Source organism: Winogradskyella sp., assembly GCF_028282165.1.
Classification (GTDB): Bacteria; Bacteroidota; Bacteroidia; order Flavobacteriales; family Flavobacteriaceae; genus Winogradskyella.
The window spans coordinates 1-57671 of sequence record NZ_JANQIM010000009.1 but is presented as its reverse complement, the minus strand read 5'-3'; the positions used below and the strand labels follow the sequence as shown (position 1 = coordinate 57671).

Sequence of the window (57671 nt, the reverse complement as noted above, 5' to 3'; positions counted from 1 at the left end):
ATGAAGGGCAATCTTGTCGACATTGCAGTTGGTTTTGTAATGGGTGCTGCTTTTAAAGAGGTGGTTACTGCATTTACTGGAGGTATTGTCTCTCCACTAATTGGTCTAATTTTTGATTCAGACTTTAAAGCCTTAAGATATAAACTAAAAGATGGTGCACTAAATGATGCCGGTGAGATGGTAGGAGAAGTATGGTTAGAATACGGAACTTTTTTAACTAATGTCATTGACTTTATCATTGTGGCATTTGTAATGTTCCTAGTCGTGAAAGGTGTTAACAAAATGAAGAAGAAGGAAGAACCAGCACCAGAAGAATCAGCAGGACCATCTGATAATGAGCTTTTAGCAGAGATTAGAGATCTACTCAAAAAATAATAAAACATAGCGTCACCGCTACATTACATAAATATTAACCAAACCCAGACTTTACGTCTGGGTTCTTCTTTTCCTAATCTGTTATTGGTGAATTAATATTTTTTTGCGTCAATTTTTATCATTTTTTTATAACTATCTTTTGATATTAATTCACCAAATCCGCTAATTTTGCTTACTTAATTTTTTAGCATATGAGAGTAGCTGTAGTAGGAGCAACAGGTTTGGTAGGCAATGTAATGCTCAACGTATTAGAGGAACGCAATTTTCCTGTAGATGAATTATTAGTGGTCGCTTCAGAACGTTCAGTCGGCAAAAAAATAAGCTTTAAAGGTAAAGAACTTGAAGTGATAAGTATCCCGACCGCTATTGAAAAACGTCCTGATATAGCATTGTTTTCTGCAGGTGGCAGTACTTCATTAGAATGGGCACCAAAATTCGCAGAGATTGGTACTACAGTAATCGACAATTCTTCAGCATGGCGAATGGACTTGTCTAAAAAACTGGTTGTCCCGGAAATAAATGCCTCTCAACTCACTAAGGAAGATAAAATTATAGCTAACCCCAATTGTTCAACCATTCAAATGGTGATGGCACTAGCTCCGCTTCATAAAACATATAAAATTAAGCGTATTGTTGTATCGACTTACCAGTCTGTTTCTGGTACTGGTGTAAAAGCTGTGGAACAATTGGAAAACGAAATCGCTGGCAAAAAGGGCGATATGGCCTACCACTATCCAATACATAAAAATGCCATTCCGCATTGTGATGTGTTTGAAGAAAACGGCTATACAAAAGAAGAAATGAAACTGGTAAGGGAAACCCAAAAAATCCTCGACGACAAAACCATTGCGGTGACTGCTACAGCCGTTAGAATTCCGACAGCTGGTGGACATAGCGAAGCGGTAAATGTTGAGTTTGAAAATGACTTTGATATTAGCGAGGTTCGCAAAATTCTAAGTGAGACCGATGGTGTTACCGTACAAGATAATCTCGATGTTAATGTATATCCAATGCCAATGTACGCTAATGGTAAGGACGACGTTTTTGTAGGAAGGATTAGAAGGGATGGTTCTCAACCAAATACGCTTAATCTCTGGATTGTTAGTGATAATCTTAGAAAAGGTGCAGCTACAAACACCATTCAAATTGCTGAGTTTCTGGTAAATGAAGCTTTGGTGTAGTATTTAAGAGGTTTCTAAATAGCGGTAATTTTTTGTATTTCAACTAAATAATTAATTTTCCAGCAAAATTTCTATTTATATTGCTGTCCCAATTTGCCTTAAGTTTTAATACATTTTTAATGTCATCAGATTTGTTTAATACTTATCTTTGGATTTAACGTTGCTGTCTTTCAAAAAACCTAATTATGAAAAAACTACTCCTAATTATTGTCGCGCTAAGTATTTTTATTTCTTGTAAAAACGAAACCAAAAAAGTGAACCCAATTACTGTAGATTATCCTGAAACTAAAAAAGTTGATACTGTAGATACCTATTTTGATATAGCTGTAGCCGATCCCTACCGTTGGTTAGAAGATGACCGAAGTGCTGAAACCGAGGCATGGGTAAAATCTCAAAACGAAGTTACTTTTGGGTATTTAGACAATATACCTTACCGTGAAGAACTTAAGGACCGTTTGACCAAACTTTGGAATTACGAAAAAATTGGAGCACCATTTAAGGAAGGGGACTACACCTATTTCTACAAAAATGATGGACTACAAAACCAGTATGTGATCTATAGATATAAAAATGATGCCGATCCTTCAACGGCTGAGGTCTTCTTAGATCCAAATACGTTTAAAGAAGATGGTACCATATCATTGGGCGGTATAAGTTTTTCTAAAGATGGTAAAACATTAGCATATTCTATTTCTGAAGGTGGTAGCGATTGGAGAAAGATTCTTGTAATGAATACAGAGACCAAAGAAATTGTAGAGGATACTTTGGTTGATATTAAATTCAGTGGTATGTCCTGGTACAAAAATGAAGGGTTTTACTATTCTAGTTACGACAAACCAAAAGGCAGTGAACTATCTGCTAAAACAGATCAGCATAAAATATACTATCATAAACTAGGCACTAAGCAATCTGAGGATGCGTTAATCTACGGTGGCACTGCAAAAGAAAAACACCGATACATCTATGGAGGTGTTACCGAAGACGATCGTTATTTAATCATTACTCCGAGAGTTTCAACTTCTGGTAATAAACTATACATTAAAGATTTAACGGTTCCTAATGCGCCTTTAGTAGAGGTTTTAGGGCACACAGATTCTGATTCTAACATCATAGAAAATGTAGGCTCTAAGCTATATATTATGACCAATCTAGATGCACCAAACAGAAGAGTTGTCACTGTTGATGCTTCTAACCCAAGTCCGGAAAACTGGAAAGACTTCATCCCAGAAACAGAAAATGTACTATCACCATCTACTGGAGGAGGTTACTTTTTTGCCAAGTATATGGTCGATGCTGTTTCTAAGGTTTTACAATATGATTATGATGGAAAGCTGGTTAGAGAAATTAAATTGCCAGGCGTTGGTAGCGCTAATGGTTTTGGTGCCAAAAAAGAAGATAAGGAGTTATACTACTCATTTACTAACTATGTAACACCTGGAAGTATCTATAAATATAATATCTCTGAAGGCACCTCAGAGTTGTTCCGTAAACCTAAAATTGATTTTAATCCAGAAAATTATGAAAGCAAACAAATTTTCTACACCTCTAAAGATGGTACAAAAATTCCTATGATCATCACCTACAAAAAAGGAATAAAGCTCAATGGTAAAAACCCCACCATTCTTTATGGTTATGGTGGTTTCAATATTCCGTTAACTCCAGGTTTTAGTATACCAAATGCTGTATGGATGGAACAAGGCGGTATCTATGCTGTAGCTAATCTACGCGGAGGCGGTGAATATGGTAAAGCTTGGCACGATGCGGGTACCAAAATGAAAAAACAAAATGTCTTCGACGATTTTATCGCAGCTGGTGAATATTTAATAGAGAACAAATATACCTCACCAGATTATTTAGCAATAAGAGGAGGTTCTAATGGTGGCTTATTAGTTGGAGCTACCATGACCCAAAGGCCAGATTTAATGAAGGTAGCCTTACCGGCTGTTGGTGTATTGGATATGTTACGTTATCATACTTTTACAGCAGGTGCGGGTTGGGCTTACGACTATGGAACTGCTGAAGACAGCAAAGAAATGTTCGAATATCTTAAAGGTTACTCGCCTCTTCATAATGTAAAAGAAGGTGTAGAGTATCCTGCTACTATGGTAACTACAGGCGACCATGATGACAGAGTGGTTCCTGCGCATAGTTTTAAATTTGCGGCAGAACTACAAAGCAAGCAAGTAGGCAATAACCCTACACTGATAAGAATAGAAACGGACGCTGGCCATGGTGCAGGTACACCTGTAAGTAAAACCATTGAGCAGTATGCAGATATTTTTGGATTTACATTATATAATATGGGCTTTGATGTGTTGCCTAGTAAAACCAAAGAAAAAATAAAGGGATAGTACAACTTTAGCTATTAACCAAATCCAATGTTTTGTCACTTGACCAACTTCATAAACAGCTTAAAGAAAAGCAAATAAAATTTCTTTTCTCGGACTATTATGACACAATAGTACATAGACATGTCCATCCTAATTATGTTCAACGTATTTGGGCAAAATTTATGATTAGGGAACTGGGATTGTCCGTGTCTATCGACGAACTCTATTTTACGAGGCAAGAGTCTGTCAAATACCTCGTTAAGAAATTAGGGAAAGATATCGATGAAATTCCATATCAAAAACTAAAAGAAGAAGTTTGCAAAAGGTTGATTAATGATGAGGTAATTGCATTAGAAGCAAAAGAAGATTTTATTGCCCTTTTTGAAAACGCTGATGCCAAAGCCGAAGCAAGTGTGCAATATTTGGATCAGGATGTGGTAGATACCATAAAATACTTTAAATCCAATGGAGGTAAAGTATATCTGATATCGGATTTCTATGGTTCCGTAAGCTTATTCGAAAAGCTATTGGAGCATCACAATATCATAGATTTGTTTGATGGTATTTATACCTCGGCATCCTTAGAAAAAAGTAAATACACCAATACGATCTATGAACCAATCCTCTCAGAATTAAACATCGATCCTAAAGAGGGAATAATGATAGGAGACAACCTAAGGAGCGATTACGATAATGCTATTAAAAACGGTCTTAATGCCTTTCTTCTTCCCCATAAAAAATATACCAGAAAAAACAAGCGTAAAAATCTTGGTAACGACAAAAAACGATTAAAATCCATTATTAATACCTTATATCGAAAATGTAAAAAAGGATCTGCCATACCATTTACCGAATATGCTATTTTCTACCACATTTTTGTTGAGCGTTTATTTGAAACTGCCAAAAGGAAAAACATCAAGGACCTGTTTTTTTTATCTCGTGAAGGTCAGTATCTCAAAAAACTTTTTGATTCCTATCAAGAGTTTACTGCTCTTAGAGACGATGATAAAATAAAAACACACTACCTAAAAATATCACGACACGCCGCGCTTCAGATGTCCTTACAGGATATCAATGAAGAACCTTTTACATTTTTGAGTAAAAAGTACAGTAATATTTCGACCGAAGACTTTTTAATTGCCGTTAATTGTCCAGAAGAACTTAGAGCCCAAATTCTCAAAGAACTTAAAGTTGAAGGAAAAGCAAGTGTTACAGGGTTTTTTAGCTCTTCAATATTTGAAAATTTAAAACAAAACAGGGCTTTTGTTAGCTTTTATGACAAACATAGAGCCCAAAGTCGTAAGGCCTTTGAAACCTATATCCATTCCTTTAACGCCGCTATAGAAGAAAGAGGAATTCACCTTGTGGATATTGGATGGGGAGGTACCATGCAAGAAGCCATATATACTTTTTTTGAAGAAAAAATTTCAGTAACTGGTTATTATCTAGGTCTCAACGAAATCTATGATATTCAACCATTAACCAAACGCTATGGATTAAACTTCTCTTTAATGCCTTATCCAGATTATGATGATCATATTATAATGGCAAACATGCAGCTCTACGAACAATTCTCGGCTGCAGATCACGGAAGTGCTTTAGATTATAGTCTAGACGCAGAAGGTTACACTTTAGAATATCACAAACCCGAAGAAAAGTGGCTATACGATAATCATATTAAAGCACACCAAGAGCAAATGTATAATCGTCATAAAGCAATTTTAAAAGATTTAGAGCCTCTGTGCTATTCTGAAGAAATGATGCAAACAAGCATGTCTAGGTTGGCCCTTAAGGTCGGTTTATTTCAAAGTACAAAGAAACTAAAGTTCTTAGATACCTTGAGCCATGGATTCTACCAAAATGTTGGGACCAACCAAGTAGGTATTTCCTACCAACCGCCAAAAATAAAGAGCCCTGTAAAGAGTGCTATACGGTTTTTAATGACTCCTGAAAAATATTTTAGATATCTTGTTAAACTAAAACCTGTACTCTATAAGAAGAATAAGCTGATTGCAGTACTTACGCCTATGTGGCTTATTTATCTTTATTATAGGGTCAATAAATATTTTAGGTTTAAAATCATGAAGCGTTTCTTTCTTTTAAAGTATAACGTTTTCAAATAAGTCAGTCGCCCCCTTTTTATTGATTATTAACGATTTAATAAAAATTAATTAGATTTAATTTTATTTTTGTATTGGGTAGGGCTTTCCCCAACAAATTTGTTCTATTAATGTGTATCAGTGATTGTATGAAGAAAAAATACATTCTCAACTTGCTTTTTATATCTCATTTGCTCCTTCTTTGTTGCAGTGGCAGTGATGATGATACGGTAACACCAACCATTGACACCAATGCCGATATGGCTATAATAGCTCAGAACTCGGAAGTGGATATCTTCATTCTTGCAAACGATTCAAATATCCCTCAAACAGGAACTTTATCGACCAGTACGCCAAATTTAGGGTCCGTACAAATTGAGAATAACAACACACTAAATAATCCTAGTGATGATTATCTGGTTTACAGAGCTCATCCAAATGTGGTTGGAGAAGACTCTTTTCAATATATTATTTGTGATAGTTCAGACAATTGTTTTACAGAAAACATATCTGTTACCATTACATCATCGTCAATCGTAACTGTTTTTGATGATGATATACCTCATCAAACACTTTCTGCCTATAATTTTTTTCAAGGAGAATTAAAAGATATTAATCCTACTTTTGGAGTGATTCCATATGATTTAATTACACCTTTATTTACCGATTATGCAAAGAAAAAGCGTTTCATCTGGATGCCAAATGGCGTTAGCGCTAATTATATTGACGATTATTCCCCTTTAGATTTCCCCGAGGGTACCATACTCATAAAAAATTTCTTTTATAATGATGTGCAGCCCGATAATTCTACAAGAATCATTGAAACTAGAATTATGTACAAAAAAGCTACGGAATGGGATTTTGCCAATTACGTATGGAATGATGACCAAACTGAGGCATTTTTTACCAATCAAGGAAGCAGTGTAAATATAAGTTGGATAGAAGGGGGAAGCATTAATACAACCGACTACCGAATTCCGTCAAGGGCAGAATGTTTTACTTGCCATAATCAGCTCGATGACCCTACACCAATTGGTTTAAGACCCCAAAACTTAAATAAAGATTATAATTACGACGGTGAGCTGACCAATCAGTTGCATAAGTTAAGAGAGTTCGGTTATTTAAATTCAGAAATTCCAAATAATATTGATACAATGGTAGCTTGGGATGATGAGACCCAGCCACTCGAAGCACGAGTGCGCTCTTATTTAGATATCAACTGCGCACATTGTCATTCAGGCGATGGTCATTGTAATTACAGACCTATGAGATTTGCTTTTGAGCTTACTGAAAATCTCGAAAACATTGGTGTATGTGTTGAGCCAGACACTCAATTTATACCAAATTCTTATATTGTAAAGCCTAACGATACTGATTTATCTATACTTCATTACAGGATAAGTACAACCGATGAGTCTCTGAGAATGCCATTATTGGGTAGAACCATAAACCATGATGAAGGTATTAGACTTATAGAAGAATGGATAAATACTCTAGATAATTGCGATTAACACCTATGTAAAATATGAAAAAAATTACTCTACTTTTAATTGTTGCAATATGCATTTCATTTGCAGGTAACGCCCAGTATGTTTTTAACCCTATTGCAGGACCCATTAATGTAGTAGAAGGTTCGCCAGTAACCATCAATCTTAATGATGTAGCCAATTCAGCTGGTGTTTCAGCATCCTCAACCGGAACCTATAATGCTTTTTCTATAACTGTAGACTGGACTGCCGGCAGTGGTAGCCCTTGGTCATCGGAAGCGGATTTAAGATTTATCACATCTGCTGGTTCTGTTTTGATAAATCCCCCTACATCTGGCGGACTAGGCTCGGGTGCAGATACGACTTTAACTTTTTCTGGTAATATGGCTGGTGTTTATGATCCGACTTCTGACGGTTATATTGATTTGGTTCTCAATCAAAGTTTTAACGGATCTGATGCTAATTGGTCAAATATTGAAGTTACACTTTTTGAAACTTCTACATGCCCCAACCCTATAAACCTGTCAGTTGACAGCTTAGCAGATACCTCTGCGATTTTACAATGGGTAGAAAATGGTACAGCCATAGAGTGGAACTTAGAATGGGGAACAACAGGATTCTCTCTTGGCTCTGGAAATACAGTTGATGGCATTACCAGTACAAATCATAATTTATCTAGTCTTACACCGAATACCAGTTATGACTTTTATGTTCAGTCGGTCTGTACTGGAGAAACATCCAATTTCTCGGGACCTTTCACATTTACTACACAGGTGGTTTCAAGAATAAATTTTGTTCAACAAGCTATATCATTAAATACAAGTAGCTTTTATGCTACTGCAATTGTTGATATGAATGGTGATTTTCTAGACGATATTGTTGGTGTTACTGCAACTAATGTAAATATTCTGCAGCAAAATCCAGATGGTTCATTTACTGATATCAATATTACAACTCCCGATGCCGATTATTTACCAGGCTGGAGTATTGCTGCCGCTGATTTTGATGCCAATGGGAAAACAGACCTGTTATATGGGTCTGGTAGTGGTGTAACCTTTATGCAAGCTAGTAATGACGGTCAGAGTTTTACTCAACAATCTGAACCGTCCATATTTTCACAGCGTTCTAATTTTATAGATCTTAATAACGATGGCGACTTAGATGCTTTTGTATGTCACGATATAGCTCCAAATGTATATTTTATTAATGATGGTACTGGTAATTTTGATTTTTATCAGTCTGATATTACACCTGGAGCACCCTATGAACTCGGTAATTTCCCTTCAGGTGGTGACTATGGCTCCATATGGATAGATTATAATAATGATAGAAATATGGACCTATTCGTTGCAAAATGTGGTGGTTCTGATGCGCGTAGAACTAACATTATGTATACAAATAACGGGGATGGTACTTTTACCGAAAATGCAGCTATTATTGGGCTAGCCGATCCCATGCAAACATGGTCATCTGCTTGGGGAGATTTTGATAATGATGGTGACATGGATGTATTTGTTGGTGCTAGTTCGGGCACACACAAATTAATGGAAAATAGTGGTTTTTCAGATGATGGTAATCCAAATAACGATTATATTTTTACTGATGTTACCTCAGGTGCTGGAATTTCAGCTCCAACAGGCTGGGAGAATACCGCTTATGATATTGACAATGATGGAAATATCGATATTATTAGTAATGGTTCTATTATGTATGGTAAGGGAGACATGACTTTTGAAGATGCAGATCCTAACCAAATCGATTATAAAAATGGAAGTTTTGGTGATTTAAATAATGATGGTTTTATTGATGCTTATTATGATGAAGTCAGATATTACAATCAAGGCAACACTAATAATTGGGTTAAGATAAACACCTCTGGAATGGGACATATCATGGATAACCATAGTAACATAAACGGTATTGGCGCAAGAGTTGTACTCACAACACCTTCTGGTACGCAAATACGAGATGTAAGAAGTGGCGAAGGTTTTGAGTTTATGAGTTCGCTTAATACCCATTTTGGCATTGGTTCTGACGCGTCAATTTCTAAGATTACCGTCTATTGGCCTTCGGGTATAATCGACGAGATTACCAACCCCACAATTAACACAACTCATAATATTATAGAAGGCAGTGCACCATTAAGTCTTGAGGACGAAACATTAACTAATTTGTATGTTTATCCTAATCCTGTGAATGATGTATTAATCATTAAAACGTCTACAGACTTAACAGAAAAAATAGCTACTGTTTTTGATATTACAGGTAAGCGCGTGTATAATCAAGAATTAAGCAATAATGAAATTGATGTTTCAGGCCTACAAGGAGGTGTCTATTTCTTAAAAATAGAATCTAATGGAAAAAGTATAAGACGAAAGTTCGTTAAGAAATAAATATAAAATCACGAATCCGTGTTAAAACCGTTTGAGAAATCAAGCGGTTTTTTTATGGTATTTTTGCATATGCTTCAAATAAAAAATCTCTCTTTTGGATATACCAAAACAGATGTGCTCAGTCATCTGGATTTTACTGTTGGTATTGGCGAAAACTTAGCCATCATAGGAGAAAGTGGTTCTGGCAAAAGCACCTTATTGAAATTAATTTATGGTGAATACGATTTAGAAAAAGGAGAAATCTTTTGGAAAAACACCAAAATCTTAGGTCCAAAATTTAATTTGGTGGTAGGTTATGATTTTATGAAATATGTATCTCAGGAGTTTGATTTGATGCCTTACACTTCGGTTGAAGATAATATCGGTAAGCACTTGTCACGTTTTTATCCCGAAGAAAAAGAAAAACGCACCAAAGCGCTTATCAAGGTTGTTGAATTAGAGGCCTTTGCCAAGACCAAAGTCAAAAACTTAAGTGGTGGTCAAAAACAACGTGTAGCTATTGCTAGAGCATTGGCAAAAGAACCTGAAATCCTGTTATTAGACGAACCGTTTAGTCACATTGATAACTTTAAAAAACAATCTCTTAGACGTAGTGTTTTTAATTACTTAAAACAACAACAAATTACATGTATTGTGGCCAGTCATGATAAAAATGATGTGCTCGGTTTTGCAGATGAGATGATTGCCCTTCATAATAAAAGAATTATTGCTAAAGGAACGCCAAGTCATCTATATCATAATCCTCAAAACCCATTAATTGCTGCTTTTTTTGGTGAGTTTTCAGTCATCAATGACAAGATATATTATGCACATCAGTTAAAAATTGTAGAGCACTCAGAGTTTAAAGCTACAGTAAAGCAATTGTATTTTAATGGACGGACCTGGTTGATTGAGGCTAAATTTAAAGATCAAATGATATTCATTGAACATAGCAATTCATTAGAAAACAAGATTCAAGTATGTTTTGATATCATAAAGTAGCCTTGTTTACTTATCAAACATCTTAAGTAAGGCGGGCAAATAAAATATATCTGTGATAAGAGCAATCGCCACAGTTACTGCGCATAGAATTCCAAAATCACTTACTGATGGTGTTGCACTAGAGGCTATAATCAAAAAACCACCAACCAAAGCAATGGTAGTAGAAAATAAGGCGCTTCCCGTGTAACGCATGGCGTTGTCCATTCGTGATTCTGGTGAACCTGTAATGGTGTTACTTTTTCTGTACTTATAAACTAGATGAATAGTGTCATCCATAGCGATACCCAACATAATTGGCGTAATCATAGCTGTGGACACATCCAAAGGAATATCTAAAAGACTCATAAAGATGGCCAATAATGCTAATGGTAGAATATTCGGAATTAATACCAAGAGCGTGGTTCTCATACTTCTAATGAATACCAGTAAACATAAAAATGCAACAAAAAACGCTGCAAAAAACGACTTAAATTGCGTTTCTAAAATAAAGTTATTGAGCTGTGCAAATACAACAGCAAAACCATTCATTTTAAGGTTGTAGCTACTGGTGTCGAAAGTTGACTCAAAGGCTACTTTAATATCGTTTAGCACTTGTCCTAATTCCGAAGTCTTCATTTCGCTCAGTGTTAGTGTAAACCCGGCAGTACTCAAATCCTCAGAAAATAGCTTGAAAAAATTATTGTGATCATTGTCAACTAAGGCTAAGGTATTCTTAACCTTTTCTTCCGACAAGTTGGATTGAAATAACACTGGTGTTCGTTGTTCTAAAAATGACTTAAAGTTAACTATCGACACAGGGTTGGAAATAAACGCATTGCTTTCAAGTTGCTCCTGAAAATCTTCAAATTGCTTGATGGTATTTTTATTCAAAATGGCACTACCATTATTTGTAGAAATATTCAGTTGCAAACGATTGCTCCCTCCAAGTTCCACTTCTACAGTTCGCAAGTCTTGCTTGGCGACACCTTCAGCCAATAAATCTCGTGAATTGGTATCAATTTTCACTTTAAAAACAGAATACAAACCAAACAACAATACTGCTGTAAAGCCAAAAATAATGGATCGCTTATATCGCGTGGTAAAATGGTTCAACCAATTTATAGCACCTGTTTGACTAACCTTCTTAAGGCTTAAAAGGGGCTTGGCTTTTTCAAAATTAAGGTTCATAAAACTAAAGCCTATAATGGTAATAACATAGACCAAAACAAAACTGAATATTAAACCTATACAGGTAAACACACCCATATTTTTAAATGCTGGCAAAGGCGATAGATACAGCGCAAAATAACCGACAAAAGTAGTTAAGGTCGTATAAAAACATGGTGTGAAGCTCTTTATAATGGTATAAGTCAAAAGCTCTACTTTAGACAAGGATTCATTTTTTAGTCCTTCTTTGTGATAGATATTAATAATATGAACCGCATCACTAACGCTGTAAACCATTAGAATGGTAGGAATGAGCATGGAAATCATATTTAAGGCATAACCAAACGTGGTGATTAAGCCAAATAATAATGAAACAGGTACTGCTACAGATAATAAAGAAATAATGAGATAGCGCTTACTGGGTAGCAAGAAGAGTAACATTATTGTAATGACTAAAACGGTCAGTATCCCAAAAACAAGACTCTCTTTATAAATCCCCTTGCTGTAGGCTTCATTAAGTACTGGAGGTCCTGTAAGGTAGTAATTAGAGTACTCTTTTTCGATTACTGAGCGTATCTCTCCTGCAATATCCTGACGTTTTTCTTCAATAGTTGGTGTCGGGTTCATCTGAATATAGAAAAACTGACTCCTGTAATCCTCAGTTACTAATTGCGACGTCACATTTGGCAATTTTGAAAATAGATTCTTTAAGCCCTTTTCGCTGCGCTTTGGACTATATAAATCATTAAAAACTATTTTATCATTGGCATAAATTGGATATTGTGCTTTTGCCAAACTGAAAGTGGTTTTTACATAAGGTAATGCTTCTATCTCTTCGTGCAGCTTCCTTAATGCTTTTACTTCCACTTCGCCGATAGCGTTTTCTACAGGAAGCATGACAATAAAAATTTCATCGGACCCGAAATTCTCCTGAAAATCTATATACGCTTTATAACTGGGGTCATCTTCTAAAAACCAAATGCCGAGCGAATTATCTACACTTAATTTGCTAACTGTTTGGTAACTCGAAAATCCCATAGCAATAGCAAGGAAAACTATAATTGCTATCCTATATTTTATAATAACTGATATGATTGTTTTTAAACGTTCCATTATCGAGCAAAAGCTATGGCCCCAAATCGCCCATGATGAGACAAACTGATATTAATATCTTTTCTATTGACTTGTATTGTCGGAATGCCATACTTACGCTTTACAAATTTGATATCTTTTTTATCACAATGCCATTGCTGTGATACTAAAGACAATATTCGATCTCGTAAAATTTTACTTTGTGCTTTTGATGAAGTTACACTTAAACAAACAACTTCAGAATTGATGTTCTGTTGCTTAGCATGTGCTTCTGATACGATATATTTGGAAGTGCTCTTTGTATTAACGTGGCACTTAAATGCCTTATACGTTACTAATCTACCATTATCAATAGTACACGCAAAGGCTTTAGGATTATAAAACCGACTTGGGTGTAATTGCGTGTATAATTTATAAGCAGCTTCTTTCATACTCCATAGCTGCCAAACCATTAAATTAGGTGCTTCAGAATATTCTATAAGATCTTGTTCTTCTAAGGTGAATATTTTATCTAAATATCTTGGACGCTGCCAATTAGACTGGGTTTTGGCTAATTCGATATCAATAATATCGTTTCCGACCATTAGTTGTTGAGTTTTGACGTCACAATATCCATTGCAGATTTTACATCGAGCATTTGTTCCATATCTTCATTTTCTAAACGAATATCAAATTCGTCTTCAATATCCAATATAATATCAACGAGGTTAGCAGAGTTTATTTTTAGATCATTTACAAAATCTGAGTCTTCCGACAGGTTTTTGAAAGCCTCCTCATCTTGAACATAAGGAGCAATTATAGGTTTTAATTTGGTGATTAGTTCTTCTTTGTTCATGGTGCAATTTTGAAATGTAAAGTTACGAAAAACACTTCGATACTTCGACTGCGCTCAGCACAGGTTTGCTCTGTGTGGTATCTAGTTTTTAATTAGCATTGATAACTCATTTAGCTCTGATTCAACGTTTAAAAAATTCAAATGCCCACAATTCGCTTAAATAAAATACAAACTTCTGTCAGTTCGAGTGATTTTCAATTCATTAAATTGAACATAAAATCGAGAACCAAGTTGCTTTACATCTCGATACATCCTTGCATTTACTGTAAGAACACGAGAGGTGACCGAAAAAATTATGCTTTAAACGTCTTAAAAACCACACAAGCATTTACATCACCAAAGCCAAAACTCGCTTTTGCAAGTATATTGAAATGGAGGTCTAATGCTTTTGTTGGAATTCTATCCTTAGCAACCAAATGTCCTATATCTGGGTGTAAATCTTCACAGTTCAAATTAGGTGCAACAAACTGTTCTTTTAGCTGAATGACACTTGCTACACATTCTATGGCTCCGGCAGCTGCTAAGCAATGACCAACAAGGGATTTGGTTGCATTAATATATGGAAATTCGTTGCCTTTTTTTTGAAGCACTTTTGTCCAGTTTTCGATTTCTAGTGTATCCTTGGTTGTCGCGGTGAGGTGACCATTAATCACATCAATGTCCTGAGCTTTGACATCAGCATTTTTTAGTGCATTTATAATACAACGTTGTACAGCCTCTGGATTAGGTGCCGTTAAGGTTCCGCCATTGCGCTGACCTCCTGAATTGACTTCACCACCTAAAACCTCAGCATAAATGTTTGCATTACGTTCTAATGCACTCTCTAGCGACTCTAATACTAAAGCTCCTGCACCACTTCCGGGGACAAAACCAGAAGCTGTAGCACTCATAGGCCTTGAACCTCCTTCTGGGCTTTCATTATGCTTATAGGTCATAACACGCATAGCATCAAAGCCTCCCCAAACATAAGGGCCATGATCACTGCAACTACCAATGATCATTCGTTTGGCTTTGTCTTGTTTTATTCGGTCATATCCAAGTAATAAAGCCTCAGTTCCTGTTGAACATGCTGAAGAGTTTGTAGTTACCTGATTTCCTAGTCCTAGCATACCGCTTAAATAAGCACTTACACCACTAGTCATGGTTTGAAGTACAATTGTACTGCCTAAACGTCTCACTTTGCCTTCGTCTAATTTATAAATGGCTTCCCTAAATTTTTCAACGCCTGAAGTTCCTGTCCCAAAGATGAGACCTGTATCATAATCCACTCGGCTATTGGGTTTCATATCAAAACCTGCATCTCGCCATGCATCGATACCAGCAATGCAGCCATATAAAATCCCAGAACTGTTAAATCCTCTCAGTTGTAAATCGGTAAAGTATTGCGATTTTAATTCTTCAGAAATATTTGGAATACCTCCTATCTGACAAGAAAAATTGAGGTCTTTTAAGTCTTGGTGAAATGTAATACCCGATCTACCGTTTTTTAGAGCGCTTGTAAATTCATGAATATTAACTGCATTCGGAGCTACAATACCTAATCCTGTTATGACTACTCTATTTTTCATGCCGATTTAATCAATATTTGAGAATCAAAAATATTACCTCGAAATGTTACACTGAGCTTGTCGAAGTGTTGTTGTAAACCTCTATTGCTAAATTCTATTACCATATTCTTTATAGTTTTTAGAAAACTTAATTAAATCATCCCATTTTTCATCAATCAAGGCTTGCTTTTTTCGACGAGACCAACCTTTAATCTGTTTTTCAATTTTAATGGCTTCAGAGGGATTAGCACACTGTAGATACCGTTTTAACTTCACTGGTAATCTCGTACTTGTATAATTAAACTTTCCACTTCCAGAGTTGTGTTGGGCTAGCCTTCGTTCTAAATCATTGGTCATGCCTGTATAATAGGAATTATCTGAACAAAGCAATATGTACACAAAATAGAATTTCATCTTAAAATTTTACGCTTCGACAGGCTCAGCGTGACAGATTATTAATTAATTTACTTTAAAACTAAATAACAAAATCGTAATCAAGTTATTCAAATTTTCAACATCCCTGAAATTAGGCCTCGTGTCACCATTTCTTCATTCCTATTATACATTCTAACTTTGCATTTCAGCTTATTAAATCGAAATACTTCTTTGTCTGACCTCACAGTAACCGTCTCACCTGGTAATACAGGTAAGTAAAAATCCATTTGATGTGATGTCAGTGCAATTTGTGGCCGTTTGTAGTCTTGTAAATCATCCTTGATTAAGTATATACCTAAACACACCAAACCGATTTGTGCCATACATTCCGTTAATATAACTCCTGGTGTTATGGGATTGCCTTTAAAATGGCCTTTGTAAAAAAATGCATCTTTGTTAAATGTATAATGCCCAATAATGCCATTTTCTGAAATAGTATCAATGCCATCTACAAATAAAAATGGTTCTTGATAAGGTAAAAGTGATATGATTTCTGATGCTTTCATGTTATCTTAAGTGTTCACCTCCATCTACTGGTATTATGGTTCCTGTAATCCATGAGGCTTCATCTTTAGATAATAGATAAACCACATTGGCTACATCCTGTGGTGTAGTTAATCGTCTGTTGGGATTACGTTTTAAACTATGTTCTATAATGTCATCACTTCCTGGTATTAATCGTAATGAAGGGGTATCGGTTACGCCAGCTTGAATACAATTCGCTTTGATGCCATAAGGTGCAAACTCTAAGGCAATACTTCTTGTGATGGCTTCCAAAGTCACTTTTGCAGCTGAAACCGCGGCATAGTATTGCCAGGCTTTAGTGTTTCCTTCACTTGTAAAACTTATTATTCTGCTGTCATCTGCAAAAAGCCTAGCTTCAAATAGGGCTTTTGTCCACTCATAAAGGCTTAGTGCCATAGCATTTAAGGTAATCTCAAAATCGTCATGTTTTAATGTATTACCATCTTCAGAGACCATTGGTTTTAAATTACCTTTAGCGACACTATGCACCATCACTTTTATTTTGTGATCTTCTTTAAAAGTTGATGTTAATGCTCCTATAACATCTTGTCGTTTTTCGGGTTTAGCAAGGTCAATATTATAGGTCTTTAGCTGAATACTGTTTTGTGTAATACTTTCAAATTCTTTAGAAATTGTTTCCTCATGAAGCCTTGGACTTCGATGTACAATACAAATATTTAAACCATGTTTGGCTAGTTTTTTTGCTGTGGCCAGACCCAATCCGCTGCTACCACCCAGTATAAGCGCCCATTGATTTTTATTCTCAAACTCTTTGGTCATATGTTTAATTTATGAGATGTTGAAACATCCCGATAGCCATCGGGACAACATGATAGATCAATTTGTTACCATTCCAATAATATCCGTTGTGCTGAAAAACCGGGGCCAAAACTTAACATTAGTCCCTTGTCGCCTTCTGGCAAATCTCTATCCATAAATCGCTCTAAAACATAGAGTACTGTTGCGCTACTCATATTACCGTAAAGCCGGAGTACCTCCTTTGTATCATCTATGTTTTTGCCTAAATCTCCAAATAAATCCTCAACGGTTTGAACAATTTTTTTACCCCCTGGATGAAATACCAAATGGTCAATATCTGCAATGCTTAAACCATTCTGTTTTAAGAAAGGATGAATAATCTTTGGAAAATGGTCTGCAATCGTTTGGGGCACCGACTGGTCCAATACCATTTCTAGCCCTGAGTTTCTCAATCTAAATCCCATCATATGTTCAGCATTATAAAAATGATACATGGCTTCATCCAAAATTTCAGGACCTGAATCATCGCCATAAGATGATAAGATAACACTAGCACAACCATCTCCAAAAATGGCGGCACTTACAATGTTCACCATAGAGTAATCATCTAATTGAAATGTTGCAGTTGGCGACTCTACCGCAATGACCACTGCGCGCTTATTAGGATTCGCTTTTAGAAAATTCTTAGCGTACAAAATTCCTGAAACTCCTGCCGCACAGCCCATTTCTGTTACTGGTAATCGTACAATATCCTGTTTCATTTTTAGCCTATTGATTAAATAAGCATCTAACGAGGGAATCATTATACCTGTACACGATACTGTTATGATATAGTCAATATCTGTTGGTTGAAGATTCGCTTTTTCAAGTGATTTTATTAAAGACTGCTCTGCGATTTTGATAGACTCCCTAACATAGATATCATTTTTTTCTTCGAATGAGGTTTTCATAAACACCTCCTCTGCATCCATAATTGAGTAACGTCTATCTACGGCAGCATTTTCAAAAATTTTTAATACTTTTCTTTTAAAGCGTTCTTCCTGTCCTTGGAGCCATAACTCTACAAATGGTAAAATATCCTTGGTCTCTCTAGTATATTGTGGTAGTTGCTTGGCAACCGATATAATTTTTACCGCCATTTAGGTTGTTATTAGCCATTGGTAACGAAACGCCCATTTCCAACGGATTTGTGATTTAAGTTGCAATTGGTCTGAGAAGTTTTCTAACTCTTCTCGCTTGAACGCTCTTAAAATAGAGGTCAACCCATCTTGTACAATCATAGGATTGGATATTACTAAACTCAATAGTCTAAATAATCCGTAAGCTACATTACTTCTATGTAAATCATTAACAACTATGCCCAAGTTGGCACTATTTGAAATTGTTCTTAATAACGAAAGGATTTCTTTTTCATTAAAATGATGTAAAAACAAGGTGGATAATACAATGTCAAATTCTAATTCTTGGAATTCATTAGAAAAAATATCAAGATTTTCGAAGATTATTTCATTATAATCCTTTGATAATTCAGTAGCATAATCAATAGCATCTTTATTAGCATCTATGCCTATGAGTTTAAAATTATAACCACGCTTCTTTCCAAAGTCTGCAACTAATCTTAAAATATCACCATGCCCACAACCCAAATCAACTATAGTATAAATCTTATCCTTTGGTTGCCCAATAAGTAATTGCTCTACACCCTTTAGTGTTATTCTATTTCCCCCTAACCACTTATTTATTTTACCTAGTTTATCGAGCGTATCTCGCAATAATTCTCCTTTCATTGAAAAATCGTCCATGATTTCGGTGGCATCACTTCTGTATGTTGTATCTATAAATAAACTCATTAAATTTTGATTGGTTTACCGTGAGTCATTCTAATTATTTGAGGCACTAAAAAAGGGAGCTTCCTTAAAAGTACAAGTAATTTTGGCGTTAACCAATCTTGCCGAAATAAATACGCAATGATGTGTCCTACTCGTAATCGCAGCCCAAAGGTTCTATTCCAAATCTTGGTGTAAGATTGCTCTAATTCTACCCTAGACTTTATATTATTAATTAAATAAGCTGTTATAAGGTCTGAAGCGATTTTTGCACTGCGTATGGCCATTCCCATTCCATTGCCACATAAAGGATGAATCATCCCTGCAGAATCGCCACACATTATCATATGGTTTTCTACTGGGCTTTTGGCTTTAAAAGAAATTTGACTAATGGTCAAAGGCTTCTGAAATTCTAAAGTTGACGACGAAAAAATGTCCTTTAGGGCCCTGTTCTTAAAGACTACTGCTTCTTGAAACTGTTCTATGTTCTTATATCGTTTAAAAGATTCGTAATTGGTGATGTAGCATAAATTAATATGATCATTCTCAACCTTAGATACGCCACAATAACCACCCTTAAAATTATGAAGCGCAACCTTAGTATCATCAAATTCACCAGATACATGAATCTTAACACCCAAATAAGGTGATTTGCTTTTTATAAATGCCCTATTGAATCGAAGATCCAAGTTAGAGCGTTTGCCAAAGGTACCTATGGAGATTTTAGACGTATATTGTTTATTCCCTTTTGTAGTAATCTGAAAATTATCATCTCTAAAATTTACGTCAACAACTGTATCTTGAATAAAGACAACTCCTTCGTTTTGAGCCAATTTGTACAACTGAAAATCCATTTCATATCGGCTCATACCAAAACCACCTAAAGGCAGTTTTACCTGTATTTTCTTGTTATTGTGTGTGGTTAGTTCAAATTCTGTAATTTGTTTTGCTCCAAAATCAAAAGGGTTAAAACCAAGAAATTTTAGGTAAGGAAGCACTTCATTGGATACATACTCACCACAGACTTTATGCTTTGGGTAGCTTTGTTTTTCGATTAATAAAACTTTGAAATTGGATTTTGCTAAGTGGATTGCCGAAGTCAGACCAGCCAATCCGCCACCTATTATTATCACATCTAAGCTATCTGTATTCATTAAATCTCCTGAAAATAGGTCACCTTTATTTTAACAGTTTTACTCATCACCAAACTTCCGCCACCAACACCATAGTCTCGCCTGTTTATTTGAAATGAAGACGCTATCTTATACCCTTTATCTGTCCTTTTAACGGTCACAGGAATGGTAATTTGTTTTGTTTTGCCTTTAATGGTGAGGTTGGCACCTACACTATATTCAGTATCAGACTTTTTTGAAATCGATGTACTTTGTAGCGTAATATATTTATATGTTTCTACATCAAAATAATCTTCCTTTAATAAGTGTTCGTCTCGGCTATCAATCCCTGTCTTAATCGATGATACAGTAATCTTACCGGTAATATTAAGCAATTCCGATTCTGGGCTAAACTCAACATTTATATCGTAAGTATTAAAGTAACCATCGACATTAAGTCCTAGGTTTTTGATTATAAAATCGATTGAGGATGTGTTTTGAGTATATCCAAAGCTAGTAAAGACTACGAATAGTATTACTTTGAAAACGCGTAACATAGCTAATTTTTAAATGTGAAGTTACGACAGTTTTTAAAAGGATTGAAGTATTGGGTGGTTTTTTAAAGAATTTTTGTGATTGTTATTTGCTCTTTCCTAAATGTCGCGGTTTCTCCTACGGATTTGGAAACTAATACTCTTGCCATAGGTGTCACCATCGATATGGCATAGAATTTATCAGTACCAACCTTTAGCTCACCAACACTAACTCCCAAAAAGTAATTAGATTTTGATGTAAAGACAATACTTCCTAGAGCAACAGTATTTTTCTCAATTTCGGGATTGATCTTATTTAAAAGTTCAAATTGTTTTTTGATGTCCGCTAATTGTTGACCTGCTTTTTCGCGTTCTAATTGTAACATCGCTCTTCCTGTTTCGTGCTTGTCACCGGCAGAACTTTTGGTTTCGGTCTCTAAAGATTTTTGAATATCGGTAATTGATATTTGAAGCACCTCTAAACGCGAATTGAGAATGTCTCGGCATTGATTGTATAAGCTTAATTTCAAACTCATTGTGTAAAGCTTGCCAATTCCTTACCGATAATACTTCCAATAGCAACACCCATTCCACCCAGACGAACGCCGCAATAAACATTATTGTTCAACTGTTTTACTATGGGGCGCTTTTGATGTCCTACACCCATGATACCAGACCATCGAGAGTCAACTTCAAAATAAGTCTCTGGTAAAATAGTCGATTTTAATATTTCCTTTAGCTTGTTTTGTATAAGATATGTTTCGCCAAAATCTGTAGTTTCTTCACCTTTCAAGTCTAAATTTCGTCCGCCACCTAATAAAATTCTATTGTCAATATTTCTAAAATAATAATAGCCTCTATCTAAATGAAAGGTGCCTTTTATATGAAGATTAGGTATGGGTTTTGTAATTAATACTTGGGCACGCGCAGGTTTCACGTTTTCTGCGATTAACTGACCGGCAAACCCATTAGTTGCCACAAAGACTTTTTTAGATTTTAAGCTAAATTCTGAAGTATTTATGTGAACATTTTCAATGCCATCTTCAACTGCAATGACTTCGCAATTATTCAATATTTTAACACCCGAGGTCAAAACTTTAGTCAATAAGGACGCCATCATCTTTCCAGTATCGATCTGTCCTTCAAATTTATTATAGCCTATTTTTTTGATAATATTTTTAAATCCAAACGGGTTATCTTTAAAGGAAAACACATGGTCTTTGAATATAGGATACAACAATTTATTGATGGTATCCTTTTGATTATAGCACTGCTCAAATAGAGCCTCATTTTGTTTTAAAAACAACTCATAGCTTCCAAGTTGTTTATATTCTATGTGCTTATCCCCTAGAGTATGTCTTAATAGTTTTAAACCATTAATTCTTTTAGAAACAAGTTCTAGGACTTCTTCTTCTGAATGGTTTTGGAGGTCATCAATGATTTCGCTTAGACTGCCAAAACAAGCAAAACCAGCATTCTTTGTACTAGCACCCTGAGGTAACATACCTCTTTCTAATACTAAAATATTGGCCTTTGGATAAGTACGACGTAATTCTAAGGCACAGCTTAACCCAACAATTCCACTACCTATAACAGTAAAATCTACATCTTTTAACCAAGATTTTATTTCCCAATACGATAAATCCATTTCAAAAAAAAGCTCCTAAACTTAGGAGCCTTATAAAGTATATTAATACTTATTCTACTATGATTTTTTTAGTTTCTTTTTGTGGGCCGTCCGAAATATTTAATAGATAAAGCCCAGATTGTGCATCGTTAAGTTTTATGGCCTCTTCAAATCTGCTGACACTATTATATGATTGTGTAAAAATAGCCCTTCCACGTATATCATAAACTTCAATCATTATATCTTCTCCAGATTTTGGATTAAACCCAATATTAAAAACCCCATTATTGGGGTTAGGATAAACGATAAGGTTATCCAAACCAAATTCTTCAATTGACAAAGGGTCTGTGATGGAGAATGTACTAGTTACTGCATAAAAAATATTGTCCGCAGCTTCTACTAAGACTATAGCATCACTAGTATTAGCTATATTTGGAACCGTTATTGTGGCTGTTCCACTATTAGGAACACCAGAAGCCAATGTTGTAAAAGTTAATCCAAAATTAGTGGTAAAGAGAATATTTACCGTTTGGCAATTTATGGCCCCTGCATTGCTCTGACCAACCACCCATGACACCTCTTGACTTGAATTGGCAGGCCATGATGCTGGAGTATTTACAGTAAAGGGTGATGAAAAAATCTGCGTTGTTACAAGCATATCGTCCGAACCTGTAGCTCCTCCGCCTAGCTCATTATCTCTAACAGTTAAAGAAAACCTCATTAATCTACCTACAGAAGGAACTACTTGCCAAGTAGTTGCCAATGAACCAGACAGTACAGTATTTAGTGATGGCATATAGCGATTTGGAGAACTAGATGGATCTAAAGACCTAAATAGTGGTCCAGAACTACTTGTAGATTGTGGTGGCATCGTAGCTGGTGTTGTATCCGTCTGCTCCCAACAATAAGTTAAACCAGAAGCTGTATCTGCATCGGTGGCAGATCCTCTAAGGACAAACGCCGTAGATACTGGAATCGTAAAATCGGGGCCTGCATCTACTATGGGCGCTACGTTATTTGTAGCACTGCCTGCAAAACAAGAACTACTGTTCCCTGAAGAAATATTTGCCCACATTTCTTTTAGACTCTCCCCATGAAAATAGTCATCACTATTGTTCTGAACATTGGGAGCACAAATACCTGCATAACCCATAATGGTGGAGGCACTCCCTGGCTCGACAGACACACCTGATCTTTGACAGTCATTGTTCTGTGTGTGGTTTCCTCCAAATTGATGACCCATTTCGTGCGCGACATAATCAACATCAAAAACATCTCCTGTAGGAGATGGCAACCCTGTAACGCCTCTAGCTTTTGAACCAGAAACACATGGGGAACGCAACTGCGCAATACCACCTCCGCCTGTACTAAATACATGTCCAATGTCATAATTTGCCGAACCAATAAAAATGGGCGCTCCGGCATTGTCCAAAGTAGCTTGGTTTTGACCTAGCATTACAGGACCATTATTATTAGTATACGGATCCGTACCTCCATCTAGAAAAATAACATTCTGATTATTTGCAATTATTACCATGGTTACTGCTAGGTCTCTTTCATAAATACCATTTACTCTGTTCATTGTTACATTCATTGCAGCTAATGCTCCTGCTACTGTTCCTCCATGAAATTGAGCATATTCACCTGTACAGGCTAGTGCTAATCGGTATGTTCTTAACGTACCGTCATTTACGTTTCTTAACGCTTTATATTCTTCATCTGAGATTTCAATTTCTGAAGGGCTATATTCCGTTTCGCAAACAAAGTCTGGCCTTGGTCCATCTTCATTAGAATTAATAAAAGATATGCATGTTTTTAGGTCTTGAGTGTAAGGCTCAATAAAAATGGTTTTACGATCAGAGAGCACCATACCACTAAATCCTTTCTGAGGGGAAATACTAAATCTTAGTATTGCTGACGGATTATCTATTCCTTTTCCTACGAAAGACCTTATTTCTGGAAACTGATTTTGTAATTCTGCCTCCATTACTGAGGCCTCTTGTACCAAATAAGATTCTAACTTTCCTACTTGATTAGGAAATTGTATCACTACGCCTTGAGATTTATTAGACAGATGGCGTTGTGGTACATTTGCTAGTTTTTGCTTTAGCCCTTCCATATTAATATCGACTAGTGTCGAATATTTAGGTTTTGCCTTATAAAAACTAATATTCTCCTTAGGAATTTCGTTTGTAGCTTTTATTGACCATATTTTTTGTGTTCTCTGAGCATTACTAAACGCCAAAGAAAATATCGCCAAAAACAAGCCTAAAAAAACTTTTTGGTATTCATCTTTCATAGCTATCTACTTAATTTTTATTTCAAAGGTATTGGTTATATTAAGATATTGCAAAAATAAGCCCAATTCTTTGGGCTATTCTCAGTCAAAACAAGATTTCATGCAATTAATTGTCGATTTTATAAAGAAATCTTACAACTACCAATAAAAAAAGCGACCGATTGGTCGCTTTTTTTATTTAGTCATCATACTCTTCCTTAATTTTAAAGTCTTCCATGAATTTAGTGGTATAATTTCCTGCTAAATAATCTGGATGCTCCATAAGCTGTCTATGAAATGGAATTGTTGTTTTGATACCTTCTATAACAAATTCGTCTAATGCACGTTTCATTTTATTTATCGCTTCTTCACGAGTTTGTGCCGTTGTAATCAACTTGGCAATCATAGAGTCGTAGTTTGGTGGGATACTATAACCTGCATAAACATGAGTGTCTAAGCGAACACCATGGCCACCTGGGGCATGAAGGGTTGTTATTTTTCCGGGCGAAGGTCTAAAGTCATTAAACGGATCTTCAGCATTAATTCTACATTCTATGGAATGTAAATTTGGTGTATAGTTTTTACCTGAGATAGGTACTCCTGCGGCAACTAATATTTGCTCTCTAATTAAATCGAAGTCTATAACTTGCTCTGTTATAGGATGCTCTACCTGAATACGTGTGTTCATTTCCATGAAGTAGAAATTTCTATGCTTATCTACTAGAAATTCTACGGTACCTGCACCTTCATAGTTTATAAATTCAGCAGCTTTAACAGCGGCTTTTCCCATTTTATCCCTTAAGGCATCGGTCATAAATGGAGAGGGTACTTCTTCTGTGAGTTTTTGATGGCGTCTCTGCACAGAGCAATCCCTTTCAGATAAGTGGCAAGCTTTTCCTCTAGAATCACCAACTACTTGAATCTCAATATGTCTTGGTTCTTCAATGAGCTTCTCCATGTACATATCATCATTTCCGAAAGCAGCTTTAGATTCTTGTCTTGCAGAATCCCATGCTCCTTTAAGATCTTCCTCTTTCCATACGGCACGCATTCCTTTTCCACCACCACCTGCCGTAGCTTTTAGCATTACTGGATAGCCTACCTCTTTTGCAAGTTTTATACATTCATCAAAATCTGCTATAATTCCATCACTTCCAGGTACACAAGGTACGCCTGCGGCTTTCATTGTTGCTTTAGCGGTAGCTTTGTCTCCCATTTTAGAGATCATTTCTTCAGAAGCTCCAATGAATTTTATACCATGTTCTTCACAAATCTTTGAAAATTTGGCATTTTCGGATAAGAAACCATATCCTGGGTGAATGGCATCTGCATTGGTAATCTCTGCTGCCGCTATGATATTTGAAATTTTTAGATAAGATTCATTACTAGGAGCCGGGCCAATACATACTGCTTCATCTGCAAACTTAACGTGAAGACTATCTGCATCTGCTGTAGAGTACACCGCAACAGTTTTAATGCCCATTTCTTTACAGGTTCTAATAACACGCAGTGCTATTTCACCTCTATTAGCGATTAGTATCTTTTTAAACATAACTTGTGTTTTAAAAATTCAACTTCCAAGCTCCAAATACCAATTATAACAGGTCTTGGGATTTGTGGATTGGAATTTTCAATTGTTATGAAGGATCAACCAAGAATAATGGTTGGTCAAATTCTACAGGCGTTGCGTCGTCTACCAATACCTTAACTATTTTACCTGCTACTTCAGACTCTATCTCATTAAATAGTTTCATAGCTTCTATAACACAAAGTACATCGCCTTCTTTAACTTCAGTTCCTACTTCAACGAAAACTGGTTTATCAGGTGATGGTTTACGGTAGAATGTTCCAATAATTGGCGATTTTACAGTAATATATTTAGAATCATCACTTGCTGGTGTTGAAGCTGCAGGAGCTTCAGGAGCTGGAGTGGCGACTGGAGCAGGAGCTTGAGGTTGGACAACTGGTGCGGCTGCCTGGACAGGAACTTGCTGAACAATAGTTGTATCACTATCAGAACCCGTTCTGATTGTAATTTTAACATCATCCATTTCTAACTTAACTTCACTTGCACCAGACTTGGCAACAAATTTTATTAAGTTCTGAATTTCTTTTAAATCCATAGTATTTAGATATTTTTGTTAGTTAGTGTTTAGTTTGGGTTATAGGCCCATTTAAAAAAGATTGAGCCCCAAGTAAATCCACCTCCAAAGGCGGCAAAAATCAAATTATCACCTTTTTTCAATTGTGATTCGTAGTCGCAAAGTAATAATGGTAAAGTGGCAGAAGTCGTGTTACCATACCTCTCTATGTTCATCATCACTTTTTCTTCTTCTAATTTAATGCGTTGTGCAGTAGCGTCTATAATTCTTTTGTTTGCTTGGTGCGCCACTAACCAAGATATATCTTCATTTGTAAGGTTGTTTCTTTCTAGTATGCGTTCTGCCACATCGGCCATATTAAAAACCGCATTTTTAAAAACCGTTCTTCCATCTTGAAAAACATAATGTTTGCCTTCATCAAATGCTTCTTGGGTTATTGGGTAGGATGAGCCACCATAAGTGGCCTGTAAAAATTCGCGCCCTTCACCATTACTTCTTAGTAGTTCGTCTTGCAGACCTAGGCCTTCCTCATTAGGTTCAAAAAGTACTGCACCTGCGCCATCACCAAAAATGATACAAGTCGCTCTATCTTTATAATTAATGAAGGATGAATTTTTATCGGCACCTATTAAAAGTATCTTTTTGTAACGCCCAGATTCTATGTAAGCAGCGGCTGTTGACATACCATAAAGAAAACTAGAACAAGCCGCTTCCAAATCAAAAGAAAAGGCATTTACTGCGCCTATTTGTGTTGCCGTGTATGCGGCCGTTGAAGCAGCTTTCATATCTGGTGTTGCCGTACAAACAATCACCAGTTCTATATCTTTAGGGTCTAAGCCTGTTTTCTTAATGAGATCTTCAGCTGCTTTGATAGCTAAAAATGATGTCCCTTTTCCTTCTTCTTTAAGAATTCTGCGCTCTTTGATTCCTGTGCGCGTTGTAATCCATTCGTCGTTTGTATCTACCATGGTTTCTAGTACTTTATTGGTTAGTACATAGTCTGGCAGATAACCTCCGACAGCTGTAATTGCCGCTGTGATTTTACTCATTATTAGCTTTTAGGTTAATTAAAAGTATTGAAAAATGGCAAAAATCAATGGTTTTGAGTGAATTTTTGGCATTTTTTGGCAAATAATTATGCAAATTAAGTAGTTTTTGACCTATTCAAAAAATTTAAATAAAAAAAACGCCCACAAGTGAGCGTTTTATTATATGCGTGCATAGTAGTTATGCTAAATTTTCTTCTTCTGCAGAGTTGTCTATTAATACTTGGCCTCTGTAATAAAGCTTTCCTTCGTGCCAATGTGCTCTGTGATACAAGTGTGGCTCACCAGTCGTAGGGCAAGTTGCTATTTGAGGCACAGAAGCTTTGTAATGTGTTCTTCTTTTGTCCCTTCTTGTTCTAGATATTTTACGTTTTGGATGTGCCATTTTAAATGTTATTTATCCGTTAATAGTTTTTTTAAATTATCCCAACGAGGATCAATGTCCTCAGATTCTTTTTCATTATTCCCATGTTCTGGGCTTAATTCTTCTAATTTTGAAAGTATGTCCGACTTTAAAGTACCGTCTTCAATACCCGGATGAACTCGCTTTGCAGGAACTGCTAATACAATGAGCTCGTAGATATATTGAGCGACATTGATTTCGTATTCACCATGTGGTATTATTAGAATATCTTCATTGTCGTTGTTGTACTCCGAGCCAAATTTTACGACTAGCTTATAATGGTCTTCAATAGGCTGATTATAAGGTTCGTTTGTTAGGTCGCAGTTAATATTAACATACCCAGATGCTTCAAAATACAACTCTAATAGTGTTGTTTTTTTGATGAGTTTTAAATCGATTTTTACATCAACTTGATTAAACTCTTCGTATTCAAAATTATTAAAGAACGTTTGGTCAATATGGTAATCAAAACTGTGTTCTCCTACTTTTAACCCAACAAATTGGATCATATATGCCTTTAATGCCTTCATTACCACACTCATTTTGAGCCTGCAAATATATAAAATTTTAATTATTTAACACCTTGATACCAATAAATTTTCTTGACATCTATTTCGATGCTTTTTTTAAAGGGTTCTTGGCATAATGGTTATAATCCAACCTGTTCCTGTATATTTTAATTGCAGTGTAAATTGCTTGAACAAATGAATTTTCATTAGCCTTCCCTTTTCCTGCTATTTCATAGGCTGTGCCATGATCTGGTGATGTTCTTACCTTATCGAGGCCAGCCGTGTAATTTACTCCTCCGCCAAATGATATTGTCTTAAAAGGTATGAGTCCTTGATCGTGGTATGAGGCTATGACCGCATCAAAACTCTTGTAGCTGTTAGACCCAAAAAAACTATCGGCAGAATATGGCCCATAAACTAAATCACCTTCATGTCTTATTTTCTCTAACGTAGGTCTTAAAATGGTATCGTCTTCTTTACCAATTACACCATTATCACCAGCGTGTGGATTAATGGCCAACACCGCAACTTTAGGCTTGTTAACACCAAAGTCTTGCTTTAAGGATTTAGTAACCGTTTCAATTTTTTCCCTTATAAGTTCTTCTGTGATATGATTTGCTGCGTCTTTAAGCGGTACATGATCCGTTAAAAGTCCAACACGCAGTCCTTCGGTGACCATAAACATTAGGCTTTTTCCATTTAAAGCTTTTGCTAAATAATCGGTATGCCCTGGGAAATTAAAGGTGTCTGATTGAATATTGTGTTTGTTTATTGGTGCTGTCACCAAAACATCTATAGTGCCTGCTTTAAGGGCTTTGGTTGCCGCTTCGAGTGATTTAATAGCGTAGGCGCCAATTTTTTTGTCCTCCTTGCCAAATTCAACTTTAACGGGCTCTCTCCAAACATTGACTACATTGACTTTTCCGTGTACTAACTTCTGAGGGTTATCTATATTAAAAAAGTTGATCTTACTTTTAAAATGGTTTTTAAAAAATTGCATGGTCTTACCCGACGCAAAAATAACTGGTGTACTTAACTCAAGTGATCTGGAATCTTCGTAAGCCTTGATGATAATCTCTGGCCCAATACCATTAAGATCGCCAACCGAAATACCAACAATAACTTTTTCTTCTCTCTTCATGATTAAATGGCTATCCTATTTTTTTATTAAAATCTATAATTGTATTTGCTCATGTGCTTAACTTTGCATTGCAAATTTAACCAAATAAAGTAGATTTAATGTTTACAGGTATTATAGAAGATTTAGGAACTGTAGAAAAATTAGTGAAGGAAAATGGCAATCTTCATTTAACGTTTAGTTCTTCGGTTACCAATGAATTAAAGATTGATCAAAGTGTAGCACACAATGGTGTTTGCCTAACTGTGGTAAACATCAATGACAATGAATATGTGGTAACGGCTATACAGGAAACTTTAGACAAAACAAATTTAAGTGCGCTTAAAGAAGGGGATATTGTAAATATAGAACGCGCCATGAAATTAGGTGACCGGCTAGATGGTCATATTGTACAAGGCCATGTTGACCAGACTGCAGAATGCATAGGCGTAAAGGAAGAAGATGGGAGTTGGCTATTTACTTTTGAATATAATAAGCGTCTTAACAATATTACTATAGAAAAGGGATCTATTACTGTAAACGGTGTAAGCCTTACCGTAGTTAATTCTAAAATAAACCAATTCTCGGTGGCTATTATTCCATACACTTACCAGCATACGACTTTTAAAACCTTAAAAGTTGGTGATAAGGTTAACCTAGAGTTTGATGTTATCGGCAAATATGTAAAACGGCTTAATGACCTAAGATCTTAAGCAATTTTCTTAGAGATTTTGTGAGCTTTGTAGATTCCAAAACCCAGAGCAAATAAAAAAAGTAAAGCAATTCCACCATCGATAGGTAGTCCTGGAGGTGGCGGTGGCATAGGCGGTGGAGGCGTAGCTCCCTGAGCCATAGACATGAATCCCACGAAGAAAAATAAGATTGAGGCTAACATATTTTTGTTCTGCATGCTGTTAATAATGGTGTAAAAGTATAAAAAAAAGCGACCCAACAAAATAAATCTAATTAAAAAAACGTCTTTGAACGGTAAATATTGTCGACGAACTACTCAAAATGTGCTCAAATTAGGGAAGATACGCACATTTTACACGTACATTTAACACAAATATAATACTAATTTATAATCGAACTCTATTTCGTTTGTGCTATTTGTGTTAAATCTGTGGTATTAAAATAGAAAAAAACGCTGCCAAAACATAAAAGGCTTTTACTTTTAGAGGTATATTCTAAACGAAGCTCTAATCTATTTTGAAAAAAGTTGAATTAATTTAGAGCTAATCAGCAAAGAGTTACTAATCGTTAATCTCGGGTAAAGGTTATTTTTTGAAATGTTTATAACCTTAAAGTATTCTTCAAATGAACTTTCTTTTAATCCTTTTTAGTTGAAACAAAAAGTTCTCGAATATCTACATCAAGAAATTTTGCTATCTGATAAAATACCTCAACAGCAGGTTGAACATCATTGGTACACCATCTAGAAACTGTAGATTCAGTTTTATGAAGATGTTTTGCCAACTCTTTAGAGGATACACTTTTTTCCGCTAATACAGCCTTAATCCGATTGTAATTTACTTTATCCATTATGCAATTAAATTGCTGTTTTGTGTAAATATACAATGTCCAAAATTGTTGATTTTTACATAAAATTATAATTTCGTGTAAATTTATTGCTTCCTTATTAAATTAAAATTACACAATATAATAATTTATTATATTTTAGTGTAAATTAATTATTGTACTAAAGCAATTAAACATGAGTAGAAGATACACCAAAGCAGACCTCGAGCAAATTGTTTATACCCAATTAGAAAACCTTAATGCCATGCACGATTTATTGAGCATTATGAAACACCAAAACGAACTGCTAGAAAAAGCCAATAAAAAATTAAAGGATGAAATTACAGACTTTAAACAGAAGATGTACCCCAAGCTGTCAAAGAGATAGAATAAAAAAGGCTCTAATAAAACATCAAAGCCTTTTACTTTTAGTGATTTATTGTATGCTTAATGAACACCCTAATTCACATTCTCTTAGTGTAAAGCAATCCGCCACTTTCCAAACTAACCACTTCATCATTTTCAATATTAAAGCGGATAACACTGCCATTATTGGGTACTAATTCTACCCTAATAGAATTCTCATCGGTAAATGGTTCTGCAGGAAATTGCGTATAGAGATGTCCCATTCTAACAAAAAAGCCTTTGTTCTTTATATAGTCAATTCTCATTTCTCCCATGGAAGGGCTATAATACGTCCCAGCATAGGCTTCCATTGGTAATTGCAATTGCCATTGGCGCTGTTTTCGTTTTTCTATATGCTGTTTTCGGTCTTTAAGTTCGCTTACGACGAGGTTGTAGTATTCGTTAAGATGCTCATCATAGGTCTCATCAATATTTTCATGCCCGGCAAAATAATCGAACATATATGACGAAAGTAAAAACGATATCAAAAACCCTAGGTCACCGTCATTGGCAAAAATGGCTATACCTGTGTTATGACGTTTGATGAAAGACACTTCAGCATGTGTGCCTGTGAATCCGCCATAATGGTGCACTAAGGTATCTTTTGATGCATTGGTTGCCAAATTCCAACCATAGCCGTAACCAAATCGTTTTAAGGATAACATCTTTCGATCTTGGGAGGCACGGATTTTATGCGTGTAGGGCAGCAGCCCTTTTCTAAACACCTGCTTACCATCTACCAAACCATCATTTAGTTGGGCCTTTAACCATTTGGCCATGTCCCTAGGTGTTGAAATAAGCCCACCAGCTGCATGCATAATATCATCTTTCTTCTTAAACTTAAGATTTTGCGTAGTACCGTCTATGTCGATTTGGGAATAGGGTTCGGTCCCTATCCAGTTGTTCTTTTGTATATCGGAGATGTTTCCAGACGTTCTGGTCATTCCAAGCGGTACCAATACTTCAGATTGAACAATTTGCTTCCAATCTTTACCCAATTCCTTTTCAAAAATGATTTCAATAATGTTATACCCTAGGTTATCGTAATCAAAATTTCCATGCCCTACCTCATTTGTCGTTGTATAGTTAATTAGGTTTTCGGTCAACAACTCTAGACTGTAACCGCCCAAGTATGCTTTATAGCCCGTAATGTTATTGTTAAGCAAGCCCGATGTATGGTACAACAGGTCTCTAAGTGTTACCTGATCTGCTTTTGCTTCAGGTTTGAATTTTGCTTCAGGAAAATATTGGGCTAAGGTATAATCTAAGTTAATCTTACCTTTCTCATGAAGTCGTAATGCAGCTAAAGCTGTAAAGGATTTTGTAGATGAGGCAATATAAAACTCCGTTTCGGGAGTAACGGGAATTTTCTTTTCAATATTGGCATAGCCCCTGTAATTTTCATATACAAGTTCATTATCCTTTACAACAGCCAGACCTATACCAAAATCTATATTGAAGGTGTCTACCACCTTTTGTACATAGGCATCAAACTTCTTCTGATAAGAGGTGTCTTTCTCAATTATGGTGTTCATAGTCTCGCAGGAGGTATAGTTAATAAAGAGGCATAGGGTTGCAATGCCCAAAAGGTAATTTGGTTTTTTAATACGGTTATTTTTTCTCATGATTTTTAGATTTTATTTGAACATCTGTTCAGTTATTAAGGTTAATTAAAGGCACTATCAGATCAGGGAATGGTTGCCATTCCTTTTGTCTTAATGATTAAATTTGCACTTGAATCAACAGCTACTGGCCAGTAAATGATTCTTTATTGTTTGATCTACAGCGTTTCTTTTTGTTATTAAGTATTGATTGGTTGGCTTAAGCCAGTAAAATCTATGTTTAGTACATATGTGTATTACCGCTTGGCCGCTGTTATTATTTATTGTTTAAAACTTTCCTTCAAACCAGGATTTAAACTCGGCTACTTTTCCTCTGCTGACTATAAACTCTTGATCGGTATTATGGGCTTTTCTCAATATCACTTTAAGCCTTCTCTCTCCATAGATGATAACATTACGAATGGCACCTATATTGATGATAACAGATCTATTGATTCTAAAGAAGACTTCATCGTCGAGTAGTTCTTCCAATTCTTCCAAAGTGTAATCCAAAATAAATTTCTTGTTTTCTGTGCTAGTCAAAAACACGGTTCTTCCCTCTGCATGAAAAAAATCTATCTCATTTGTTTTTATGGCATGCAACTGTTGCCCCATTTTAACCAAAAACCTGTCTTTAAAACTTTTCTTAAAGCCATGTTGAATTGAATCGAGAAGCTCTGCCGTAACATGCAACTTAAATGTTTTGAGCTTATTCATGGTTTTTGTCAGCTCAGTTAAATTAATAGGCTTTAAAAGGTAGCCAATACTATGCACCTCAAAAGCATTTAGGGTATAAGCATCATAGGCCGTAACGAACACTATAGGCTTATCAAAGTTGATGCTTTTGAATATATCGAAACTCAAACCATCGGTCAGCCGTATATCCATAAAGGCCAAATCAAACGATTGCATATTTTGGGGCAACCATTCTATCGACTGCTTAACCGTTGATAATTTGGCGATGACATCGATTGAACTATCATAAGCTTTAAGGCAGCTTTCTAGTTTATCGATTGCCGGTTGCTCATCTTCTATGATAATTACTTTCATCTATTTCTAAAACTATTTTTGGTATTTTAATTTCGCGGTATTCTGCTTTGGTTTCCATTGAGATAACTCGTGCTGAGTACATCTCGTAAACATAGTTGAGATGAGCAAAATCCTCAATTTTGATCGCTTGGTTTATTCTATCGATGGGGTTGTATTGTATTCCGATATAATCATTCGCTTCATAAAGGTGAAGCGTCAATTCAACTTTATTGGTCACTATAGAGTTTCTTATAATAGTGTTCATCATCTTTACCAGACTTGAGGGGACACATAAAAAATCCGTACTCAAATCTGTTTTTAGCTTTACAGCCCTGTAAGGCAAGGTGTTGATTAATTCAATAAACCTATTGAGAGCAACTAATTCCTCCTTTATGGGCACAAGTTCTTGTCGTTTGTTTTGTAGTAAGTATCTGTAATTGATCGCGAGGAGATCGATGATATGATCAGCGGTATTCAACTCATTCTTATGCATCAATATCACGATCTCTTCAAAACACTCAAAAAGTAAATCAGGGTTGATTTCCTTAACAAAATCCTTTAATGCTTCGTCCGCAGCCAGCTTGTCCTGGATTTCAAGTTCTAACCCTCTTTGATAATAGCTGTCTATAAAGTATTGAGCTATAAATACCAATCCGTAGATGAGTGCAAAACAACAAAAAATGGTATTGAATGCTACAATCTCGCCAAAACTGGGTGCAAACTCCAAAAACACTTTGTAATAGACATATATCAGGGCGCTGATTATTATAGTTGAAAGGACCAGGGCTAGTACAATACCCACTATAAAGCAGTAATAGATTCCCTTTTTGGAATGATACTTTAAATATTTCAAAAGACACATCCTTAACAGCTCTTGATTGAGATAAACCAAGATGATACACACATATAACTCTTCGCCCAAAAAAGAATTTCTTACTTGATCCAAATCATTATTCAACAGCAGCAATAGCACGTATACTATTATTCCAATAAAAATGGGACTTACAAGCCTGTAGATGATATGTTGAGACGTAAGCTGTTTCATTTTATAAGCGGAAGTTTTACACTAAAGTGGCGTCCCTTATCAATTATAACTTGCTGATTGGAGATCAGCTTATATTGATGTTTTAGGTTGCTTAGTCCTAACTTAAATGTATCAAACTCTTTTGGGCTTTGGGTAATATTATTTTTTACTATCACATACTTGCCTTCTGAGAATAGTTCAATGGTTAAGATATTTTCATCGTCCATAATGTTATGCTTTACGGCATTCTCAATAAGAATTTGGAGTGCTAATGGTGGTAGTTTGCAATCGTTTAGATAAGCATCATCGACAGTAGATGAAAAGTACAAGAACTCTGGGTGTTTAATCTTTAATAAATTTAGATAGGCGATCGCAAGATCAAGTTCTTCTTTTAGTGTTCTTAACTGACCATCGTAGGCATTGAAATTGTTATGGTATATCTTGGAAAGATTCCTTAAAAAGAAATCTGCCTTTTTGGAGTTCTTGAGCATTAATCCCGAAACTGAGTTTAACGCATTGAACAGAAAATGAGGCCCAAGCTGCTGCTTTAGGGTTTTAAGTTGTAAATCCACCATTTTGCGCTCCGTACTCACATTTTTTAATCTTGTTTTTAAAAGTTGATAAAAGGAAAGCAATGAGAATTGTATAAAGCTTCCTACCGTAACAATTACGAACACTATAATGGCGCACTTAATAAAAAGGCCGTTGTCATAACCCTGCGAACGGGTCATTAGTTTAAGGTATGGCAGAAGCAACAAAACGGAAAACACAAGAATCAATAACCACTGAACCATAAGACTCCAAAACAGCCTGTCGTTTTTGATTGTAATGTTTAAAACCCTAAAGATGGCATAAAAGAAATAGGCAATTACAAGGCCTAGGACCCCTGAATACATGATATATGGGAACGCAAAACTATCAGTAATTAAATCCGAATCACCATTTATGGTATAATAATGAATAATAAACCCTGTAAGCAAACCATATGCAATTAAAATAGCATGCGTTATGGTAAGAACCTTGCGATTGTTGGTATTGTCTAGGGTCATCAGTATAATTTAATCAAGATTAATTGCGCTCACTGCTTTTCTGTAGTTAGAGCTAGAGCTAATTGCCTTTGCCTCTTTTATATAATGTGTCTTTACCCTTTGGGACGAATGGTTGACCTGCTTGGAAAAGTCAAGAAAAACACGCATCAGATTGGAGCTTGAACTTATAGATTCGGATGCCGAGGACAACGTCTTCATCAATTGTTCTTCACTCAGATTTTTAACTTTTGCTATTGTTGAATAAACATCAGAGGCATTTGAACTTGAACTGATTTCCTTTTCAAGCAGTTCTAACGTTTTATCTAAAATACCCCCATCAATTCCTCTTTTGGATATGGTCTGTATCAACAAATACGAAAGGTTAGAATCGGAGTTGATGGTGTAACCACATGACAAGAACTTGGTGAACTTTGAGTTTGAAACCTTTTCATCCTTTGAAATCTCCTTCAAAAGCTGGGTAAGGTTAGAATCAGAACCAATCTTCTTGGCTGCGTCCACAAAGGCCGATATCAACTGGTCGTTATCAAAAAAGTGGCTTCGAATCCTAATGAGCAATCCTGTTAAATTTGAATTTGAACTGATCGTGTTTCCTGCCGATCTGACCACCTTTATTTTTTCCTCTTCGCTTAAACTATAATCCATAATTATTTCATAATAGATCGTTTTTAACGAGTTACTGTTGATCTTTCGAACGGCTTTAAGCGCACTATCGATACCGCCTTTTTCATAAAATCGTTTAATCCTGGATTTTGCCCCCACGGAACTTTTATTGACAACTGTTGGTAATACATCACTTAACCAGTTTTTACCTTCTGGGCTGTATGGTTTTTCCTTACCGTTTATAAAATATTTTCTTATGAGGTTCCCGTTCCTGCCAGATTCAATCAGTATCCGTCTTTCAGTCCCAAAAACCCTTTTACTGATTTCTAAATAACCTCCACTGGATATTGAAACGACATCGGTGTCGTCATCATTAATGGCAATCTCACCATCGTATTCTATGTGATACTCTGTGCCATTTTTAGTATAGTTGACCTCGTTACGTTCGCCATAAGTCCGGAATGAAAAACTCTCTGATTGAGCAAAAAGTTGAGTATTCCCAAAGAGACTGGTCAAAATAAATAGTTTAATCATGTGCTTTAAAATTTTTTTCATAACTGTTCGATTTAAGATGATGAGGCAAATCTATGGGGATGGTATTAACACTAATAAAGAAATGTATTCAACAGTACGTTTTACGACATGAATCATCCAATTATTAGGTCTTGTATAATACTATCTATAAATGAGCACAAGCATCTTAATAAAGAGCTCAATCAGAATTTAGCATTATAAATGCCAACTCGCATGCTCTAATCCAACAGTCGTCATAAAATAAAACATTCCGCTTTAATAGAAAAAAGCTCGTAATACAAAAAACATTAAAACTATCTGGCCACATTAAAAGGTTAAATGGAAAACTGTAAGAATTCATTGCATTAAACGGCTATGGAATATCTTTAGCAATATTTGAAAATAGTTGCTGAAATAATGCCTGTAAATTTCTATGGAAATAAACATGGCGTATAAAAACAGCGCATAATTTTTAACTACTAATTTAATTTTCTGATATGAAAACACCATTATTTTTTACAATAGTAATCTTCTTTTTTGGTTTTACGGCAATTGCCCAACAAGAGGACTTAGAAAATAAAGCCATTGAAAAAACAGTTTTAAACTATATTGAAAATTTCTTTGAAAACAACTTTGATGAAATGAATAAATCATTGCATCCACGTCTTGCAAAAAGAGGTTTAAATCAAGACGGAACTACATTGAGTGATGATTTTCCGCCTGAAAAATTAAAAGAGCTTATGGCAACAAAACCAAAGTTTGATTTAAAGCACCAAAACAATAGCGTGGAAAACATTTCTATCTTTGGAAATATGGCAAGTGCCAGTTTAAATACGGGATATCCAAACCTTAGATGGGTTGAATATATTCATCTAGTAAAGCTAAATGATGATTGGAAAATCATAAACGTGTTTTGGGAATTTAAAAAGAAGAAAGGTTAAAATCAACTTATAACGAACGTATGAAAAAGAAACAAATCAATCAATACCATATCCTTAATGGCGATGCCTTGAAAGGGCGGTTCCCCAAACAGATTGATGGAGAAATCATTGTTGCACGCGAATGTTTTGTTGATGGCGATATCAGTGCCAACACGTTAAACGAATTGTTTGAGGTTAGGGCCAAATTCGTTACAGTACTTTATGGAGGAAGCTATTCTAAAAAAGATTATTATGCTGATTCTGTATCGGAATTCCAAAAAATACAGAACATACCCAATAAATCTGAAATTAACCTTTGGTTTGAAGATGATCTGTTCTGCCAAGTCAATTTTTGGTTTAGCATCAATCTAATTTTAAATAACGTGAAAGATTGCAACGTGTTTTTAATTAGACCAGCCACTCACACTCCATATGGGTTTGGTGGACTCAATGAGTCAGAACTACTTACTGCATACCAACAAAAAATACCAGTAAACGAGTTTGATCAAATAGCCCATCTATGGAATTCCTATCAGAAAAACGACACCGAAGAATTGATTAAAACCGCTAAAGAATTAAAATCGAATTATCCTTTTATATACAACGCTGTTGAAGCACATATAGCCAGAATTCCCACGGAAAACTATCCCGGAAGACCTTCCCAAACCTTACTGGACATCATAAACGAATTAGGAACAGAATCATTTGGGCCAGTGTTTGTGGAATTTAATAAACGCGAAAGCATCTACGGATTTGGTGACCTGCAAGTAAAAAGACTTTTTGATGACATAAAAAACAACCATTAAAATGCATTCATAAGACTTACACATGCTACCAAAATCAAAATGAGCTGTGTAAAAATAAGGCTCGGATAAATGTAACCTTTACAAAATTCTTGAGTCTTCAGGTTATAAAAAATAACCGAATGAAAAAATCAACCTTAACTGTTTTATTATTTATTACAATAATTGCCCCATCTTTAAGTCAGGAAATAACAATTGGAACAGAAAACAAAATATATTCTAATGTTTTAAATGAAGAAAGAATATACTACATCTCAACCCCAGATAATTATAATGATACCCAAGCTTATCCTGTTTTGTATGTTCTAGATGGACATGAACTTTTTAAATTAGCCTCGTCTACAGTTAATTTTTTAACAAACAGAGGATTTATGCCAGAAACTATTGTTGTGGGCATCAATAATAGAAGCAATAGAGATCGTGATTTAACACCAACAAAAACGGATTGGTCACCATCTGGTGGAGGTGCTGAAAACTTTCTTTCTTTCTTGGTGGATGAATTGATTCCAGAAATTGAGAAAAACTACAAAACACAATCAAACAGAACAATCTACGGATCCTCCCTAGGTGGTTTATTTGCCATGTATGTTCTCTACAATCATCCTGAGGTATTTGATAATTACATTGCCATCAGCCCAAGCTTGTATCACGACAAGGGACTCTTATTTAACCATGCGTTGAAGTATTTTGACAGACCGTCAACAAATGACAAGAAATTCGTCTTTCTTTCTTTGGCTGATGAAGTTTATGATCAGATGAGAATAAATTTTAGAAGTACAATTAACTTGTTTAAAAGCAAGGCCAATTCAAAAAATATACGATGGAACTATAACGTTTATGATTCTGAAACCCACGAAACATCAAAATTAATTGGCCTTAATGATGGCCTAAGATCTTTACACGAATTTTGGTTCGTGCCTTTCTACCAAAGAGATAGAGGAATTGAAGGTTTAATTGATCATTATAAATTACTGAATGATTTATACAGTTTCAATAATAAAATTGAGATTCCAGAGCATTTAGTAAACAGGATTGGTTACAATGTTTTGCGCGAAGGAAAACCTGATGCAGCTTATAGCTTATTTAAATATAACGTGGAGCATTTTCCCGACTCGGCAAATGCATATGATAGTTTGGCCGAATATTTTGAGAGACAAAAACAGTTTAAGGAAGCAAAAGAGTACTACGAACTCGCACTAAAAAAGGCAAAAGAACAGAATTCTGATGTAGCATACTATATGCAAAGTATAAAGAGAATAGAAGAAATATTAAAGAACTAGATAATAGAAAATGGCCATACTCTAAATACCATATTAAACTTTAGGGCCTTGTCATCAAACCAAACAAGATTAGATATTAATGTAATACCTGTTACTGTAGCTAATCTTTTAGTTGTCTCCTCAATTTGCCCAAATATTACGAATCATTTGAGATGATTTTGTAAATATTTGATAGTTAAATGATTACATAAAGGTGTAAAGTTCTCACCCTTTTATCCGTGTTGTTTACATTTAGAACGTGGTATCTTTTCGGCTTTTCTTTGTCCTTTTGCATCTCCGAACTGTTAGCCCCCTCATTTGTAATAACTTGTCTATTATTGAGTGTTATGAGAGGGCATATAGTTCAAAGTATTCACTAAAATATACAATGGTTTCTTAGGGACATAGCCCTTATCTTTTGTTCATTAGCTCTAAAATTCTGTGTAGCACCAGGTTCGACTATAAGCTTTATATTCTCGTAAAGAAGAATTACTAATATAGGGGATACCTGAAGTGCAGCCAAACCATAAACTTACGAATCCCTTTAAATCTCTGATATCCATTTCTATGTCGTGTCTCAAATCTACCCATCTATATACTTGGGATTTAGGAGCAGATATAGAAATATGTACGTTGTTTTTGTTGGTTTGCCTCATTGGAATAGGTCGCTGCCAGCTATTACAAAATAAATCATCATGATTCCAAGCTCCTACATAATTTGATAATAAGCCATTGCCATTGTTGTAAGATCCATGACAACAATACCCAGGCTCCCATTTCCAACTCATCTTTTTATAACGCCACGACGGAAAATGATTTGTTTGGTTTGTAAAATAGTAAGAAGGCATAGAATAAGAATAAGATTGTCCTAATCTAAAATCCAATTCTACAAATTCTTGAGGTTTTAAAGGTTTTAATTTAATAGAAAGACTTTGAGAATTGGAGTAAGAACCACTTCCAGCTGCTCCAGCTACTGGTCCATAGTCGTCGTAATCAAAATCATCGTCAAATTCAAATAAGGGTTCAAACCGTTCCAATATATTTTTTAAAGCATCCCTTCCAGTACACCAACCTGCAGAACCGTCTCCTGGATAACTATCTACCGCAATAGCCCTTACCCCTGGGCTTGCCTTAATGGTGGAGTTTATAAAAATCCTGACTTCTGAAGAGCCTCGATAGGTTCCTTCTGCTACTTGAGTTATAGCTCTGTAATTTAGATTAAAATCACCATAAGTATAATCGTAAGGAAGTGTTCCTAATCTATTATTACTATAGGTAGCACTTGTATTTACATGACGTACTAAGGTTCTTAATTTGTACTCTGAAAGATCTGTTGTTGTTTTGGTATTTGCGCTTCCAGTTACTCTTTCTTTTAGGGCTTCAGAAAAAGTATTTCTGATCTTAAAAACAGCATCTTCTAATGGTGTACCAGTGGTGGTTTCAAACATTTTTTTATTCTCAAAATGCTTGGTGTTTTTATATTGTTCCTTAAACTGGTCTAATTCTTTATAATATTGACTCCACAAGCTTTCCAGATCTTCAGTAGGATTTGCTTTGGTTAATTGTCGGTTAATAGATTCCTTTTCTTCTTCCGAAAAGTTTTCTAATCGATTAAAATCTATAGCATTAGTTTGATATGTGGTTTCTTTTAACTCAGTTGATTTGTCGAAAAACTCAGTGGTGATACCTTGTCCTACTTTATTGTACACCAGTGCTACTACATCTGATGAGGATTTAATACCGACAATTTCTGGAATAGAGTTAACCGCCTCAGAGCCTGCAACAAGAAAAGGTATATCGCTTTCTAAAACAATCGCTTTTAACAAACTTTTTTCTTCCTCCGAAATTAGACTGTAATTTAGTGTAATTATGGCCTTTTCCTTACCTTCTAAGATAGATTTATCGTCTAGGGTTGAAAATTCCTTAAAAGGAAAAACTTCATAGCCATCAGGAACAAAACTCAAAATATCGTAAGAGGCATCTTCCTTGGATAAGGGGTTTACATCATCTTTTGTGCAAGAGAAAAAGCTAATAAAAAAAACGGTTAAGAGAAATAATTTTTTCATGATAATTTAAAATAATTTGGGTTAATTACTGCTCAAAATTAGTTTCTGTATAAGGTAATTATTTTAAGTGAATGTTAAAAAAAGGTCAAATTAAAATTGAGCCCTCATAGAAATGAAAATCATGATTTTATCTCCTTCAACTTCTTTATTTGGTTTTTTACATGGTCTATCCATTCAGCCTCTTTTTTCTCCAACATATTTAGGGTTATATCGTAACAATAAAAGGACTTAGAGGTATTTCCATCCGTCATATAAGTTTCGGCAAGACCATAGGTATGCATTGATAGATTTTGAGCACACCTTAACATTCCATTTAAAAGCTTGAATTGCTTGTATCAATTTTATTTGTATCTGTCTAAGATCTTGTGGTATCCCTTTCAATTAATGATAGCATAGATTCATTAGCATTATTTGTTTTCCTGAAAAAATAAATTGGCAATATTTGAATCCCAAAATATATAACCAAAACGTATTTTTTATCGAGTTAGGTAAGGAACCAAATAAAGAGAATTCAATGAATAAGTTATTAATGTTTGCTTTAAGCTTTTTTTTGTTTATAGCATGCAAAAATGAACATAGGAAAGAAATAAATGTAATAACAAATTATAATATCGAAACTCTAGCAATTTGTTTTGAAATTGCAGAAAATGGTTTCTGGAATTTTCCATTTGACGACTACCAGCCAATGAAAGAACTTGCTAGAAATGAGTTTGAAAAGTACAAAAAACATCAGGCTATTCTACTGATTGATTCATTAGTGAGCCAAGGATTTTGGCTTGATAAAATGACGGAAGTTATGCTGAAAACATCTTCTGTACCAAATGCCAAACTCATCCATAAATTAGATGAGTCGACTACAAAAAAAATCAAAGACAATCAAGACATCATTGAAAGGTTTATCAATGCTATGAACGCCTTTTATCTCGATGCAAAGTTAGAGGCATTTTTTGAAAAACATCGTTCCTACTTCGCTAACGTAAATAGTGAAGTTAAAAAAAATCTTCCTCCAAAACACTTTATCAGTACCATGGAAGATTATTACGGAAAACAAAATGAGAGTTACACTCTAATTCCTTCCCCAACCATATATCATACCATGGGATTTGGTATGAGAATTAAAGCTAATGTGGGTTTTAAAGTCTTTAATGTTTTTGGGCCGGTTATTATGACTAAAGATTCAACACAATTTGGCTATGGGTTCGGCAATTCGAAAGAAATTGATGAATTAACAGTTCATGAGTTTGGTCATTCATTTATTAATCCTATCACTGAATTGGAATCAAATAAAAAATTGATTGATAAAAGTGAACACCTGTTTAGTCCAATTAAATCAATAATGGAAAGACAAGGCTATAGATCATGGAGCACCTGTGTAGCTGAGCATATTGTAAGACTAGGGGAAATAAGGATTGCGCTAGCTATGAATGATACTATAAGGGCCAACAGACTACGCTCCGAATACATAGATAATAGAGGGTTTATTTACCTTAAAAACCTAGAGACTTCTATCATCAAATACGAAAACAATCGAGACACTTATAATTCGATTGATACCTATTTACCACAATTATTGAACTCTTTATATTAGTGTTTTCTCCTAGGCTCATTTTGACACGTTATGCGCTCATCATAAACATTTCGACAAGTTCAATGCATTGCTTCTTGCTCTTAAAATGCTTAATAAAAAAAGACTCTAGCAGTATACTAAAGTCTTATCTAAATGTTGTGGTCCCATCTGGGCTTACCTCGGCTGCGCTCGGCATAGACTTCTCACCCAGGGTGCATTCCATGAAAAAAACCTCCACTTTAGTGAAGGTTTTCTTACCACTCCGTGGTCCCACCTGGGCTCGAACCAGGGACTTTCTGATTATGAGTCAGATACTCTAACCAACTGAGTTATAGGACCTATTGGCAATTACCAATTTCTTTATTTCTAAAGAGTTTGCAATATTACTATATATTTTAAAACTCTACAAGAATTTTAATCCCTAATATCTTGGCATAACTCTACCAACACGCTATTCGATGATTTTGGATGTAAGAATGCAATTAGTTTATGATCTGCTCCTTTTTTTGGCGCTTTATGGATCATTTGAAAACCTTCATTTGTCAAACGCTTAATTTCTTCATCAATATCATCAACAGCAAATGCAATATGATGGATGCCCTCACCTTTTTTTTCTATAAACTTTGCTATTGGGCTATTTTCATTTGTAGCCTGAAGTAATTCTATCTTATTAGGTCCGCATTTAAAAAAGGATGTTTTTACACCCTCGCTTTCTACGTCTTCAATTTTGTAATGTGCTTCGCCAAATAAGGTTTTAAATAAGTCATTTGATTTTTCTATGTCTTTTACTGCTATGCCTATGTGCTCAATTTTTTTCATGATCTGATACGTTTTATTCGCCAAAGAACGGAATTCTTATAATTGCAAACTATGATTTTTGTTATATAAAAATACCATAATCATCAAATATGCTCTACTTTTGCAAGATGGAAAGCAATAGACAAAAAAAAATAGCAGGAATATTACAACAGGATTTGGCCGAGGTTTTACAGCAGGCTGCAACTTCGGGTGGACTTAAAGGCGTTATTATTTCTGTTTCTAAAGTAAGTGTCACCGTAGATTTGTCCATTGCTAAGGTGTATTTAAGCATTTTTCCTAACAAAGAGGCCGAAAGTTTATTGGACGGTATTAAATCTAACACACCGTTAATTAGGCACGAACTCTCACAACGCACGCGCCATCAACTAAGGCGTGTGCCACAACTTGAGTTCTTTATTGATGACTCCCTAGAATATATTGATGGTATAGAACGTTCACTAAAAGGAGAAGATAACCCTCTTGATAATACAGACCTTCTCGATAAGCGTAAAAAATCTTAAGTGAATTTTCCTTTGTATATAGCAAAACGTTATCTGTTTTCCAAAAGCAGTAGTAATGCTATAAATATTATGACTTTAATAGCTTCAGGCGGCGTAATTATTGCCTCTGCAGCCTTATTTATTGTACTTTCTGTTTTTGCCGGACTCAAAGATTTTAGCCTTCAATTTTCATCTTTTGTAGACCCAGATTTAAAGTTACTCCCATCTACAGGTAAGTCTTTCATCTTTTCGGAAGAAGACAAATTGAAACTAAATGAAATTGATGGTGTCATTTCTTTTTCTGAAATCATTGAGGAACGCATTATTATTAAGTTTGAAAACAAGAACCTTCTCGCCACTTTAAAAGGGGTTGATTCCAATTATTTGAATGTCACCAACATCGATTCCATGATTTCTAAAGGCAACTGGATATTGCCAGAAAGCAACGATGTCGTTTCTGGTTGGGGCATTTCAAACAATCTCTCTTTCGGAATATTGGATTTTAGAAAATCATTATCACTTTATGTCCCTAAACCAGGAAGAGGGCAATTGAGCTCCATTAAAAGTGCTTATAATACTGTTCTTGTAAATAATGTAGGCTTGTTTGACATTAATGAAGAGCTGAATTCAGAATATGTTTTTTCGGATATTGCCTTGGCGAAACAGCTTTTGAATTATAAAGAACGTCAAATTAGCGCCTTAGAATTAAAACTGAAGCCCGAAGCCAATGAGAATAATGTAAGAGACGCCATTAATTCTAAGTTCTACAACAAGTTCTCCATTAAAAATAGAGAGCAGCTCAATGATGCCTTATTTAAAATGTTGAATACCGAAAATCTGGCCATCTATCTCATCTTTACCTTGGTTATTATTATTGCGTTATTTAATGTCATCGGGGCCATTATCATGATGATTTTAGACAAAAAGAAATCACTAAATACGTTATTTAACCTAGGGACAGAACCAAAAACCATAAAGTCTATTTTCTTTTGGCAAGGCAGCTTAATGACTATGGTAAGCGGTTTAATAGGTGTAGTTATTGGGCTACTGATTGTTTTCTTACAACAGTCTTTTGATTTGGTAATGCTTACGCCAGATCTGGCTTATCCGGTGCGCTTAAATGTCTTTAATATTGTTTTGGTTTTAGCAACAATCTTTGCCTTAGGTATTGTTGCCTCGCGCATTGCGTCACTGCGTATTACCAAAGCTTTAATAAAAGGAAACTAGTTTTTTGAAGATGAAGCTGAAATTGAAAAATTCTAAATATTGATTTGAAAGAATTAGGTTTTGTGTGATGTCTCTCTCGCGTTCGACATGACTAATGCTTTTCGTTATAAATAATCACTGAAACTAAGAACTAATCCCTAACACCTCATCCCTAAAGCCTCGTTCCTATCTATCTAAGCAAATTGGTAATCGGCAAACTTTTCCAGAACTTCATCAAACGTGTCGAAAACATCTTTTGAGTCATCACTGGTGACCATTTTCATTCTGTATTCCTTGAAGTTTGGAATCCCCTTAAAATAATTGGTATAATGCCTTCTGGTTTCGAATACGCCTAGTTTTTCGCCTTTCCAGTCTATAGACATCTGTAAATGCCTCCTTGCTGCTTCAACCCTTTCTGGCATTGAGATTGGCGGTAAGTGCTCACCTGTTTCAAAATAATGCTTTACTTGCTTAAAAAACCATGGGTTACCAATAGAGGCTCTGCCAATCATGGCGCCATCCAGTCCATAACTATCTCGCATTTCAGCTGCACGTTCTGGCGTGTTAACATCGCCATTACCGAATACAGGGATGTGCATTCTGGGATTGTTCTTTACCTCAGCGATCGGCTTCCAATCGGCATTTCCTTTATACATCTGTGCTCTGGTTCTACCATGAATGGCTATAGACTTAATACCTACATCCTGAAGGCGTTCGGCAACTTCAACAATTTTTATGGAATCGTGATCCCAGCCTAATCTTGTCTTCACTGTTACAGGTAAATTGGTGCGTTTTACCATTTCGGCCGTAAGCTTTTCCATGAGACAGACATCTTTTAATATCCCTGCACCTGCACCTTTAGATACTACTTTTTTTACAGGACAACCAAAGTTAATGTCAATAATATCTGGATTGGATCGCTCTACAATGTCAATAGTTTGAAGCATGCTGTCCATATTAGCCCCAAAAATCTGAATACCAACTGGTCGCTCTTTTTCATAGATATCGAGCTTCATAACACTCTTTGCTGCATTTCGGATTAGCCCTTCACTAGACACAAACTCCGTATATACTACGTCTGCTCCCTGTTCCTTGCATAAGGCGCGGAAAGGCGGATCACTTACATCTTCCATAGGTGCTAACAGCAACGGAAATTCTCCCAATTCTATGTTGTCTATTTTAACCAAGGCAAAATTTTTGATGCAAAGCTAAGACTTTTTGAGGTATTTACTGTTTAACACCCAAAAACCATAACCTCCCAAAATCAATTCACCAACGGTTCCAAACATATAGGCTTCCGAGGGCAGCCCATCCATAATGATGCTCAATAGTCTACCAAGAGCTAAACCCAACATAAAAATCGCATTAGATATTAACGCTGTTTTGAGGTATTCTGACCTAAAAATTCCAAGTGTCCATAAGATTGAAAACCCAAGATATAGTCCCATTATAGCTTTAGAAAAACTTTGTTCGTCTGTGGTAATGAAGCTAATATCCAAAAAATCACCCAAATTAAAGCCATAAATTAAGGCTGCTGGAATTACAATAAATACAGAAATAACCAAATGGATTTTTGTGACTATCGTTCTTTTTTCCACTATTGGTTTTTAGTCTAGAACTTTACTTTAGTATCTATTCTTTGATCGTTACGCATCACAGAAATGTCGGCTTCGTCACCCTTATCAAAAACGGATAATGCTCTCATATAGCTCATCATATCGGTAACCAAACTATCTCCTAACTTTACCACTACATCACCCTTTTGCAAGCCTGCATTAAACGCAGGAGTATCTTCCCTGGTCCCATCGATTCGCATCCCTTTCCCATCAAATAAATAATCAGGCACCACTCCCAATCCTACTTTGAATCTTGGAGTTTCTTCACTTTCATTTTTAGTAGTTCTAAAGGCCAACTCGCCATTATCATCTAGATCTGAAATGATATCAAAAATGTAGTCTGAAATAAGATTCATCCCTTCATAATTCAGTTTATCGGCATCGTCGCTAGGTTTGTGGTAATCCTCATGTTGACCCGTAAAGAAGTGTAAAACCGGCACATCAATTAAATAAAAGGATGTGTGGTCACTTGGGCCTACACCACTTTCATTTTCAATCAATGTAAACTTCTCATTATTGGATTTTATGGTTTGTCTAAATAATGGTGAGGTTCCTGTGCCATAAACCGCCAGGGTGTTATCGGCTTTTAAACGACCCACCATATCCATATTAATCATGTAGTTAATAGATTTAGCATCGACAGTTGGATTTTTAGAAAAGTAATTAGATCCCAATAATCCCATTTCTTCCCCAGAAAATGCCATAAACATATAGTTATTTTGGTCTTTGATTTCTGCCGCGCTATTTTTCGATTGTAATCGTCTTGCCAAATCTAGCATTATCGCAACACCACTAGCATTATCATCTGCGCCATTGTGTACTAATTTTTCTTCACCTCGATACAATGAGCCTTCACCACCATAGCCTAAATGATCGTAATGTGCACCAATAACCACAGTTGTTTGTGCACCATTATCTATAAAGCCAATAACATTGTTTCCTGTAATTGTGCTATCTGTATTTTTTGTGAATTCTACCTCTTTGTGCGGATCTGTTTTTGGTTTAAAAGAAAACGATTGTAGAAAATCTTCGGTCCCTTTGGGTTGTAGGCCTATTTCTTTATAACGCTCCACAATATACTTTGATGCCTTAACTTCGCCATCAGTGCCTGTTTGGCGTCCTTCTAATTTGTCATCGGCCAAAAAAGCCACATCTTCCTTGATCTTATTTTCTAAAACTTCAGCCTCTTTTTTACAAGAAAACAGCCCTACTAAAAGAAACAAAAACACTATTTTTTTCATAAGGATATCTTATTTTTGAGCAAAATTAGGCATTATAAGCCACTTATTATACCCTTTAACATGAAGAAATTAGCTTTAATTCTTGTTGTATTGATGTCTTTTTTGTCTTGCAAAAAAGAAACAACCAAAAAGACAGAAACTACTAAAACGATTCAAATAGATTCAACTAAAGTTGAAAACCCATTAATATATCCTGAGGAAAAAAACTTCAAATCACTTCGTCAAGTTACTTTTGGTGGTGATAATGCTGAAGCGTATTGGAGCTTTGATGACAAGCAATTGGTGTTTCAGTCTAACAATGCCAAATGGGGCGTGGGTTGTGACCAAATGTTTTTAATGAATGCAGACGAAACTCTATCTGATAGTATTGCACCCCCAATGGTAAGTACCGGAATGGGTAGAACAACCTGCTCTTATTTTCTGCCAGACAACAAACATATTATCTATGCTTCTACCCATTTGGGTGGTGAGAAATGTCCTGAAGTTCCAACTAAAGAAAACGGAAAATACATTTGGCCCATCTACGACACTTACGACATTTTTGTGGCGGATTTACAAGGTAATATCGTAAAGCAATTAACGGATGAACCAGGTTACGATGCAGAACCTACTGTGTCACCAAAAGGTGATAAAATTGTGTTTACCTCAACCCGAAGTGGGGATATAGAGCTTTATACCATGAATATCGATGGTACAGATGTGAAACAAATTACTAATGAATTGGGCTATGATGGTGGTGCGTTTTTTTCACCAGATGGTACTAAGCTCATCTTTAGATCTTCTCGACCAAAAACGGAAAAGGAAAAAACCGAATACAAGGAATTGCTAGCTAGAGGTTTGGTAGAACCAAGTGACATGGAATTGTTTATCTGTAATGCTGATGGCTCTGATTTGCGCCAATTGACTTTTTTGGGTAATGCCAACTGGAGTCCGTTTTTTCATCCTAGCGGGGAAAAGGTTTTATTTTCTTCAAATTTTGAAAGTGAAATAGGTTTTCCTTTCAATCTTTACATGATCGATATCGATGGTAAAAACCTTAGACGTGTTACACATGGCAAAACGTTTGAAGCTTTTCCGGTCTTCTCTAATGACGGAAAATATTTAGTGTTTTCTTCGAATCGCAACAATGGTGGTACAAGAGACACCAATCTTTTTATTGCTGAATGGCAAGATTAGTTTAAATCTTTCAACCTATCGCGTTCTTCGGCTTTTGTAGTTCTCTCGTTTGTGTTGAGTTTAGTGTTTCCAAAGTTATAGCGGAAACCCAATCTAATATATCTATTGTCGATATCGTCTATTCTTCTACTTGATTGGTTAAGATAGTCAATAGATTTATCGTAGTCTTGTAAATTAAACATATCACCTAAGGTCAAGGATATGGTTCCTTTTTTATTGAAAATTGATTTTGAAATGCTCAGCTCGGATACCAATCTATCTTCAATGATTTGAAATTGTTGCAGGTTTTTACTTCCATAAACCAGAGTTAGGTTAAGATTTAAGCTTCGATCTTTTAATAAAGACCAACTGTTCATCAATTCACTGTAATTTGCCCACTGGTTAAGCTCTACAAATCCTTCACCAAAATTAGCTTCTTCAGAAACATTGTAAAAAGATGTTACGGCATATAAAAACCATCTATTGGTTGGTGAGTATTCAAAAGCAAGGTCAAAACCATAGTCTACTTTTTTATCTAAATTAACGGGGGTAAACGCAACGATATTTGTTTCGTTATTCTGTCTAGGTAACTCAACAATATCGCCATCGTAATTCATATAGTAAGCTTCAAAAGTAAAATGCTCCAAAAAAGTGATACCTACCAAATAATGGTCTAGATAAGTCGGTACTAAATTAGGATTACCCAATACAACCATGTTTTCGTTTATAAAAAACGTAAATGGATTTAAATCTGTATAGCTAGGCCTAGCTATACTTCGCTTATAGTTTCCTTTAATTTTAACATCATCCGAAATTTGATAGGAAATACTTGCATTAGGAAACCAATTGAGATAATCCTGGGTGTTGGTTTCATTAAGAGATACCGATTCCCCTTCAATATTGGTTTGTTCTGCTCGTAAGCCAATGTTTAAATCCCACTTGTCCCAGGATTTACTATAGTTGGCATAAGCAGCATATACGCTTTCATCGTATTTAAAGGCATCCGTATTATCCAAGTTTGGTACTTCCTGCCCATTTATGATATCTGTTCTTTCAATATCACTGTCTGTATTAACATTGGAGTATTTTATACCTGTTTCAAAAGTAGAAGTCTCATCAATAGGTAAACTATAATCTAACTTACCTGTAATGATTTGTGTGTCTTGGTTGGCCAAAGTATTAAACTCTGAATCATCAATAAACTGCTCGTCTTGAAATACGCTTTGGTTACGTTCATAATCATAAATTGTGTAATGTGCATCAAAGGTTAGATTCGCTTCATTTTTAAAATCATGTCTAAAAATTAGATTAGAACCAATATTGTATTTATTGTCCCTGGATAAATTATCTGCCGTAAAACTAGATAAGAAATTTTGTTGAGCATCAAAGATATTGGTGTTGTTCTGAATTTGATACTTAAAATATGGTGTGTACAATCCAGTACTTGTAAGGCTTAATGTGTTTCTGTCGTCAATATAGTAATCAAAGTTGAGATTTAGATTGTGCGTTTCGGACCAAGTGTTTCTATCGATATGGGATAACCATACTTGATCAATAGCATTAGAAGTGTCTAAAAAATTTACGGTGTCGTCCTGATTTCTATTAATCTTTTGATTGGTATAGCTGTAATTAACATTCAGGTTGATTTTGTTGTTTTTGAAATAATGGCTTGTTCCTACATTATACCTTGGAAATACGCCCTGAGTATAATTTGTAAAAATGCTTCCTCTGTAGCCTGTAATCAGATTTTTGCTCATAATAATATTAACGACGGATCCACTATCGGCGTCATAACTTGCAGGCGGATTGGTGATTACTTCAATCGATTTTATGCTATTGGCTGGTGCACTTTCTAAAAGCTGAATTAGCTCTTCGGACGTTAACTGTACCTTTCGGTTATTGATATAAACTGTAGCAGGTGCGCTTTTAATATTAATACTCCCTTCACTAACGATAACACCTGGAGTATTTTTTAAAACGCCTAACGTATTACCTTCAATTAAAGCTGTATTTTCAACATTAAAAACTAAACGATCTGGTTTACGGGTTATGGTTGGTCTTTTAGCTACTATGGTTACTTCATCCAAACTTTCCGGAATTTCATTAAGCTGAATTGTTTTTAAGTCCAATTGTCCCGTAAGGATAATGATCTGTTCAAAGTCTTCAAAACCAATAAAGCTTATTTTTATAAAATAGGTATCATCGCTTATATTATCTATCTTAAAAAACCCTTCACCATCGGTAGAAGTGCCAGCCACAAACGTCTTTTCAATTTCCGTAAAAACAATAACATTGGCCAATTCAATAGGGTTTCGATCTGCATCGACAACTCTCCCCGAAATGGAAAAATCCTGTGCAAAAGCATTAATGGTCAGCACAAGAAGAGCTGCGCTGATGTAAGACCGTAGATGGGCAATCATTAGTTAGGTTTGAATTGCAAGATAAAGATAGTTTTTTAATTTATACTATGGTTTTTGCGTAGTTCATCGAGGTTTAAAAGTGTTTTTGTAAAGATTATTTTTTAATTTATACCATGGTTTTTCAGCAGCTCATCGAGGTTTAAAAAATGCTTTTTAGTACTTCAAACATAAGAAATCGATTATATTTGCACCCAAATTCTTGGCTTAGAAAAAGATAGATGAAGAACATTCGCAATTTTTGCATTATAGCACATATAGACCACGGTAAGAGTACACTGGCTGATCGCCTACTAGACTTTACAGGTTCTGTTACCGATAGGGAAAAGCAAGACCAATTGCTAGACAATATGGATTTGGAACGAGAAAGAGGCATTACCATAAAATCTCACGCTATCCAAATGGAATATACCTACCAAGGCGAGCACTATGTTTTAAATCTTATTGACACTCCAGGCCATGTAGATTTTTCGTACGAGGTGTCCCGCTCTATTGCCGCTTGCGAAGGTGCACTTTTAATCGTTGATGCTGCACAAAGTATTCAGGCACAGACCATTTCCAATTTGTATTTAGCATTAGAGAATGATTTGGAAATTATTCCTGTACTTAATAAAATTGATTTGCCCAGTGCCAATCCAGAAGAGGTGACTGATGATATTGTAGACTTATTGGGTTGTGACCCAGAGGAAGTTATTCCTGCCAGTGGAAAAACAGGTATTGGAGTTGAAGATGTCTTGGCAGCGATCATTGAACGCATTCCTGCGCCAGAAGGTAACCTAAATGAACCTTTACAGGCCTTGATTTTTGATTCGGTTTACAATCCATTTAGAGGTGTTGAAACCTATTTTAGGGTAATAAATGGTTCAATAAAAAAGGGGCAAAACATAAAATTTATAAATACAGGGAAAAGTTATTTTGCTGACGAGGTTGGTACTTTAAAACTAAAGCAAGTCCCTAAGCAAGAGATAAAAGCTGGCGATGTTGGGTATTTAATTACTGGGATTAAAGATGCTCGTGAAGTTAAAGTTGGTGACACCATTACCGATGCCAAAACACCAACTACGAATGCTATCGAAGGATTTGAAGATGTTAAGCCCATGGTATTTGCCGGAATTTATCCCGTAGATACTGAAGACTATGAAGAGCTCCGCGCCTCGATGGAAAAACTTCAGTTAAATGATGCGTCTTTGGTATTTCAACCGGAAAGCTCTGCCGCTCTAGGTTTTGGGTTCCGATGTGGCTTTTTAGGAATGCTCCATTTGGAGATTATACAAGAGCGTCTAGAACGTGAGTTTGATATGACGGTTATTACTACGGTACCAAACGTAAGCTATCATGCCTTTACTAACAAAAATCCTGATGATATTGTTATTGTAAATAATCCCTCGGATTTGCCAGAACCTTCAACCTTAAATCGTGTTGAAGAACCCTATATTAAAGCGACCATCATCACAAAGTCGGATTTTGTGGGCCCGGTAATGAGTCTTTGTATTGAAAAGCGTGGGCAAATTACCAATCAAACCTATTTAACTACAGAGCGTGTTGAGTTGAGCTTTGATATGCCTTTGGCCGAAATTGTTTTTGATTTTTACGATCGATTAAAGACGGTTTCAAAAGGTTATGCATCGTTCGATTATTCACCTATCGGTTTGCGCGTTTCAAAATTGGTCCGTGTCGATATATTATTAAATAGCCAAACCGTAGATGCGCTTTCTGCTCTTGTACATACAGACAATGCTTATACCATTGGTAAAAAAATGACCGAAAAACTCAAAGAGCTCATCCCAAGGCAACAGTTTGATATTCCTGTACAGGCCGCTATCGGCGCTAAAATCATAGCACGAGAAACCATTAAGGCGCTACGTAAAGACGTTACTGCAAAATGTTATGGCGGTGATATTTCGCGTAAGCGTAAACTCTTGGAAAAGCAAAAGAAAGGTAAAAAGCGTATGCGCCAAGTAGGTAATGTAGAGATACCTCAGCAGGCGTTTATGGCCGTTTTAAAGTTGAATGATTAAAAGCATTCTAAACCCCCCTTCCAAAAAAGTTAATGAAATAGCGAACTGCCATTGTTTATGCAAGTTAACACACCTATTTGTCAATAGGCAGGCATCCAGAATTGCTAAAATAAGTGACCAAACCAAAAAAGTGTGTGTCTAAAACTATAACTGACGGTTATATACTACCGTTATGGTTAATGACGTGCTCAAACCGAAAGACGATTCACTCACACAAAGATAGTGTTTGCTCATTCTCGATTTGAAAACAAATTAACCCCACCCAAATTTGACCACTAACTTTTAAACCTACAACGGTATGAAAAACAAACTCCTGTTTTTAATCCTGAGTATAGGATTGCTCACCCTGTATTTCGCCTGCCAAAAGGACGATTCGGTTTATACCGAACAGAATACAAAACAAAAAATACCCAAAATCCAGACCATAGCCTATGATGGTAACAATGCCATATTCAAACAGCTCAAATCCCAGTTTAATCTAGACCATCATAAAAGATCTCGATCCCCCGAAAGCCTCCAGGGCAAATCAACTACGGATACACTTGGCCTGATCATTGAAACCGATATCATAAAACAAGTAACTTTGGGCGACTACACCTCATATACCATGAGAATCGCAGATAATGACAGCTTAGTGTTCTATAACTTGACCATTGAATACAAAAACGGTGCTTCCGATATGTTTATCACAAAATATACACCGACCGAATATTGGCTGAACAATAAAAACGAGGTCTACCAAGGCAAGGTACAGTCTAAAAGGGCAACACTTACCCAGTACACTGACCCTGATGAGGCCTTTGAAGAAGGTGGACCGGGGCTAGACCCAGACCCCGGGCTTGACTCAGGATCTGGAGGCGGGAGCAGTTACTTTTCCGATTGGAGCGTTCATTACCCCTATGACTGTTTTGGGGTTGTCTTGATCGATATGAGGCAAACAGAGATCCCCTGTAGCTGTTATCCACAGCATATGCCGGGCGAATTCTGCAACTGTGACCAAGAAGGCGGTACGCTTCCGCGTGTGGAAATCCTGCCCTATTACTCATGCCAAGAATATCTGGGAAACCCAGATCCAGAACTTGAAAACGACCCTTACGATCCCAATGATGGTTATTTTGGTGGTGGCAGTAGTTTAGATCCTGACCCTGTAGATGATAATCCGCCCATTAGTACTATTATAAAAGAGACCGGGAGACAAGAAATACCAAAAACCGAGTGTGAGAGCCTCAAAAGGTTGGTAGATACGGATTCCTTGGGTTCCAATATCTTGCCATATGTCAATCAACTACGTGCTAGAATCAATCTCAAAAAAGAATGGTATCTAAACTACTCAAATGAGTGGGTGGGCGGTAATACCAGGCCAGTACCCGATCCTAACGGGGTACAAGAAGGAGAATCTAAAACTAAGTCTAAGTTAAACTACTCTGCCCTATGGGTGGGGCAGATGCATACACACCCTAAAGGCACGTATAAGGTGTTTTCTTGGTTTGACTTACAAGCTATTAAATTATTATACGAAGAAACCAATAACTACTTTAAACCCGATGTATTTATTATAGTTGTAGCACCAAACAACGAAACCTATGCGCTAAAGGTTGATGATATACAAACATTGACTACAAAAATTGAAAACGATTGGAATAATGCCGAAGGAAATACTGATGAGAGAAAAGACGAGAGCATTGAAAAAGCGATGGCTAAAGAATATAAGAAAAGTACTAACTTAGAGCAGACCTTTTTAGAACTCTATGGAGATTATGGTATAGCCTTTTATAAAGCGACGGATACTAACCTTAGTAACTGGAAGAAATTAGAATTGGATGAAAACAATTCAGATACTGTTAATGAAACCCCATGTAATTAAAAATTAATAATCATGAAACAAATAGTAACAATATTCACATTGGCATTAAGCCTATACAGTTGTAAAGCACAAAGTCCATTATTATCCTTGGATGACCAAGGCTGGAATAATATTGATAACGCCTATTATAAAGATATCAATAATGTTTTGAACGACTTTGAAGGGACTTGGTTATACTCCAACGATACCATTTCATTAAAGATTAGCTTAGTAAAAAGTGTACAATACTTTAATGGCGACTATTATGAGGACACTATGGTTGGCGGTTACCAGTATATAGAAAATGGTATTGAAAAAATAAATACCCTTACCGATGCAGATAATCCTAATCTGGGTATTTCGGCTAGTATTGACGGTAATCTAATATTTGATAATTGTCAATATTTACCTGTTGATGATTGCATTGATAGTGAAAAATATTTAGGACTATCCATAAATGACACCACTTCAGATGGGCATGTAGGCTGGTTAATGTTACATAAAAGACAAGTTAATGGTCAAGAAGCCTTAAAGATTAATATTGAAATGAATTATTATAAGTTTGATTTATCATCTGATGGCGAAGTGCCAGCTCCTACTTTACCCTGGCAAATGCATGATGTCATCTTGATTAAACAGTAACGATTTGAAATTTCTATTGATTATAATACTTGTAACCACAGTTCTTAACTGTAAAGCACAAAGCCCAATTTTAAATATGGAAACCGTTCCAATCATAGAGGTACCTGATAACGCCTATTATAAAGATATCAATAATGTTTTGA

General features: G+C 35.7%; 53 protein-coding genes and 1 tRNA gene (1 of these 54 running past the window's edge). 19 read left to right on the top strand and 35 right to left on the bottom strand.

All coding sequences use genetic code 11. The features are described 5' to 3' along the window. From mscL to Q0972_RS04205, 7 genes are all read left to right on the top strand, one after another. Nucleotides 1-375, top strand: partial view of a large-conductance mechanosensitive channel protein MscL gene (mscL, locus tag Q0972_RS04235; RefSeq protein WP_299363013.1) — the 3' portion only. The gene continues 27 nt to the left of window position 1, outside the view; the window shows 375 of its 402 coding nt (coding positions 28-402); its start codon lies off the left edge, out of view; the stop codon is at nucleotides 373-375. Between the two features lie 191 nt (nucleotides 376-566). After that, entirely contained in the window at nucleotides 567-1556 is a 990-nt protein-coding gene (locus tag Q0972_RS04230; protein WP_299363010.1) for an aspartate-semialdehyde dehydrogenase, read from the top strand. 185 nt (nucleotides 1557-1741) lie between these two features. Continuing rightward, nucleotides 1742-3907, top strand: coding sequence for a prolyl oligopeptidase family serine peptidase (locus Q0972_RS04225; RefSeq protein ID WP_299363007.1), 2166 nt, complete (start codon nucleotides 1742-1744; stop codon nucleotides 3905-3907). A 32-nt stretch (nucleotides 3908-3939) separates the two neighbouring features. Beyond that, nucleotides 3940-6009 (top strand): HAD family hydrolase, encoded by a 2070-nt coding sequence (locus Q0972_RS04220; protein WP_299363004.1) that lies wholly within the window; start codon nucleotides 3940-3942, stop codon nucleotides 6007-6009. 125 nt (nucleotides 6010-6134) lie between these two features. Further along, nucleotides 6135-7496 (top strand): hypothetical protein, encoded by a 1362-nt coding sequence (locus Q0972_RS04215; RefSeq protein ID WP_299363001.1) that lies wholly within the window; start codon nucleotides 6135-6137, stop codon nucleotides 7494-7496. Between the two features lie 14 nt (nucleotides 7497-7510). After that, a complete protein-coding gene (locus Q0972_RS04210; RefSeq protein WP_299362994.1) occupies nucleotides 7511-9865 on the top strand; it encodes an FG-GAP-like repeat-containing protein in 2355 nt (784 codons plus the stop codon). Nucleotides 9866-9934: 69 nt separating this feature from the next. Further along, nucleotides 9935-10846, top strand: coding sequence for an ABC transporter ATP-binding protein (locus tag Q0972_RS04205; protein WP_299363076.1), 912 nt, complete (start codon nucleotides 9935-9937; stop codon nucleotides 10844-10846). Nucleotides 10847-10852: 6 nt separating this feature from the next. Here the strand turns inward: Q0972_RS04205 and Q0972_RS04200 are convergent, their stop codons facing one another. The 20 genes from Q0972_RS04200 to pdxA form a co-directional block, all read right to left on the bottom strand. Then, nucleotides 10853-13105: an MMPL family transporter gene (locus tag Q0972_RS04200; RefSeq protein WP_299362991.1), complete on the bottom strand. Its 2253-nt coding sequence runs from the start codon at nucleotides 13103-13105 to the stop codon at nucleotides 10853-10855. Then, nucleotides 13105-13668, bottom strand: a complete 564-nt coding sequence (locus Q0972_RS04195) for a 4'-phosphopantetheinyl transferase superfamily protein (RefSeq protein WP_299362989.1) — start codon at nucleotides 13666-13668, stop codon at nucleotides 13105-13107. Before Q0972_RS04195 ends, Q0972_RS04200 begins: the two co-directional genes overlap by 1 nt. Beyond that, nucleotides 13668-13919, bottom strand: a complete 252-nt coding sequence (locus Q0972_RS04190) for an acyl carrier protein (protein ID WP_299362987.1) — start codon at nucleotides 13917-13919, stop codon at nucleotides 13668-13670. The genes Q0972_RS04195 and Q0972_RS04190 overlap by 1 nt, the downstream gene beginning before the upstream one ends. Before the next feature lie 293 nt (nucleotides 13920-14212). Next, entirely contained in the window at nucleotides 14213-15487 is a 1275-nt protein-coding gene (locus Q0972_RS04185; RefSeq protein WP_299362984.1) for a beta-ketoacyl synthase, read from the bottom strand. 87 nt (nucleotides 15488-15574) lie between these two features. Beyond that, nucleotides 15575-15880, bottom strand: a complete 306-nt coding sequence (locus Q0972_RS04180) for a GIY-YIG nuclease family protein (RefSeq protein WP_299362982.1) — start codon at nucleotides 15878-15880, stop codon at nucleotides 15575-15577. An 89-nt stretch (nucleotides 15881-15969) separates the two neighbouring features. After that, complete coding sequence (locus Q0972_RS04175) at nucleotides 15970-16407, bottom strand: FabA/FabZ family ACP-dehydratase (RefSeq protein WP_299362979.1); 438 nt, start codon at nucleotides 16405-16407, stop codon at nucleotides 15970-15972. A gap of 1 nt (nucleotide 16408) precedes the next feature. Further along, nucleotides 16409-17206, bottom strand: coding sequence for an SDR family oxidoreductase (locus Q0972_RS04170; protein ID WP_299362977.1), 798 nt, complete (start codon nucleotides 17204-17206; stop codon nucleotides 16409-16411). A 65-nt stretch (nucleotides 17207-17271) separates the two neighbouring features. Next, nucleotides 17272-18324, bottom strand: coding sequence for a type III polyketide synthase (locus Q0972_RS04165; protein WP_299362974.1), 1053 nt, complete (start codon nucleotides 18322-18324; stop codon nucleotides 17272-17274). Then, a complete protein-coding gene (locus Q0972_RS04160; protein WP_299362972.1) occupies nucleotides 18325-19035 on the bottom strand; it encodes a methyltransferase domain-containing protein in 711 nt (236 codons plus the stop codon). After that, complete coding sequence (locus Q0972_RS04155) at nucleotides 19035-20165, bottom strand: NAD(P)/FAD-dependent oxidoreductase (RefSeq protein ID WP_299362969.1); 1131 nt, start codon at nucleotides 20163-20165, stop codon at nucleotides 19035-19037. The genes Q0972_RS04160 and Q0972_RS04155 overlap by 1 nt, the downstream gene beginning before the upstream one ends. Further along, nucleotides 20165-20680, bottom strand: a complete 516-nt coding sequence (locus Q0972_RS04150; RefSeq protein ID WP_299362966.1) for a YceI family protein — start codon at nucleotides 20678-20680, stop codon at nucleotides 20165-20167. Before Q0972_RS04150 ends, Q0972_RS04155 begins: the two co-directional genes overlap by 1 nt. 62 nt (nucleotides 20681-20742) lie before the next feature. Next, on the bottom strand, nucleotides 20743-21192 hold the full coding sequence (locus Q0972_RS04145) for a 3-oxoacyl-ACP synthase (protein ID WP_299362963.1): 450 nt from the start codon (nucleotides 21190-21192) through the stop codon (nucleotides 20743-20745). Next, the gene (locus Q0972_RS04140) at nucleotides 21189-22304 is read right to left on the bottom strand and encodes an FAD-binding oxidoreductase (protein WP_299362956.1); all 1116 of its coding nucleotides are present in this window, start codon (nucleotides 22302-22304) and stop codon (nucleotides 21189-21191) included. The genes Q0972_RS04145 and Q0972_RS04140 overlap by 4 nt, the downstream gene beginning before the upstream one ends. Before the next feature lie 49 nt (nucleotides 22305-22353). Continuing rightward, entirely contained in the window at nucleotides 22354-24582 is a 2229-nt protein-coding gene (locus Q0972_RS04135) for a reprolysin-like metallopeptidase (protein WP_299362953.1), read from the bottom strand. Nucleotides 24583-24760: 178 nt separating this feature from the next. Next, complete coding sequence (accC, locus tag Q0972_RS04130) at nucleotides 24761-26113, bottom strand: acetyl-CoA carboxylase biotin carboxylase subunit (protein WP_299362951.1); 1353 nt, start codon at nucleotides 26111-26113, stop codon at nucleotides 24761-24763. Nucleotides 26114-26198: 85 nt separating this feature from the next. Further along, a complete protein-coding gene (gene accB, locus Q0972_RS04125) occupies nucleotides 26199-26684 on the bottom strand; it encodes an acetyl-CoA carboxylase biotin carboxyl carrier protein (protein WP_299362948.1) in 486 nt (161 codons plus the stop codon). 29 nt (nucleotides 26685-26713) lie between these two features. Then, nucleotides 26714-27712 carry a beta-ketoacyl-ACP synthase III gene (locus Q0972_RS04120; protein ID WP_299362946.1) on the bottom strand — a complete coding sequence of 333 codons (999 nt, stop codon included), beginning with the start codon at nucleotides 27710-27712 and terminating at the stop codon, nucleotides 26714-26716. Between the two features lie 178 nt (nucleotides 27713-27890). After that, complete coding sequence (rpmF, locus tag Q0972_RS04115) at nucleotides 27891-28094, bottom strand: 50S ribosomal protein L32 (RefSeq protein ID WP_111683250.1); 204 nt, start codon at nucleotides 28092-28094, stop codon at nucleotides 27891-27893. An 8-nt stretch (nucleotides 28095-28102) separates the two neighbouring features. Next, nucleotides 28103-28642, bottom strand: coding sequence for a DUF177 domain-containing protein (locus tag Q0972_RS04110; protein ID WP_299362944.1), 540 nt, complete (start codon nucleotides 28640-28642; stop codon nucleotides 28103-28105). A 79-nt stretch (nucleotides 28643-28721) separates the two neighbouring features. After that, nucleotides 28722-29762 (bottom strand): 4-hydroxythreonine-4-phosphate dehydrogenase PdxA, encoded by a 1041-nt coding sequence (gene pdxA, locus Q0972_RS04105; protein ID WP_299362942.1) that lies wholly within the window; start codon nucleotides 29760-29762, stop codon nucleotides 28722-28724. Nucleotides 29763-29860: 98 nt separating this feature from the next. On the opposite strand from pdxA, the gene Q0972_RS04100 reads away from it, so the two are divergent. Further along, nucleotides 29861-30451: a riboflavin synthase gene (locus Q0972_RS04100; RefSeq protein ID WP_299362940.1), complete on the top strand. Its 591-nt coding sequence runs from the start codon at nucleotides 29861-29863 to the stop codon at nucleotides 30449-30451. Here the strand turns inward: Q0972_RS04100 and Q0972_RS04095 are convergent. Together Q0972_RS04095 and Q0972_RS04090 are read right to left on the bottom strand one after the other, a co-directional pair. Further along, nucleotides 30448-30633, bottom strand: a complete 186-nt coding sequence (locus Q0972_RS04095; RefSeq protein ID WP_299362937.1) for a PID-CTERM protein-sorting domain-containing protein — start codon at nucleotides 30631-30633, stop codon at nucleotides 30448-30450. The genes Q0972_RS04100 and Q0972_RS04095 overlap by 4 nt on opposite strands. A 434-nt stretch (nucleotides 30634-31067) precedes the next feature. After that, on the bottom strand, nucleotides 31068-31280 hold the full coding sequence (locus tag Q0972_RS04090; protein WP_299362935.1) for a helix-turn-helix transcriptional regulator: 213 nt from the start codon (nucleotides 31278-31280) through the stop codon (nucleotides 31068-31070). Between the two features lie 172 nt (nucleotides 31281-31452). On the opposite strand from Q0972_RS04090, the gene Q0972_RS04085 reads away from it, so the two are divergent. Next, nucleotides 31453-31644, top strand: a complete 192-nt coding sequence (locus tag Q0972_RS04085) for a hypothetical protein (RefSeq protein WP_299362933.1) — start codon at nucleotides 31453-31455, stop codon at nucleotides 31642-31644. A gap of 76 nt (nucleotides 31645-31720) precedes the next feature. On the opposite strand, the gene Q0972_RS04080 is transcribed toward Q0972_RS04085, so the two are convergent. From Q0972_RS04080 to Q0972_RS04060, 5 genes are all read right to left on the bottom strand, one after another. Next, a complete protein-coding gene (locus Q0972_RS04080; RefSeq protein WP_299362930.1) occupies nucleotides 31721-33286 on the bottom strand; it encodes a serine hydrolase in 1566 nt (521 codons plus the stop codon). A 264-nt stretch (nucleotides 33287-33550) separates the two neighbouring features. Continuing rightward, nucleotides 33551-34312 (bottom strand): LytTR family DNA-binding domain-containing protein, encoded by a 762-nt coding sequence (locus tag Q0972_RS04075; protein WP_299362928.1) that lies wholly within the window; start codon nucleotides 34310-34312, stop codon nucleotides 33551-33553. Beyond that, nucleotides 34287-35336, bottom strand: coding sequence for a histidine kinase (locus tag Q0972_RS04070; RefSeq protein ID WP_299362925.1), 1050 nt, complete (start codon nucleotides 35334-35336; stop codon nucleotides 34287-34289). The genes Q0972_RS04075 and Q0972_RS04070 overlap by 26 nt, the downstream gene beginning before the upstream one ends. Continuing rightward, complete coding sequence (locus tag Q0972_RS04065) at nucleotides 35333-36364, bottom strand: sensor histidine kinase (RefSeq protein ID WP_299362923.1); 1032 nt, start codon at nucleotides 36362-36364, stop codon at nucleotides 35333-35335. Before Q0972_RS04065 ends, Q0972_RS04070 begins: the two co-directional genes overlap by 4 nt. A 9-nt stretch (nucleotides 36365-36373) precedes the next feature. After that, nucleotides 36374-37519, bottom strand: a complete 1146-nt coding sequence (locus Q0972_RS04060) for a hypothetical protein (RefSeq protein WP_299362921.1) — start codon at nucleotides 37517-37519, stop codon at nucleotides 36374-36376. A 455-nt stretch (nucleotides 37520-37974) separates the two neighbouring features. Here Q0972_RS04060 and Q0972_RS04055 point away from each other — a divergent pair, with 455 nt between their 5' ends. The 3 genes from Q0972_RS04055 (at nucleotide 37975) to Q0972_RS04045 (ending at nucleotide 40480) form a co-directional block, all read left to right on the top strand. Then, nucleotides 37975-38418 (top strand): nuclear transport factor 2 family protein, encoded by a 444-nt coding sequence (locus Q0972_RS04055; RefSeq protein ID WP_299362919.1) that lies wholly within the window; start codon nucleotides 37975-37977, stop codon nucleotides 38416-38418. Nucleotides 38419-38438: 20 nt separating this feature from the next. Beyond that, the gene (locus Q0972_RS04050) at nucleotides 38439-39203 is read left to right on the top strand and encodes a DUF1835 domain-containing protein (RefSeq protein WP_299362917.1); all 765 of its coding nucleotides are present in this window, start codon (nucleotides 38439-38441) and stop codon (nucleotides 39201-39203) included. A gap of 119 nt (nucleotides 39204-39322) precedes the next feature. Further along, nucleotides 39323-40480 carry an alpha/beta hydrolase-fold protein gene (locus Q0972_RS04045; RefSeq protein ID WP_299362915.1) on the top strand — a complete coding sequence of 386 codons (1158 nt, stop codon included), beginning with the start codon at nucleotides 39323-39325 and terminating at the stop codon, nucleotides 40478-40480. A gap of 410 nt (nucleotides 40481-40890) precedes the next feature. Here Q0972_RS04045 and Q0972_RS04040 read toward each other — a convergent pair whose 3' ends face one another. Continuing rightward, nucleotides 40891-42525 (bottom strand): hypothetical protein, encoded by a 1635-nt coding sequence (locus Q0972_RS04040; RefSeq protein ID WP_299362913.1) that lies wholly within the window; start codon nucleotides 42523-42525, stop codon nucleotides 40891-40893. 119 nt (nucleotides 42526-42644) lie between these two features. After that, nucleotides 42645-42806 carry a hypothetical protein gene (locus Q0972_RS04035; RefSeq protein ID WP_299362910.1) on the bottom strand — a complete coding sequence of 54 codons (162 nt, stop codon included), beginning with the start codon at nucleotides 42804-42806 and terminating at the stop codon, nucleotides 42645-42647. A 233-nt stretch (nucleotides 42807-43039) separates the two neighbouring features. Here Q0972_RS04035 and Q0972_RS04030 point away from each other — a divergent pair, with 233 nt between their 5' ends. Beyond that, a complete protein-coding gene (locus Q0972_RS04030) occupies nucleotides 43040-44113 on the top strand; it encodes a DUF4932 domain-containing protein (RefSeq protein WP_299362908.1) in 1074 nt (357 codons plus the stop codon). A 244-nt stretch (nucleotides 44114-44357) separates the two neighbouring features. Here the strand turns inward: Q0972_RS04030 and Q0972_RS04025 are convergent. Both Q0972_RS04025 and mce read right to left on the bottom strand, forming a co-directional pair. Further along, a tRNA-Ile gene (locus tag Q0972_RS04025) sits at nucleotides 44358-44431 on the bottom strand. 75 nt (nucleotides 44432-44506) lie between these two features. Continuing rightward, nucleotides 44507-44911: a methylmalonyl-CoA epimerase gene (mce, locus tag Q0972_RS04020; protein WP_299362906.1), complete on the bottom strand. Its 405-nt coding sequence runs from the start codon at nucleotides 44909-44911 to the stop codon at nucleotides 44507-44509. Between the two features lie 107 nt (nucleotides 44912-45018). Here mce and rbfA point away from each other — a divergent pair, with 107 nt between their 5' ends. Together rbfA and Q0972_RS04010 are read left to right on the top strand one after the other, a co-directional pair. Continuing rightward, nucleotides 45019-45411: a 30S ribosome-binding factor RbfA gene (rbfA, locus tag Q0972_RS04015; RefSeq protein WP_299363074.1), complete on the top strand. Its 393-nt coding sequence runs from the start codon at nucleotides 45019-45021 to the stop codon at nucleotides 45409-45411. Continuing rightward, a complete protein-coding gene (locus tag Q0972_RS04010; RefSeq protein ID WP_299362904.1) occupies nucleotides 45412-46617 on the top strand; it encodes an FtsX-like permease family protein in 1206 nt (401 codons plus the stop codon). 173 nt (nucleotides 46618-46790) lie between these two features. Here Q0972_RS04010 and dusB read toward each other — a convergent pair whose 3' ends face one another. The 3 genes from dusB to Q0972_RS03995 are packed head-to-tail and all read right to left on the bottom strand — an operon-like array spanning nucleotide 46791 to nucleotide 49453. Next, nucleotides 46791-47783, bottom strand: a complete 993-nt coding sequence (dusB, locus tag Q0972_RS04005) for a tRNA dihydrouridine synthase DusB (RefSeq protein WP_299362902.1) — start codon at nucleotides 47781-47783, stop codon at nucleotides 46791-46793. A gap of 21 nt (nucleotides 47784-47804) precedes the next feature. Then, a complete protein-coding gene (locus tag Q0972_RS04000; protein ID WP_299362901.1) occupies nucleotides 47805-48194 on the bottom strand; it encodes a DUF4345 domain-containing protein in 390 nt (129 codons plus the stop codon). Nucleotides 48195-48208: 14 nt separating this feature from the next. Further along, a complete protein-coding gene (locus Q0972_RS03995; RefSeq protein ID WP_299362899.1) occupies nucleotides 48209-49453 on the bottom strand; it encodes a M28 family peptidase in 1245 nt (414 codons plus the stop codon). Nucleotides 49454-49513: 60 nt separating this feature from the next. Here Q0972_RS03995 and Q0972_RS03990 point away from each other — a divergent pair, with 60 nt between their 5' ends. After that, complete coding sequence (locus tag Q0972_RS03990; protein ID WP_299362896.1) at nucleotides 49514-50629, top strand: hypothetical protein; 1116 nt, start codon at nucleotides 49514-49516, stop codon at nucleotides 50627-50629. Here the strand turns inward: Q0972_RS03990 and Q0972_RS03985 are convergent. Continuing rightward, on the bottom strand, nucleotides 50626-53028 hold the full coding sequence (locus Q0972_RS03985) for an outer membrane beta-barrel family protein (RefSeq protein WP_299362894.1): 2403 nt from the start codon (nucleotides 53026-53028) through the stop codon (nucleotides 50626-50628). The genes Q0972_RS03990 and Q0972_RS03985 overlap by 4 nt on opposite strands. A 218-nt stretch (nucleotides 53029-53246) precedes the next feature. Between Q0972_RS03985 and lepA the strand changes: the two genes are divergently transcribed. From lepA to Q0972_RS03970, 3 genes are all read left to right on the top strand, one after another. Next, on the top strand, nucleotides 53247-55043 hold the full coding sequence (lepA, locus tag Q0972_RS03980; RefSeq protein WP_299362892.1) for a translation elongation factor 4: 1797 nt from the start codon (nucleotides 53247-53249) through the stop codon (nucleotides 55041-55043). A gap of 298 nt (nucleotides 55044-55341) precedes the next feature. Further along, the gene (locus Q0972_RS03975; protein ID WP_299362890.1) at nucleotides 55342-56907 is read left to right on the top strand and encodes a hypothetical protein; all 1566 of its coding nucleotides are present in this window, start codon (nucleotides 55342-55344) and stop codon (nucleotides 56905-56907) included. A 12-nt stretch (nucleotides 56908-56919) separates the two neighbouring features. Beyond that, nucleotides 56920-57528: a DUF6705 family protein gene (locus Q0972_RS03970; RefSeq protein ID WP_299362887.1), complete on the top strand. Its 609-nt coding sequence runs from the start codon at nucleotides 56920-56922 to the stop codon at nucleotides 57526-57528. The last annotated feature ends 143 nt before the right edge of the window (nucleotides 57529-57671 follow it).

What these genes read in the sequence shown, in the direction of transcription:
- Q0972_RS04205 (WP_299363076.1), top strand. Translation starts at nt 9,935, where the DNA reads ATGCTTCAAATAAAAAATCTCTCTTTTGGATATACCAAAACAGATGTG.
- Q0972_RS04070 (WP_299362925.1), bottom strand. Translation starts at nt 35,336, where the DNA reads ATGAAACAGCTTACGTCTCAACATATCATCTACAGGCTTGTAAGTCCC.
- Q0972_RS03970 (WP_299362887.1), top strand. Translation starts at nt 56,920, where the DNA reads ATGAAACAAATAGTAACAATATTCACATTGGCATTAAGCCTATACAGT.
- Q0972_RS03975 (WP_299362890.1), top strand. Translation starts at nt 55,342, where the DNA reads ATGAAAAACAAACTCCTGTTTTTAATCCTGAGTATAGGATTGCTCACC.
- Q0972_RS04230 (WP_299363010.1), top strand. Translation starts at nt 567, where the DNA reads ATGAGAGTAGCTGTAGTAGGAGCAACAGGTTTGGTAGGCAATGTAATG.
- Q0972_RS04085 (WP_299362933.1), top strand. Translation starts at nt 31,453, where the DNA reads ATGAGTAGAAGATACACCAAAGCAGACCTCGAGCAAATTGTTTATACC.
- Q0972_RS04110 (WP_299362944.1), bottom strand. Translation starts at nt 28,642, where the DNA reads ATGAAGGCATTAAAGGCATATATGATCCAATTTGTTGGGTTAAAAGTA.
- Q0972_RS04190 (WP_299362987.1), bottom strand. Translation starts at nt 13,919, where the DNA reads ATGAACAAAGAAGAACTAATCACCAAATTAAAACCTATAATTGCTCCT.
- lepA (WP_299362892.1), top strand. Translation starts at nt 53,247, where the DNA reads ATGAAGAACATTCGCAATTTTTGCATTATAGCACATATAGACCACGGT.
- mce (WP_299362906.1), bottom strand. Translation starts at nt 44,911, where the DNA reads ATGAAAAAAATTGAGCACATAGGCATAGCAGTAAAAGACATAGAAAAA.
- Q0972_RS03990 (WP_299362896.1), top strand. Translation starts at nt 49,514, where the DNA reads ATGAAGAAATTAGCTTTAATTCTTGTTGTATTGATGTCTTTTTTGTCT.
- Q0972_RS04120 (WP_299362946.1), bottom strand. Translation starts at nt 27,712, where the DNA reads ATGAGTAAAATCACAGCGGCAATTACAGCTGTCGGAGGTTATCTGCCA.
- Q0972_RS04160 (WP_299362972.1), bottom strand. Translation starts at nt 19,035, where the DNA reads ATGAGTTTATTTATAGATACAACATACAGAAGTGATGCCACCGAAATC.
- Q0972_RS04055 (WP_299362919.1), top strand. Translation starts at nt 37,975, where the DNA reads ATGAAAACACCATTATTTTTTACAATAGTAATCTTCTTTTTTGGTTTT.
- Q0972_RS04150 (WP_299362966.1), bottom strand. Translation starts at nt 20,680, where the DNA reads ATGTTACGCGTTTTCAAAGTAATACTATTCGTAGTCTTTACTAGCTTT.
- Q0972_RS04060 (WP_299362921.1), bottom strand. Translation starts at nt 37,519, where the DNA reads ATGAAAAAAATTTTAAAGCACATGATTAAACTATTTATTTTGACCAGT.
- Q0972_RS04170 (WP_299362977.1), bottom strand. Translation starts at nt 17,206, where the DNA reads ATGACCAAAGAGTTTGAGAATAAAAATCAATGGGCGCTTATACTGGGT.
- Q0972_RS04080 (WP_299362930.1), bottom strand. Translation starts at nt 33,286, where the DNA reads ATGAGAAAAAATAACCGTATTAAAAAACCAAATTACCTTTTGGGCATT.
- Q0972_RS04225 (WP_299363007.1), top strand. Translation starts at nt 1,742, where the DNA reads ATGAAAAAACTACTCCTAATTATTGTCGCGCTAAGTATTTTTATTTCT.
- Q0972_RS04155 (WP_299362969.1), bottom strand. Translation starts at nt 20,165, where the DNA reads ATGAATACAGATAGCTTAGATGTGATAATAATAGGTGGCGGATTGGCT.
- Q0972_RS04040 (WP_299362913.1), bottom strand. Translation starts at nt 42,525, where the DNA reads ATGAAAAAATTATTTCTCTTAACCGTTTTTTTTATTAGCTTTTTCTCT.
- Q0972_RS04030 (WP_299362908.1), top strand. Translation starts at nt 43,040, where the DNA reads ATGAATAAGTTATTAATGTTTGCTTTAAGCTTTTTTTTGTTTATAGCA.
- Q0972_RS04135 (WP_299362953.1), bottom strand. Translation starts at nt 24,582, where the DNA reads ATGAAAGATGAATACCAAAAAGTTTTTTTAGGCTTGTTTTTGGCGATA.
- Q0972_RS04050 (WP_299362917.1), top strand. Translation starts at nt 38,439, where the DNA reads ATGAAAAAGAAACAAATCAATCAATACCATATCCTTAATGGCGATGCC.
- Q0972_RS04180 (WP_299362982.1), bottom strand. Translation starts at nt 15,880, where the DNA reads ATGAAATTCTATTTTGTGTACATATTGCTTTGTTCAGATAATTCCTAT.
- Q0972_RS04185 (WP_299362984.1), bottom strand. Translation starts at nt 15,487, where the DNA reads ATGAAAAATAGAGTAGTCATAACAGGATTAGGTATTGTAGCTCCGAAT.
- Q0972_RS04045 (WP_299362915.1), top strand. Translation starts at nt 39,323, where the DNA reads ATGAAAAAATCAACCTTAACTGTTTTATTATTTATTACAATAATTGCC.
- Q0972_RS04200 (WP_299362991.1), bottom strand. Translation starts at nt 13,105, where the DNA reads ATGGAACGTTTAAAAACAATCATATCAGTTATTATAAAATATAGGATA.
- accB (WP_299362948.1), bottom strand. Translation starts at nt 26,684, where the DNA reads ATGGATTTAAAAGAAATTCAGAACTTAATAAAATTTGTTGCCAAGTCT.
- Q0972_RS04165 (WP_299362974.1), bottom strand. Translation starts at nt 18,324, where the DNA reads ATGGCGGTAAAAATTATATCGGTTGCCAAGCAACTACCACAATATACT.
- pdxA (WP_299362942.1), bottom strand. Translation starts at nt 29,762, where the DNA reads ATGAAGAGAGAAGAAAAAGTTATTGTTGGTATTTCGGTTGGCGATCTT.
- Q0972_RS04175 (WP_299362979.1), bottom strand. Translation starts at nt 16,407, where the DNA reads ATGAAAGCATCAGAAATCATATCACTTTTACCTTATCAAGAACCATTT.
- Q0972_RS03995 (WP_299362899.1), bottom strand. Translation starts at nt 49,453, where the DNA reads ATGAAAAAAATAGTGTTTTTGTTTCTTTTAGTAGGGCTGTTTTCTTGT.
- Q0972_RS04075 (WP_299362928.1), bottom strand. Translation starts at nt 34,312, where the DNA reads ATGAAAGTAATTATCATAGAAGATGAGCAACCGGCAATCGATAAACTA.
- Q0972_RS04090 (WP_299362935.1), bottom strand. Translation starts at nt 31,280, where the DNA reads ATGGATAAAGTAAATTACAATCGGATTAAGGCTGTATTAGCGGAAAAA.
- Q0972_RS04140 (WP_299362956.1), bottom strand. Translation starts at nt 22,304, where the DNA reads ATGGATTTATCGTATTGGGAAATAAAATCTTGGTTAAAAGATGTAGAT.
- Q0972_RS04065 (WP_299362923.1), bottom strand. Translation starts at nt 36,364, where the DNA reads ATGACCCTAGACAATACCAACAATCGCAAGGTTCTTACCATAACGCAT.
- Q0972_RS04210 (WP_299362994.1), top strand. Translation starts at nt 7,511, where the DNA reads ATGAAAAAAATTACTCTACTTTTAATTGTTGCAATATGCATTTCATTT.
- Q0972_RS04095 (WP_299362937.1), bottom strand. Translation starts at nt 30,633, where the DNA reads ATGTTAGCCTCAATCTTATTTTTCTTCGTGGGATTCATGTCTATGGCT.
- Q0972_RS03985 (WP_299362894.1), bottom strand. Translation starts at nt 53,028, where the DNA reads ATGATTGCCCATCTACGGTCTTACATCAGCGCAGCTCTTCTTGTGCTG.
- Q0972_RS04035 (WP_299362910.1), bottom strand. Translation starts at nt 42,806, where the DNA reads ATGCATACCTATGGTCTTGCCGAAACTTATATGACGGATGGAAATACC.
- Q0972_RS04100 (WP_299362940.1), top strand. Translation starts at nt 29,861, where the DNA reads ATGTTTACAGGTATTATAGAAGATTTAGGAACTGTAGAAAAATTAGTG.
- rpmF (WP_111683250.1), bottom strand. Translation starts at nt 28,094, where the DNA reads ATGGCACATCCAAAACGTAAAATATCTAGAACAAGAAGGGACAAAAGA.
- accC (WP_299362951.1), bottom strand. Translation starts at nt 26,113, where the DNA reads ATGTTTAAAAAGATACTAATCGCTAATAGAGGTGAAATAGCACTGCGT.
- Q0972_RS04195 (WP_299362989.1), bottom strand. Translation starts at nt 13,668, where the DNA reads ATGGTCGGAAACGATATTATTGATATCGAATTAGCCAAAACCCAGTCT.
- Q0972_RS04215 (WP_299363001.1), top strand. Translation starts at nt 6,135, where the DNA reads ATGAAGAAAAAATACATTCTCAACTTGCTTTTTATATCTCATTTGCTC.
- Q0972_RS04145 (WP_299362963.1), bottom strand. Translation starts at nt 21,192, where the DNA reads ATGAGTTTGAAATTAAGCTTATACAATCAATGCCGAGACATTCTCAAT.
- rbfA (WP_299363074.1), top strand. Translation starts at nt 45,019, where the DNA reads ATGGAAAGCAATAGACAAAAAAAAATAGCAGGAATATTACAACAGGAT.